This window comes from Rhizobium redzepovicii (assembly GCF_019793435.1).
GTDB classification, from domain to species: domain Bacteria; phylum Pseudomonadota; class Alphaproteobacteria; order Rhizobiales; family Rhizobiaceae; genus Rhizobium; species Rhizobium redzepovicii.
In genome coordinates this window covers 228,045-284,921 of sequence record NZ_JAILYH010000002.1, presented here as the reverse complement: position 1 = coordinate 284,921, position 56,877 = coordinate 228,045, and the positions used below count along the sequence as shown (strand labels likewise).

The window sequence follows — 56,877 nt, the reverse complement described above, 5'->3', positions numbered from 1 at the left end:
GCACGCCCTGCGCGCTGAAATGGCGCGAGGCGGGCGAGCGTGAGCGGCTGTGGACGATCAATCCACGCCATCCGATCGCCGCCGGCATCGGCGAGCATTTCGAGCTCGAGAACGAGGAGATGTATGGCGAACAGTTCTCGGTACCGGAGCCGCTCGAAACGGTGTTCATCTCCTGGTTCCAGGGCGGCGAAGTGTTCCGCTCCGGCCTGACCTGGCGGCGCGGCGCCGGCAACATCTTCTACTTCCGCCCCGGCCACGAGACCTATCCGACCTATCACGACGCCACCATCCAGAAGGTGCTGATCAACGGCGTCAAATGGGCGTACAACCCGCAAGGGTCGTTGACTGGCATTACCGACGCCCCAAATGTGCCGGTAGAAAAGGCCCTGGAGCCGATCGTCGAACGCGGCCCGAAACTGCATCAGGCCGGCGAAGCCGGTTACCGCTGAGGAGCTGAGACACCTTATTCGCGTGGACGCCAAGGCAGGGGATTGGCCCGGAAGAAACGGGTCGATCTCTTTCTTGGCAAGAGCGTCGGGCGCTTGCGAAAAGACGACCGATTCTGCTGCCAATAATTCGACAAACAAATGAGGACAAAGATGCGCTTGATCATTCTCGGAACCGGAGGATGGGCAAATACCCATGCCATGAATTTCTCGGAAATCGCCGGCGTCAAAATTGTTGCCGCCGTCGATACGGACGAGGTCCGGCTGCGGGCTTTCGCGCTCAGGCATGCTATCCCGCTGACGTTCACATCGCTCGATGATGCCCTTGCCTGGGGGGAGTTTGACGCCGTGACCAATGTGACGCCGGATCGCGCCCACTATTCCACGACGATGAAATTACTTCGCGCCGGCAAGCATGTGCTCTGCGAGAAGCCGTTGGCGGTGAACTACCGCGAGGCCAAGGAGATGGCCGACGCCGCAGCTGCCTCCGGCAAGGTCACGATGGTAAACCTGACATATCGCAACGTGGCGCCGCTGCAAGCAGCGCGCAAGATGGTGCTGGACGGGCGTCTCGGCGCGATCCGGCACTTCGAAGCCTCCTATCTCCAAAGCTGGCTGGTCTCGAAGGCCTGGGGCGACTGGACCAAAGAGTCGCAATGGCTCTGGCGGCTGTCGACGAAACACGGCTCCAATGGTGTGCTTGGTGATGTCGGTATCCATATTCTCGACTTCGCGGTTTTTGCCGCCGGAAGCGACGTCAAGGCGGCGGCATCGCATCTTAAAGTGTTCGACAAAAGCCCTGGTAACCGGATCGGGGAATACGACCTCGATGCAAATGACAGTTTCTTGATGATGGCTGAACTCGAAAACGGCGCGGCTGGCGTCATCCATGCAACGCGATGGGCGACCGGCCATCTGAACGAATTGCGCCTGCGCCTGCACGGAGACAAGGGTGCGCTGGAGGTGGTGCATACGCCCGAGGGCTCGACGCTGAGGACCTGTGAAGGTGCCGACGCCGATAAGGCAATCTGGCGCAAGATCGAGGTCGAACCGGTCATCACCAATTTCCAGCGATTTGCAAACGCCGTGCGAAAAGGACAGCCGGACGAGCCAGGTTTCGGCCACGCTGCCAAGCTGCAATTTGTTCTCGATCACGCGGTGAAGACGGCGGGTGCTTTGACTGAGCTTTAAAGCCCTTTCAGATTGAACCATTCTGTTGGCTCTAACGGAGCGCGATGGTCGATCGGCGTCGCGTCTCGTGGAGGCTCCTCGCCAACGGAACAGCAGGGGGCGGCCGACCGCGTCAAATTCTGCGGTTCAGCTGGTCTTCGTTCACGCCGAAATGGTCGAGAATGATGCCGACGTTGCGGCGATGAGACTTGAAATAGACGTCGAAGAGATCGCCGATCAGCGGAACCGTGCCGCAGGCGGCGTCGACACCGAGATTGGCGGCCATGCGGGCGAGTTTATGGCCAGGAAGGCCAAGCCGTCTTGCCTCGTCGATGATGAAAAGACCGATCAGGGATCCGGCAACATCCCCGATGGCCGGGATGAGTCCGAGGACCGAGTCGGCGCCGATCCGGACGCCGATGATCGGCAATCGAACCGCCGTATCCATCAGACGGGCTATGCCGACAGCGCGCCGAATTCGCCCGAGTTCGGCAGAAGTGAGGTATGTCGTCTTGCCTGTGTCCATGGCCGTGAAACGCCGCAAAGCCGATAAGGTTCGGCGGCGCGCGTGATCGGATCGCGCTTATCTCTTGTCCGGAACCACGACCAGTTTGCCGACAAAATTTTTCGCCATGAAATCGCTCTGGGCGCGGTGGAATTCCGACAGCGGATAGACGCCGCCAACGAGAGGCCGGATCTTCCGGCTTTCGATATATCCGACGAGCCGGCGGAAGTCGGCGCGGCTTCCCTGGCTGGAACCATGCAACTCCAATTGTTTGAGATACATGGTCCTGAGGTCGAGCTGGACGACCGGGCCGGCGATGGCGCCGGCCGTCGTATAGCGGCCTTCCGGGCGCAGGATCTTCAAGAGGTCGTTGAACAGCGGCCCGCCGACGAGATCGGCGACGACGTCGATCGGCTGGCCACGGCTGGCGGAATGGACGGCTTCGACCAGATCGCCCTTGCCGCGAGTCACCACAGCCTCGGCACCGATCTCAAGCATCGCCGCCTCCTTGCCGGGACCGGCGACCGCGATTGGGATGGCGCCGCGGGCGCGCGCCAGCTGGATGATCGCCGAGCCGACGCCGCCCGAGGCGCCGGTGACGAGGACACGTTCGCCGGCGGCAAGCCTTGCCCGCTCCAGCATGCGCTCGCCGGTCAGATAGGCACAGCAGAAGGTGGCCAGTTCGACGTCGGTGAGATCGGTTGCAACGACATGGGCGTTCTCGGCCGGCAGGACCATATATTCGGCATAACCGCCGTCGCGGCCATGGCCCATGTAGTCGATGTCGGCAAGGCTGTCGTCGTCGCGGTTGTAGATCGAAAAATCGACCATGACACGTTCGCCGATGCGTGCCGGATCGACGCCGGCACCGACGCCGACGATATCGCCGACCGTATCGGTGCCCTGAATGCGCGGGAAGCTCAGCGTATTGCCCTGCCGGCGCCAGGTGGAAACGGCGGATGGATCGTCCTCTGTACCGTAGGCGCCCTGGCGTACCCAGACGTCGGTGTTGTTCATGCCGCAAGCGGTGACGCGGATCAGAACCTCTCCGTCGGCAGGCGTCGGAACGCGCACGTGCCTGTCATAAACGAGCTTGTCCAACCCGCCATGACCGGTGAGCAGAACGGCCGCCATCTTTTCGGGGATCATCATGCCGCGCTCTCCTCAGATCGTCTTGAAGACGGTTTCGATGGCGTCGGCCGCCGCCTTGACAACGATATCGGCCTCCTCGCGTGTCAGGCAGAGCGGCGGGGCGAAGCCGAGGATATCGCCCTGCGGCATGGCGCGGCCGATGACGCCGCGTTCGAGAAGGGCGGTGGCGACCTGCGGGCCGATCTTGCGGCCGGCGTCGAAGAACTTGCGATCATCCTTGTCTTCTACGAATTCGACTGCCGCCATCAGCCCGTCGCCGCGGACTTCGCCGACGTTGCGATGGCCGCCGACCGCTTTAGCCAGTTCCGAGCGGAAATAGGCGCCGGTCGCGCCGGCATTTTCGACGAGGCCGAGTTCATCGATCAGGTCGAGATTGGCAATGCCGGCGGCAGCACAGATCGGATGGGCGGAATAGGTCCAGCCGTGGCCGATCGCTCCCAACTGGTCGGAACCTTGCACCAGCACCTGCCACATCTTGCTCGAAACGATCGTGCCGGAAAGCGGGGCATAGGCCGAGGTCAGGCCCTTGGCGATGGTGATCAGATCCGGCTTCATGCCGTAATGATCCGAGCCGAACATCGTGCCGAGACGGCCGAAACCGGTCACGACTTCGTCGGCGACAAGCAGGATGTCGTATTTGTCGAGTACGGCCTGAATCTTTTGCCAGTAGCCTTTCGGCGGCGGCACGATGCCGCCGGTGCCGAGGATGGGTTCGCCGATGAAGGCGGCGATCGTGTCCGGTCCTTCGGTGACGATCATCTCCTCCAGCCTGTCGGCGCAATATTGCGAGAACTGCTCCTCGCCCATCGCGCGGTCGGGCCGGCGGAAATAATAGGGCGCTTCGGTATGAAGGATCGGCGCGCGCGGCAGGTCGAAGGCATTGTGGAAGAGTGCCAGGCCGGTGAGGCTGCCGGTCATGACGCCTGAGCCGTGATAACCGCGCCAGCGCGAAATGATCTTCTTCTTGTCGGGTCGGCCGAGGATATTGTTGTAATACCAGATGAGCTTAATGTTGGTCTCGTTGGCGTCCGAGCCCGACAGGCCGAAATAGACGCGGCTCATGCCCTCAGGCGCACGATCGATGATCATCTTCGAAAGCGTGATCGAGGCCTCGGTGCCGTGGCCGACATAGGCGTGGTAATAGGCGAGGTTCTTTGCCTGTTCGGCGATCGCGTCGGCGATCTCCCGGCGGCCATAGCCGACATTGACGCAATAGAGGCCGGCAAAGGCGTCGAGGCTTTTCCGCCCTGTCGTGTCGGTGATGTAGACGCCTTCGCCACCGGCGACGACGCGGGTCGGCGTCTCGCCGCGCGCATGCATGCCCATATGGGTGGAGGGATGGAAGAAGTGATCGCGGTCCCAGGCGGTGAGTTCGTTGCTTTTGTCGAGCATGTCCTGTCCTCTTTTTGAAATGGGCGGTTAGTGCATGTCGCCCGGAAGTGTGCCGCGGTTCCGGGATAACGACATGCATAAAAACAAAGAGCTTTAAGCGGCGGTGTCGATGCAGAGATATTTGAGCTCGGTGAAGGCCTCGAGCCCATGGCGAGAGCCCTCGCGGCCGAGGCCGGACTGCTTCCATCCGCCGAAGGGAATAGGGCCGCCAGTGATCTTCACGCGGTTGACCGCCACCATGCCATATTCGAGCGCGCGGCCGAGACGCATCTGGCGGGCGCCGTTTTCGGTGACGACGTAGGCGACAAGGCCGTATTCGGTATCATTGGCGCGGGCGACGACCTCTTCTTCGGTGTCGAAGGTGGCAAGTGCTGCCACAGGCCCGAAGGTCTCCTCGCGCATGATCAGCGCATTTGCCGGCACATCCGTCAAAAGCGTCGGCTCGTAGAAGAGCCGGGCGGCCTTATGGCGTTTGCCGCCGGTGACGAGGCGTGCGCCCTGCGCCAGCGCGTCGGCGACCTGCTCCTCGACCTTGATGACAGCGCGCTCATGCATCAGCGGCCCGATCTCGGCGCCGTCCTCGAGCCCGGCGCCGACCTTCAGCTCCCCGATGCGGGCGGCAAAAGCCTTGGTGAAGCCGTCGGCGATCCGCCGATGGACGAAGATGCGGTTGGCGGCAAGGCAATCCTGGCCGGATGTGGCAAACTTGGCGTCGACGGCGATCTCGACCGCCTTTTCGATATCGGCGTCGTCGAAGATGATCAGCGGTGCGTGGCCGCCGAGTTCCATCACCAGCCGCTTCATGGTCGGGGCGCATTGGGCGGCAATCAGGCGGCCGACTTCGGTGGAGCCGGTGAAGCTTATGGCCCGCAGGCGAGGATCGGCACACATGCCTCCGACGATCGTTGCGGCATGGCCGGTGACGACATTGAAGACGCCGGCGGGAATGCCGGCCCGTTCTCCGAGTTCGGCGAGGGCAAGCGCCGAAAGCGGGGTTTCCGAAGAGGGGTGGGCGACGACAGTGCAGCCGGCCGCAAGCGCGGCGGCGGCCTTTCGGGTCAGCATCGCAGAGGGGAAATTCCAGGGCGTGACGATGCCGACGACGCCGAGCGCCTCGCGCCGGACGATCATTTCCGCCCCGGGCAGGTGGCTGGTGATGCTTTCGGCATTCAGCCGTTTGCCTTCCTCGGCATACCATTCGATGAAGGAGGCGGCGTAATCGATCTCGCCGCGCGCTTCCGCAAGCGGTTTGCCCTGTTCGAGCGTCATGATCAGCGCCAGATCCTCTTTGGCCGCGAGCATCAGCTCGTGCCACTTCCGTAGGATGGTCGCGCGGTTCTGCGGCAGCATGGCGCGCCAGGCGGCAAAGGACTGCGCCGCCGCATCGATTGCGGTTGCCGTCTCGTCCATACCGAGGCTCGCAACCCAGGCAAGCGTCCCTGAGGAGGCCGGATCGGTAACTTCGAAACTTTTGCCTGTCGTGCCGACGATCCAGCGGCCGCCGACATAGGCGAGATCGCGCAGGAGATGACGGTCGGCAAGCCGCGACAGCGCATCATGATAGGCGGGGCGGGCAAAAACGGCGGTCATGTCCAATCTCCTCGTGGCGGTGACGCAAGTCTTCCACACGAGCGGGCGAGAGATTGTCCTTTGGCGAAGGCCAAAAGAGAGAAACGGTCTAAAGGATGGCCGCCTGCTAGAGAGATTGTCTAGGAGGGGCTCTGTTCCTCGTCGGATGCCGCGAAGGAAGAGACCGGAAGCACCGTTTCTTCCTTCACCGTTTTGGTGACGATATAGGTGAAGTAGCGGTCGATGCCGAGTTCGCGGTCGAGAAGCCCGTCGACCAGCCGCTGATAGGCGTCGATGTCGGCGGTGATGATTTTCAGGATGTAATCGACGCCGCCCCCGACCGACCAGCAGGCAACGATCTCCGAGATTGCGGCAACGGCGCGCTCGAAGCGCTCGAAATCAGTCTGGCGATGGTTGGCGAGGGTCACTTCCATCATCACGCTAGCGACCGGCGCGATGCGCCGCGGGGCGATGCGGGCGTGGTAGCCGGTAATGATGCCCGCCTTTTCGAGCTTGCGCAGCCGCATCCAGCACGGCGTCGGCGACAGGCCTGCCCTTTCGGCCAGTGCCAGCTTGGTGATGCGGCCGTCGCGCTGGACGGCGTCGAGAATGCGCAGGTCGATGGCGTCGAGCTTCATGGTGCTTTCTTTAGAAAGAAATCATTTCAAACGCAGCGAAAAGACAATGGAAGCGCATTTTGGCATTGTCAATTGAACTGATTTTCAGCAGTGTAAAATCATGACAAAGTGGCGCCCCGATCCCTCGCAACTCCGCCGGCCGGCTTACCTCTCGCTTGCCGAGCAGATCGCCAACGCGATCACCGACGGCAAGCTCTCCGACGGGGCGCAATTGCCGCCGCATCGCAAGCTGGCGGACGATCTGCATCTTTCCGTGCAGACGGTCAGCCGTGCCTATGACGAACTCAGCCGCCGGGGGCTGATCTCCGGCGAGATCGGCCGCGGCAGCTTCGTCCAGACCAGGCCGCGCGAGCCGGAGCCGCCTTATCTGCCGGAACGGCTGGGCGAGGTGATCGATCTGTCGATCCTGAAGCCGGTCTGCGAGCAGATCCACCTGGAAAGGCTGCGCCAGGCCTTCGGCTGGCTTGCGGAAAACCTGCCCTCCAGCTCCGCCTTGTCGTTCCGGCCGAACATGGTGTTTCCGCGCCACCGCACGGTCGCCACCGAATGGCTGGCGCGCTGCGGGCTCGACGTGTCGCCGCTGAATATTAGCGTGACGAATGGCGCGACCTCGGGCATGACGGTCGCGCTGATGAGCGTCGCGCCGCCCGGCTCGACCATTGCCACCGAAGCGGTCAGTCACCATACGCTGGTGCCGCTCTGCGGCTATCTCGGCCTGCATCTCGAGGGGCTGGCGATCGACGAGGAGGGCATGATCCCGGAGGCGCTTGATGAAGCCTGCCGCACGGGGCCGATCCGGGCAATCTTTCTGCAGCCCTCGGTGATCAACCCGATGGCGTCGCTGATGAGTGCCGAGCGTCGCCAGGCGCTTGCCGCCGTTGCCGCCAAGCATGACATCGCGATCATTGAAAACGATATTCTCGGTCCGATGGTTGAGAACCGGGCGCCGCCGATGGCCGCCTTTGCGCCGGAGCGGACGCTCTACGTCACGAGTTTCACGAAGATCACCGTTCCCGGCCTCAGGATCGGCTATCTCGTCGCACCCGACCGCTATGTCGCCGCCGTCGCCAACCGGCATCTCGTTTCCAGCTGGATGGCGACGCCTGCCATGGCCGAGATCGCCAGCCGCTGGGTCAGCGACGGCACGGCGATGGAGCTGGTCAACTGGCAACGCCGCGCCCTTGCGAGCCGCCACGCGATCGCAGCAGAGATGCTGGCCGGCCTCAGCTACCGGGCGCACCCGCAAAGCCTGCATGTCTGGCTGCCGCTCGCCGGCAACCATGCGGAAGATGGTTTCGTCTCGCAGGCGAGGCTGCGCGGCGTGGCGATCGCGCCCGGCAAATCGTTCCGCACCGCCGACCAGGGCTCGACGCCGGCCGTGCGCATTTCGCTCGGCTCGACGACCGAAAGCGAGTTGCGGACCGGGCTTGGGATCGTCGCTTCTTTGGCACAGGGAAATCCGGAAGAGCTGCTGCTGGCGATTTGATGGCGCTGCCCCTCCTTTGAGCATTCTCAGAATAATTGTCATGATATTATTTTACGAATTGACATGATTTTGATCGGCCGTCATCGTTAGGGTATTGCTTGTCTCAACAGGGAGAGACATGAATGCCTCAGCCCATCATCCGCATCGACAACATCGTCAAGAGATACGGCCCGCTGACCGTGCTCGACGGCCTGTCGATGAATGTCATGCCGGGTGAGAAGCTGGCGCTGATCGGGCCGTCTGGCTCCGGCAAGACGACGATCCTGCGCATTCTGATGACGCTGGAGACGATCAGCGGCGGCCATATCGAGGTTGACGGCGAACAACTCTACCATATGGCAGGCAGCAGCGGGCTGGTGCCGGCCGATGAACGGCACCTTCATCGCATGCGCGAAAAGATCGGCATGGTCTTCCAGCACTTCAATCTGTTTCCGCACAAATGCGTGCTCGACAATGTGACGCTGGCGCCGATGCTGACCAAGGGCATCAAACGTCCGCAGGCCGAAAAGCGGGCAATGGAGCTTCTCGATATGGTCGGCCTGGCCGACAAGGCGAAAAGCGTCCCGGCGCAGCTTTCCGGCGGACAGAAGCAGCGCGTCGCCATTGCCCGGGCGCTGGCGCTGTCGCCGAAGATCATGCTGTTCGACGAAGTGACCTCGGCGCTCGACCCGGAACTGGTCGAAGAGGTGCTGAACGTCATGCGCCGGCTGGCCTCCGAGACCGATATGACGATGCTTCTCGTCACGCATGAAATGGGCTTCGCCCATGACTTCGCCGACCGCGTGCTGTTCTTCGATCGAGGCAAGATCGTCGAGGAAGGCAAGCCGGGCGATATCTTCAGAAATCCGACGCAGGAGAGGACGCAGACCTTCCTGCGCAAGATCATAGCGGCTGGGCACCGCGTCTGACCTCAGACATTGCCCGCAAAGAACAAAACTCAAAGGAAAGCCAGAGGAGTTGGGAACCATGAAAGCAGGATATGTTTTGAGCGCCGTCAGCCTGTCGGTGCTTCTGGCCGCGGCCGCCGGCCCGGCTTCCGCCGCCGATGACAAGCTCGAGCAACTGAAGGAGCAGGGTTTTGCCCGCATCGCCATCGCCAACGAGCCGCCGTTCACAGCCGTCGGTGCCGACGGCAAGGTGTCCGGTGCCGCGCCCGATGTGGCGCGCGTAATCTTCGAAAAGCTCGGCGTCAAGGAAGTGGTCGCCTCGATTTCGGAATATGGCGCGATGATCCCCGGTCTGCAGGCCGGCCGCCACGACGCGATCACCGCCGGCCTGTTCATGAAGCCGGAGCGTTGCAATGCCGTCGCCTATTCCGAACCGATCCTCTGCGACGCCGAAGCCTTCGCTCTCAAGAAAGGCAATCCGCTGAAGCTGACGAGCTACAAGGATATCGCCGACAATCCCGATGCCAAGATCGGCGCACCGGGCGGCGGCACCGAGGAGAAGCTGGCGCTCGAGGCCGGCGTGCCGCGTGACCGCGTCATCGTCGTTCCTGATGGCCAGAGCGGCATCAAGATGCTGCAGGACGGCCGCATCGACGTCTATTCGCTGCCGGTCCTGTCGATCCACGACCTAATGGCCAAGGCGAAGGACCCCAATCTCGAAACCGTCGCCCCGGTGGTCAATGCACCGGTCTATTGCGATGGCGCCGCCTTCCGCAAGCAGGATGTCGCGCTACGCGATGCCTTCGACGTCGAGCTGAAGAAACTGAAGGAATCGGGCGAATTCGCCAGGATCATCGAGCCCTATGGCTTCTCGGCCAAGGCGGCGATGTCGACCAGCCGCGACAAGCTCTGCGCCGCAGCCAAGTAACCTGATGAGAACGGCCGGCCATGCGTCCTTCCATGGCCGGTTTGCCCTTCGCACGATCTCCAGAGAAGTGAGTTGCCGATGTCGGTATGGTCCGGCTATCTGACACTGATCCTTGAGGGCGCCCTGGTCACGCTTCAGTTGACGGTCATGGGGTCCGCACTGGCGCTGGTGATGGCCTTCCTGGCGGGGCTCGGTCGCCTGTCGCGCTTCTTTGCCGTCAGGGCTCTGGCGACCGCCTATATCGAGTTCTTCCGCGGCACCTCGATTTTCGTCCAGCTCTTCTGGGTCTATTTCGTGCTGCCTTTTGCCGGCTTGACCCTGACGCCGCTGCAGGCGGGTGTCCTGGCGCTCGGCCTGAATGTCGGCGCCTATGCGGCGGAAGTGGTGCGCGGCGCGGTCAAGGCCGTCGGGCGCGAACAGTCGGAAGCCTGTGTTGCGCTCAATCTGTCGCGCTACCAGCGCATGCGCCACGTCATCCTGCCGCAGGCGCTGCCGCTGATGCTGCCGACCTTCTGCAACAATGCGATCGAGCTTTTGAAGGGCACGGCCGTCGTGTCGCTGATCTCGCTGACGGATATGACCTTCCAGGCGCAGGTGGTGCGTGCGCAGACCGGCAATACGCTGGTGCCCTTCGCAACGATCCTCATCCTCTACTTTCTCATGGCCTTGGCGATTTCGGCGGCGATGCGCTGGCTGGAGCGGCGCATGGCCCGCAGCCTCGACGGCATAAGGAGCTGATCGGATGGAATGGGATTGGGACTTCGTGTGGCAGATCATGCCGACCCTTCTCGAAGGGTTCAAGATCACCATTCTCGCGACCATCCTCGGCGCTGCCGTCGCCATGGCCGCGGGCCTTGGCCTTGCCATTGCGCGGCGGTCGCCGGTCGCCGCCATTTCGAGAACGGTCGGCTTCGTCTCGGAATTCATCCGCGGCACGCCGCTGCTGGTGCAGCTCTACTTCATCTTCTACGTGTTGCCTGATATCGGCATCCGACTGTCGCCGCTCACCGCCGGCGTCATCGGCATGGGCATTCACTATGCGACCTATACTGCCGAGGTCTATCGCGCCGGCATCGAGAATGTGCCACGCGGACAGTGGGAAGCCGCCAGGGCCACCAATCTGACGACGCGCCAGGCCTGGATCCACGTCGTCCTGCCGCAGGCGATTCCGCCGATGATCCCGGCGCTCGCCAATTATTTCATCGCCATGTTCAAGGAGACGCCGCTGCTTTCGGCGATCACCGTGCTTGAACTGATGAACCAGGCAAAGAGCATCGCCAACAGCAATTACCGCTACATCGAGCCGATGACGCTGGTCGGGGTCTTCTTCCTCATCATCAGCCTGATCTCGGTCGTGGGCTTGCGCTGGCTCGAGGAACGTTACGCCAGGATGGATGATTGATATGACCGCAGCAATCGAGATCATTCCCGTCGGCCGGCTGCCGCGGCTGGACGACCGGCCGCTCGAAAAGCGCATCGGCCTGATCATCCTGGCGACCGACCACACGACGGAAGTCGATTTCCGGCGAATGGTCGCCAGCGACCGCATCGGCGTCTATGTCAGCCGCATCCGCTATGCCAATCCGGTCACACCGGAAAACCTCTTGAAGATGCAGCCGTCGCTGACGGAAGGTGCTGCGCTGATCCTGCCGGATGAGACGCTGGATGCGGTCATGTATTCCTGCACCTCCGCTTCGGTCGTCATTGGCGACCGCAATATCGAGGCGGCGATCCATGCGGCCAAGCCGGGTGCTTCAGTGGTGACGCCGACGGCGGCGGCCGTGAAGGGCCTCCAGGCGCTCGGCGCCCGCCGGATTTCGGTGCTGACGCCTTATACGATCGAAACCAGCCGGCCAATGGCGGATTATTTCGTCGATCTCGGCTTTACGATCGACCGTTTCACCTGCCTCGGCCTGAGTGATGATCGCGAGATGGCGCGGATTGCGCCGGATGACATCGCAGCCTTCGCACGCCAGGCGCTGGCGCCGCAATCCGATGCGCTGTTCATCTCCTGCACGGCTCTCCGCGCCGCCGAGGTCGCCGCCCGCATCGAAGCCGAGACCGGCAAGCCCGTGGTCACCAGCAATCTCGCAACCGCCTGGGCCTGCCTGAGGCTTTGCGGCGATGACCGGGCGCGGCCCGAATTCGGGCAATTGATGACCAAGCCCTACGGGAAAGGCTGAGATCATGGCGAGCATCTTGCCCGTTTCGCTAGAGGGTATTCGCGCGGCGGCGCGGCGGATCTCCGGCCGGGTTATCGAAACACCGATGATGCAGTCGCCATCGCTTGGCGACTTCGCCGGTGTACCTGTCCATCTCAAGCTCGAACATCATCAGACGACCGGCAGCTTCAAGCTGCGTGGCGCGACCAATGCGGTACTCTCCTTGTCGCCGACGGAACGTTCGCGCGGCGTCGTCGCCGCCTCGACCGGAAATCACGGCCGTGCGCTTGCCTATGCGGCGAAAGCTGAAGGTGCCGTCGCAACCATCTGCATGTCGCAGCTGGTGCCGGAGAACAAGATCTCGGAAATCCGCCGCCTCGGCGCCGATATCCGCATCGTCGGATTGTCGCAGGACGAGGCGCAGCTAGAGGTCGACCGGTTGGTTGGCGAGGAGGGGCTGGTGATGGTCCCGCCCTTCGACCATCCGGCTGTCGTGGCCGGGCAGGGGACGCTGGGGCTCGAGATTATCGACGCTTTGCCGGAAGCAGCCACGGTTCTGGTGCCTCTCTCCGGCGGCGGTCTTGCGGCGGGTGTTGCCGCCGCGATCAAGGGTGTCAGCCCGAAGACGAAGGTGATCGGCCTGACGATGGAACGGGGTGCGGCGATGAAGGCGAGCCTCGACGCCGGCAGGCCGGTGCAGGTCGAGGAAAGGCCGAGCCTTGCCGACTCGCTCGGCGGCGGCATCGGCCTCGACAATCGCGTATCCTTCGCCATGTGCCGCGCGCTTCTCGACGACGTCATCCTGCTGACGGAGGCGGAAATCGCCGCCGGCATGCGCCACGCCTATTCCTGCGAGCGGGAGATCGTCGAAGGCGCGGGTGCGGTCGGCATCGCCGCCCTGCTTGCGGGAAAGATCCGCTCCGGCGGTCCTGTGGTTGCGATCTTGTCCGGGCGGAATGTCGACATGGAACAGCACCGACGGGTAATCAACGGTGAGGCGGCGATGTTCGGGGAGGATGGGTCGTGAGCGGGATGATCATTCTGACGGAAGCGGAGCTCAGGAAAATCATCGGCCTTGACCTGGATGCGGTAACCTGCGTCGAGCAGGCCTTTGCAGCGCTTGCGACCAAGGCCGTCGCCATGCCGCCGATCCTGCGACTCGACATTCCGGAACATCGCGGCGAAGTCGATGTGAAGACGGCCTATATCCCGGGGATCGAAAGCTTCGCGATCAAGATCAGCCCCGGCTTCTTCGACAATCCCAAGATTGGGCTGCCGAGCACCAACGGCATGATGGTGCTGTTGTCGAGCCGGACCGGGCTGGTACAGGCACTGCTCTTGGACAATGGTTATCTCACCGACATACGCACCGCGGCGGCCGGCGCGGTCGCGGCCAAATATCTGTCGCGTGAAAATGCATCCATGGCCGCCGTCTTCGGGGCGGGCATGCAGGCGCGGCTGCAGCTTGAAGCCTTGACGCTGGCGCGGCCGATCCGCGAAGCCCGAATATGGGCGCGTGATGCCGCAAAAGCCGAGAGCGCCGCAGCGGAACTGACCGCAAGGCTCGGCTTGCCCGTCACCGCGATATCGGATCCAAGGCGCGCAATCTCCGGCGCCGATATCGTCGTGACCACCACACCCTCGGAAGCGCCGATCGTTCAGGCCGGTTGGCTGGAACCCGGACAGCATCTGACGGCCATGGGCTCGGATGCGGAGCACAAGAACGAGATCGATCCGGCCGTCATCGCCGACGCCGGCCTCTATGTCGCCGACAGCCTGAAGCAGACGCGGCGTCTCGGCGAGTTGCATCATGCAATCGGCGCCGGCCTAGTCGCGCCCGATGCCGTCTTCGCCGAACTCGGCCAGATCGTCGCTGGCAGGGTGCAGGGACGGACCAGCGACGGCCAGATCACCTTCGCCGACCTCACGGGAACCGGCATCCAGGACACCGCCATTGCCAACCTCGCCTTTGCCCGCGCCAATGCGACAAAGGCCGGGACCATATTCGAAAGCTGACGGAAAAGAAGGGAAGAAACATGACCCAGCCCAATCTGAAGTTTTCGCTCGGCGAATATGCCGCGCGGCTGGAAAAGACACGGCGCGCCATGGAGGCGAAGGGCGTCGACCTGCTTGTTGTCAGCGACCCGTCGAACATGGCCTGGCTGACCGGCTATGACGGCTGGTCCTTCTACGTGCACCAGGCGGTGATCGTGCCGCCGCAGGGCGAGCCGATCTGGTTTGGCCGCGGGCAGGATGCCAACGGCGCCAAGTTCACCACCTATCTGAAGCACGATAACATCGTCGGCTATCCCGATCATTACGTGCAGTCGACCGAGCGCCATCCGATGGATTACCTCTCCGGCATCCTGACGGAGCGCGGCTTCGGCAAGCTGACGATCGGCGTCGAGATGGACAATTACTGGTTCTCGGCGGCCGCCTTCGCCGCGTTGCAGAAACATCTGCCGAATGCGCGCTTCGTCGACGCGACTGCGCTGGTCAACTGGCAGCGCGCGGTCAAGAGCGAGACCGAAATCAAATATATGCGCAATGCCGCCCGCATTGTCGAAGCGATGCATTCCCGCATCTTCGACAAAATCGAAGTTGGCATGCGTAAGTGCGATCTGGTCGCGGAAATCTATGATGCCGGCACCCGTGGCGTCGATGGCATCGGCGGCGATTATCCGGCGATCGTGCCTTTGCTGCCATCCGGCGTCGAGGCATCCGCACCGCATCTGACCTGGGACGACCGGCCGTTGAAGACGGGGGAGGGCACCTTCTTCGAGATCGCCGGCTGCTACAACCGCTATCACCTGCCGCTGTCGCGCACCGTTTTCCTCGGCAAGCCGACGCAGGCTTTTCTCGATGCCGAAAAAGCAACGCTCGAAGGCATGGAGGCCGGTCTTGCCGTCGCCAAGCCCGGGAACACCTGCGAGGACATCGCCAACGCCTTCTTCGCGGTGCTGAAGAAATACGGCATCGTCAAGGATAACCGCACCGGTTACCCGATCGGTCTGTCCTATCCGCCGGACTGGGGCGAGCGCACCATGAGCCTGCGGCCGGGCGACCGGACGGAGCTGAAGCCCGGCATGACTTTCCATTTCATGACCGGCCTCTGGCTCGACGACATGGGCTTCGAGACGACCGAGAGCATCCTGATCACCGAAAGCGGCGTCGAATGCTTCGCCGATGTGCCGCGCAGGCTGATGGTCAAGGATTGAGGCTGTCATGACAGAGATTGGCTTGCGGCCGTCGCCGATCAGCGCGACGGTGGATTTCACCGCCGAAGGCGTCCAGCACGGGTTCCTGAGGCTGCCTTACAGCCGCGACGATTCCGCCTGGGGTTCCGTGATGATCCCGATAACGGTCGTCAGGAACGGCAAAGGGCCGACGGCGCTGCTGACCGGCGGCAATCACGGCGACGAGTATGAGGGACCGATCGCGCTTTTCGACCTTGCCCGCTCGCTGAAGGCCGAGGCGGTGCGCGGTGCCGTCATTATCGTGCCGGCGATGAATTATCCGGCGTTCCTTGCGGGAACCCGGACTTCGCCGATCGACAGGGGCAACATGAACCGCAGCTTTCCGGGCCGTCCGGACGGCACGGTGACGCAGAAGATCGCCGACTATTTCCAGCGTGTGCTCCTGCCGATGGCCGATCTGGTTCTCGATTTTCATTCCGGCGGCAAGACGCTCGATTTTCTCCCGTTCTGTGCGGCCCATATCCTGCCGAACAAACAGCAAGAGGTGCAGGCGTTCGAATATGTGACGGCCTTTGCCGCGCCCTATTCGATGAAGATGCTGGAGATCGATGCGGTCGGCATGTACGACACCGCCGCCGAGGAGATGGGCAAGGTCTTCATCACCACGGAACTCGGCGGCGGCGGGACGGCTACGGCCAAGAGTGCGGCGATTGCCAAGCGCGGCACCATGAACGTGCTGCGCCACGCCGGGATCGTTGCGGGCGCCGCCGATATCGGTCCGACGGCCTGGCTCGACATGCCGGACGGCCGGTGTTTTTCCTTCGCTGAGGAGGGCGGGTTGATCGAGCCCGTCATCGATCTCGGTGAAGCCGTCGGTAAGGATGCTGTCATCGCTCGCATCTATCCGACAGGGCGGACCGGAGTGGCCCCCCACGAGGTCCGCGCCGGCATGGATGGCATCCTCTGCGCCCGGCATTTTCCCGGACTGGTCAAATCAGGCGATTGCGTCGCCGTGGTCGCGATCGTCACCGGCTGAAGAGGCCGGCAATCAAGCCGCTTGACGCGGCCTTGACATGCTCGCTGCCGCGTCGATCTGAAAGCGCCTGACGACGCCTTCCAATGTCTGCGTTTGGGTGCCGAGCGCGCGGCAGGCCGAAGCGGTTTCGACGGCCATCGTCGCGTTGTGTTGCGTCACTTGGTCGAGAGCATTGACGGAGGCATTGATCTCGCGGATCGCCACCGCCTGCTCGGAGGATACGGACACGATCCGGGCGATGAGCGCGGCAACCTGCTCGACCTGTCCTTCGATTTCCTGAAGTGCCTTGCCGGTGCGGTTGACAAGCTCCACCCCGTTGGAAACCTGCGAGGACGATGTGGAAATCAGAGCCCTGATCTCCTTGGCGGCGTTGGCCGAGCGCATGGCAAGTTCCCGCACCTCCTGCGCCACGACGGCAAAACCCTTGCCGGCTTCGCCTGCGCGAGCCGCCTCAACCCCCGCATTCAGCGCCAGGAGATTGGTCTGGAAGGCGATTTCATCGATGACGTTGACGATGTCGCCGATCTGCGAGGACGAGCCCTCGATCCGTTCCATGGCGGCGATCGCTTCGCGGACGACGGCCGCCGAATGTTCGGCGCTGTTGCGGGTCTCGGCCATCATGCCGGTCGCCTTGCCGGCATGATCGGAGGCGTCTTTCGCCTTGGCGTTCATCTCACCGAGCGCGGCGGTGGCCTCTTCGAGCATCGCGGCTTGCTGTTCCGTGCGCGATGCGAGGCTCTCGGTTGCACCGGTAATGTCGGCCGAGGCGCTATCCACTTGTTTGGAGGTCTGGGCGATCTCGGCCATCGAGGCACAAAGCGCATCCATGCTGTCGTTGAACTTGGCGCGCAAAGTCTCGTAAGTGGCGGCAAAGGGTGTGGCGATCCGGCAATCGAGATTGCCGTGCGATAGCTGGTCCAAGCCGTGGGTCAGTTGAGCGATCACCGTTTCGCGGACCTGCTCTTCGGCGGACTTTTCGGCCATCTGGCTGCGTTCGCGTTCAAATTCCGCATCGCGAAGCGCCGTCTCGCGCTTTTGCGCGTCCTGCCGCTCGAGCGCGTTGCGGCGGAAAACCGCCACGGCCTTCGACATGCCGCCGATCTCGTCGGAACGGCTGGCATAGGGAACCTCGGTCGAAAAATCGCCGTCAGCGAGGTTGCCCATATAGGCTTTCATGCCGTCGAGCGGCACGATGGCCCGGCGGCGCAGGAGATAGAGCCCGACCAGCAGCAAAGCGAAGGATCCGAAGCCAGCGCCACCAGCATAGATCGTCCAGGTGACGATTTCCGAGGCGGCATTGCGCTCCTCGCCCTTCAGGAAGGCATCGGAATTGGCGACAAGTTTTTCGACAGCGTCCTGGTGCGAATGGAAGGCGACGCGTAATTGCTCGATCGCACCATGCGCCTTGTCCTCGTCTTTGGCGGTCAGCGCCGGAATGATCTCGCGGTTCATCACGTCCCAGAATTTGTCGCCTTTGGCGATGACATCGTTTTCAAGCTCGTCCTTCAACGCCTGCGGTAGTTGGGTGGTTTTCCAATAGGCGCGGCGGTCGTCGTAAGCGGCCTTGAGATTGGCGATCTTGGCAAGATTGGTGTCGGTGAGCTCGGGAAACTTGCTGGCCTCGAAGGACAACATGTAGGATTCGACCACAAACAGCGGCGGCGGCAGAATATCGGCGATCAAATCCTTGCCGTAGACGACCTGCTCGTAAACCGGGCCGTTGACCTTCAGCCGTTCGAGGGCCGATTGCTGTAACCCGATCGACATGAAAAGACCTGCTGAAACGGCGACACCAAATGCCACCAGGCTACGGGCAATAGTAAAAGCCAAAGGACCGTCTCCAAATAATTTTTGGCTTCTCGCTCGCGAGATGCCTGATCTACGTACCCCATTATTTCGCGCGAACGCTGAAATATGGTTAATTCTTCTGGAGATTAGAAGTTGACTGGCCTGTATGGGACAGTAACAGGCGTCCAAAATTGGGGGGATCAGAGACTACGGCTATTTTGGCAGCAACATCTTCGTCCCGCTGACGGGAATAATGAGCGTTATGTTCATCGAAGAGGAGATCAATATGACTGAACTTCGGCTGCCGTACGAAGTGTAAAGGCACGTGATCTTGCACGGCTTGCCCGCCGCGAAAATCGCTCGGTCGCCGAGATTGTCGAGTGGGCTCTTGAACATTGTGGGATATGTCAGGCCGAGCGTACCAGGCGGTGAAGGTAGTTAGGCCAATCGCATCAGCGTATTATTGAGGTCGCCGATCTCGCGCAGCAGCTCGACCAATCTATCCGTATCGTCCTGGCTGAGCCGGCCCGTTTCGCCGCTGTTCTTCCAAAGATTTTGGAATTCCTGGCTCATCTCACGCGCGCTCTGCATGATTTCGATGATTTGCGTGCGGTTTTCCCAGGTCGCGACGACGGTCGGCTCGTCCATCTCGATCGAAATATCCGGTTCGCGTTTCAGCAAAAGCAATTTCTGATTCCTCTTGTGCAATGACGATCTCGTTCGGACGGCGCCATCGAGCGGTGGGCCATCGCCGCACGCGTGCACGCGGTTTGTCTTAATAAGAATTTTGAAATCAAGCGATTGGCTAGCGGGCGTGGGGCGAACCCGTTAGCCAATCGGCAAACCCGTCCTGGAATCACCCAATGCGGATTCGCAAGGGCAATAAAATGGGAAAATTTCCCATATGTCAATATGGGTGACTGCGTTTTCAGTGCGGACCCGGATCCGGGGGCGGCGACCCCGGAGGTGGGCCGCCAGGGCCGGGTGGCGGGCCTCGCCTGTCCGGAGCGGGAAAATCTCCGCCGGGCCCGCCTCTGCCGAAAGGCGCGTGATCGGGCCGCGGCCCATCCCCAGGGCCGTGTGGCGGGCGGGAACCAAAGCCATCGGGACCCATTCCGGGAAAGCCGGTCATTCTGCTTGAATCGCGGACGCCGATATCGACGAAGCCATGACCATTGGGAGAGAGCCGCATCGAGCCGGACTGTGACCCCCCGGGTCCGGAACCCGCCTCGCCTCTGTCCGTTGGCCGGAAGGTCTCGATATTGACGATGCCGCGTTTGAGGCCCGGCACCACGGGTTCGGTCTGAACGCGCGTAATCACCAATCGGTCGGCGACCGCCTTGAGACGCACGAGCGTTTGTTTGCCGGCGAGGTAGCCATGCGTGCTTCCAAGCGACAGGCCGCCGATCAGGACGCGGTTGCCGCTCTTGACGGGAACGCCGCGGACATGGGCGCCGTCGGACACGGAGCGGGGCTCGATACGCCGGGCAATGATCGTGCCGTCTGGTTTGCGGATGCCGAACACGGCGACCCGTTTGCCTTTCCGCAAGCCCTTCGTCGCTAAACCCGATGTGTCGACGGTTTGCGAAAGTATCCTTATCCCGGTCCTATCGATCCGGTCGATACGGCCCTGAACCTCGCTAACGATCGTAATGCGGGCCGCGCGCTTTCCGGTCAGCAGCACCCGGGCGACATGGCCGACTTTCATCGCGCTCGCGGGTACGCGTCGCCCGTCGATCTCGACCGGCGTCGTCGCGCTGAACGGTATGTGAATATTGTTGACGATGATGCTGCCGAAACCCTGGATGGTCCCGACAATACCGGTTCCGCCGATCCCGTGATCTTCGTTCTCGCCGCCTCCCTGGATGGCAAGACCGGAACCGCCGATTCCGTGATCGCTGGTGCCTGTCGGCTGCGCGGCGGCAAGTTCCGGCCGCAGGACCTGAAGCGCGATGCCGCCCAGCAGAAACTGTCTTCTCGAGATCGCCGACGGGCTCATTCGTCGATCTCCTGATTGGAGGCGGTTTCTGCCGCAGGATCCGTTTCGCGTTCCTCGGTCATGATATAGAGCCCCGCGATCCAGCGGCTGCTGCCGCCGGGATCGTCCTTGATCGCCTGATGGGCGATCTTGTTGAGCTTCAGGAGCAGCGTCATGCTTTCCTGGCGCGCAAGCTCGTCGAGCCGGGCCGCCAGCGCGGGCGACATGCCGTCATAGTGAACGGCGCGTTCGAAATAGGGAGGAGGCTCGTTCAGCAAGTTCATGACCGACGCCTGCACATGATCACGAAGGTTGCGGGTGAAATAATGCCGGCGAGCGTCGTCCCCGGCATTCGGGACGATCGATGAGAGGTCGAGCTGAACCCGGCCGTCCTCATCAAGAACGACGATACCTCGGTCCAGCCATTCGTCCAGGATGGAGCGCGGGTGGACGTCTTTGGTGATGTCGCTCACCAGGCTCTCGAATGACGGACTGCCGTCGCTTGATGTTCGGGGCAGGGCGCTCGGCCTGTCCTCGGCGTCGCAATAGAGCGGGTCGGCAAGCCAGCGCGCAAGGATGCGGCTCGTCTGTGAAACGCCGACGGTGAGGAATGAGGGGTCGAGCGCCAGTCCGCGTAGCCGGTTGACGTCCTTGCGGTGGATGCCTGTCAGGAGCGAGATGCGGCTATCCGTCTGCTGCTTGTTCGGCAGCGCGAATTCCTTCTCCGCCACTTCGATGTAAAGGCGGCGAAGCACGGTGGTAAAGGCGGTGAAGTTAAAACCGGAAGCGAGAGCGAGTTTGACCAGCGGGCGCAGGACGCGGATCAGCATGGCCTGCGAGGTCTCTTCGGAGAATGGCAGCTTCGCGCGCGGCTTTGACATCGACAACACACTTGGTCCCTGAAAGACCGTTGCCGAAAGACCTTCGGAAGCAGCCTCGGTCTCCTTTAAGGCAAGGTCCACCCTGCCGCAACGCACAGGCGACATGCAAGCCCAGCCTATGCCATGCCCCCTGGCGACGCGGGCCGGATTACAACACCTTCCGGAGGGTATTTTACATAGTCTATCAATGCCTTGTGTTTTCCGACTCGGGGGAAAGCAAGGCGCCCTGACGCCAGTCGATCAATCGGTCGATCCGAGCAATCTTGTGGAAAACCTCGAAGACGTCGAATGACGAGCCTTTCTCGATATACGACGCCAGGAGCTCGCAAAGCTCGAATATTTCAGGCGGCGTGCCCGTCATCTCGACGCCGTCATCGGTGAAAATCCCCGATCGCGGCCAGGCCTGGGCCTGTTGTTCGTCGAGTTTGTTTCCGACGAAAGGGATCGTGTTGATGATGCCGGAGGCAAGCGCGAAGGCCGCCTCCGCCACGATTTCGGAGCATCTCGCGTTAGGCTCTCTGGTTAAGGCCGGCATTTGCAACCGTTTGAATTCCCGCATGTTCAATCCGTCAGAGATAGTTGACCAGGCTCAGGCCCTGGAGTTTCGAGACGAGCGTGTAGGCCGTTTCCAGCTGCGTCTGCAGCTGGTTGACGAGCGTCGACGCCTCGTAGGCATCCACGCCCTGGAGATCGACGAGCTTTCCCTGGAGCAGGCTCGACTGGGCATCGAGGGCGTCATTTGCCTTTTCGAGCCGCTCCTGCGAGAGGCCGAGCTGGCTTTGCTGCGTGACGATGCCTGATGTCGCCTGCGCCGCATAACCGATCGCCTTCGTCGCGACGGTGCTCTGCGCGTCGGAGCTCAGATCTTGGCCGAAGAGGGCGGAGACGACGACGGAGGCAAGTGCCAGATAACGCATGCCTTCGGAATTGGCGTTGGTGGACGAGGTGATGGTTTCCGAACTGCTGATCCGGCTCGTCATGTCGGTGCTGGAGGCAGTCGACCAGCCTGTGGAAGCGTCCGTCCAGCCGCTTTCGGAAAACATCGGCTCGACCGTGTCGGTGATGAATGTGCCGATTTCCTCTCCGGTCAGCTCGTTGACGTCTTTTCCAAGACCGGTTGCATAGTCGCCGAGAGCCGTGACGATCGCATCCGAAACCGTGGGGGACTGATCGGTCAGCGGCTGGCTGTCGAGGTTGGTTCCGCCAAACAGGAACTCGCCGTTGACTGAGGTATTCGCCGTCGAGATCAGCTGCGAAATCGTGGAACCTGCGGTCTGCAGGGCAACGGCGATGCTGGTCGTATCCTGGCTCGCCTGGAGCGCGGTCAGGTTCGAGACCAGGCTGTCGCCGGCATCCTTGAGGCTGGAAAGGGCGGTCTGCGATGCGTCCATGCGCAGTTCGACGACGGCGTTGCTCGTCTGGAATGAGGCGGCCTGGTCGATCGCACTGGTGAGGTTGATCGTTTTTGCGGTGCCGGCGCCAAGCGATACGCCGATATCGGCGTAGGTTCCGGTCGTCGCTTCCGTCGAGGCCTGCTGCAGCTTGCTCTGGGACTGGCTGATGGTCAGCCGCAGGACGTTCTGCATCGCAGATGATGAGACAAAAGAGGCTTTCATAACTAGCTCGCTATGTCGAGGAGCGACTTGAACATCTCGTCGATGACGTTCAGGATCTTCGTCGCCGCCTTGTAGGATTGTTCGATATCGAGAAGGAGCGTCAGCTCCTCGTCGAGGTTGACGCCGGCTTCGTTGGAATAGGCCTCGTCGGAGCGCGACAGCGCGGCAGTCGTGTTTTCGGAGGCCGACGTCGCATCGCTGCGATATTGTTCCAACCAGCCGATGGAGGAGCTGGCGTAATCCATCAGGCTTTGCGTGGTGGAAAGACCGGCGTCCGAGGAGAACGAGCGCTGTTCCGTCAACGCCGTATAGAGGGCGTCGAGATTGTCCGAGAAACCGCTGTCTCCCGAGCTGTTGAGATCGGTGATGCCGCTGATCGTTCCGTCTCGCAGCTTCGTGGCATCACCGCCCTCGCTGGTAACGACGGCAAGATTGACCGAGATCGACGACGCGATGCCGGTGATATCGTCGGAATCCGACGGTGTTCCCCCTGATGTCCCCGACGCGGTGGTCCAGACGAAAAGTCCGGGCGCGCTGGTGCTGCCGTCGGTTTCCGAGAAGGCCTGGACGAGCGACTTGGCGATCTCGTCGAGTTGGGCCTGGAATGTCGGTGCGATGTCGTCGCGAAGCTGCAGCAGCGCCTGCAGGCTGCCCGAGGCGCTGGTCGTCGATCCCTCGCCGGCGTCGAGCGCAACGCCGTCGATATAGACCGAATTGCCCTCCGTTCCGGCCACATAGGTTGTCGTCGGCACGTATGTGACGGTGCGCGGTACGGTCTCGAACAGCACGGTGCCGTCGGAGGTGTAGAGCGCCATGTCGTTGTTGTCGCGCAAGGCCGTGGTGACGCCGACGATCGAGGAGATTTGCTTCAACAGCTTTTCTCGTTCGTCGAGCGCCGAGGAGGTATCGGCGCCGGTCGCCATCGCCAGCTTGACGGCATTGTTGGCCGTCTCGAACTGCGACAGCAGCGTATTCAGCGAGGAGACCTGCGTGGCGATCTCCGCATCGGCATCGGCTCGGATCGACTGGACGCCGTCGCTTGCGGTATTCAGCGAATTGGCAAGATCCTGCGCGGCGGTGACGGCCGATTGCGCCGCGGTCGTGCTGCTCGGCGATGTGGCGAAGGTCTGCAGCGCCTGCTGAAATGCCGAGAGGTATGTGCTCGGCGAGGTCTCGTAGTCGTTGCCGCCCATCAGCGACTTCAAGCTTTCGAGGCCGGTCACCAGCGTCTGCTGGGCGCTGTCCTTGGAGTTCGATTGCAGATATTGCGCCAGCAGCGCAGTTTCCTGCGCTCGGCTGATGCTGACGACCTGGGCGCCGGAGAGAGACGTCGTGATCGACGCCTCCCGTCTCACATAGTCGGAATTTCCGACATTGGCGATGTTGGTCGAGACGACGCTGCTCTGCTGGCCCGTATTGTTGAAAATACTTTGGACGCTGTTCAAGGCGGAGGTGAGCGACATTCAGCTGCTCCCTCTATCGCTTCAGGTTGACGAGGACATCCATGATATCGGAGCCGGTTTGAAACACCTTCGAATTGGCGGTATAGCTGCGCTGTGCCTCGATCATCTCCGTCAGTTCGCCGGCGAGATCGACGTTCGAGCTCTCGAGGGCGCCGGACTGGATGGAGCCGAGCCCGTTTGTCTGCGGAAAGCCGGTGACGGTAACGCCCGACTGGCCGTTGGCGCTGTAGACGTTGCCGCTGAGCAGCGTCAGATTGTCGGGGCTGGCGACCGTCGCAAGCGGGATCTGATAGAGAGCCTTGGTCGCCCCGTTCGCATAGGAAACCGACACCACCCCGTCCGTGCCGATGGATACCGAACTCACCGCACTTGCGGCCTGACCGTCGGCCGAGCCCGTCGCCGAGAAGTCGGAGGCGAGCTGGGTAAAGTCCGAATAATCCATGGTGATCGTCTGTGCGGTGACCGGATCGACGATATCGGTATCGGTCGCAGAGGTCAGCTGACCGTCGGCGTCGAAGGAGAGTGTCGCAACGCTGACGGCGTCGGAGGAGTAAGGGAAGGACGTCGTGCCGCCGGTGGTGGCATCGGCATTGCGGTAAACTGCTACCTCCCAGGTGCTTCCGGTGACCGCGCCGGCGGAATCCGTCGTGACACCCGTCTTGGTGAAATAGTAGTCGTACTGGACGGTGCCGCCGAGGCTGTCATAGGCAACCAGCGACATCTTCTGCGTATCGTCGGTGACATCGGACGTGTTGGCGCTCGGCAGCGTTGTCGTGTCGGTGACGACGGTTGCCTCGGAATTCAGGTTGCCGCTGAAATAGGCGCTGGTCGAAGCAACCGCGCTCAATCCCGATTGGGATACGTTGACCGGCACCAGCCCATCGAAGCCGTTGACAACAACCGCAGGCACACCTGAATCATAGGAATATCCCATGAGGGTAAAACCGGCGCCGTTGACCAGGTTGCCGTCGCTGTCGACGGAGAAGTCGCCGGCCCGGGTGAGGACCGGCGTGCCGTCGGCGCTTTGCACGATGAAGAAGCCATCTCCTGATATCGCCAGGTCATAATCCGAGGTCGTATAGGAAATGTCGCCCTGTTGAGAAATCGCCTGGCGCACGGATGTCTGGACGCCGCCGGAATTGTAATTGCCTGAGGACGACGGCAGCACCAGCGACGAGAAGGATGTGGAGACGGCTTTGTAGCCGACCGTGTTTGCGTTGGCGATATTGTCGGAAACCGTGCTCAGCCGGTTTGCCTGGGCGCTCATGCCGGAGACGGCGGTTTTCATGCTTCCAAAAATGCTCATGGCTCAATCCTTTAAGGTTTGGGAACATGCCATGTGACGAGAGGCCTCCAGGCCCGAATAACGGGCGCACGACATCGCTGGCGCCGGGCAAAGCCCACACCGGTGGATGATCTGATTGTCTGGATTGACCCCGTAATGGCGATAGGCGCTGCGGCTCATCCGCGCGCTGGTGCGGTACGCCTGTCACGGTGCACCATGTGAATACTTCGATAGTTCAGCGGCCCGGCTGAAAGCTCTGCCGGCTCGATTGCCGGGCCGCTGTCAGACCGCCGCATTGCAGCTTCTCCAGCGACTGCGACGCGACGCTCCTTGTTGGCTGTCAGCTCGTGGTGCTTGCGGACAATGAACCGCTGCCCGATGTGTCGAGAAGATCGAATAGCTGGCTCGCCTGGCTTTCGGTGACGTCGTCCGGCCTGCCGGCCATGAACTCGTCCAATGATACGAGCCCGTCTCCATCGGTATCGAGATCGGACAGCAGGGATGCGGTCTGCTCATCCTCGGCGGGCGGCGGCGGTGGCGGTCCCTCGGGGCGTTGCGACGACTGAGCGGACATCGCCTCGGTCAATGCATCGACCGACAGCGAGCCGGCGCTTTCGCTGTCGAAGCTGTCGAACAGCGTGCCTGCCTGATCCTCGCTCACGTCGGACGGCCGGCCTGCGACGAATTCCGCCTTGCTCACCAGCCCGTCTCCATCGGTATCGAGATCGGAGAGCAGCGATGAAAGCTCGTCATCGCCTTCGGGCGGCGGCGGTGGCCCGCCGGCTCGCCCCGATCTCTGGGCGGACATGGCCTCGGTGAGCGCATCGACCGACAGCGAGCCGGAATAATCTTCGCTGTCGAAGCTGTCGAACAGCGTGCCCGCCTGATCCTCGGTCACGTCGGATGGCCTGGCTGCGACGAACTCGGCCTTGCTCACATAGCCGTCGCCATCGGTGTCGAGCTGCGCAACATCCATGCCTTCGTCGCCGTCCTGCTCCCCGCTGGAGCCGGACTGTCCGCTAAGGCCGTTCATCGTCAGCGACATCAGCTGGGACATGAGTTTTTCGACGCTGTTGGTCGAGTCTTCGCCGAGCTGCTGGCTTGTGGTTGATTTTTTTGCCGAAACCGTATTACAGGATAGGAGGTCCTGGGATGCGGATGTCGAGTTCTTGCTATAGGAATAGGAAGAAATCGATGTTGCGGCAGAAATGGTCGTCATAAGCGCTCCATCGCTAAAGAGGGTGGGGATGCAACGCATTACAGAACTGATTAGTTCTCTAAATCGAAATTACTAATGCCACAACCGAAAAACTCATCCCTCAGAAATCGCAGTCCGCTTTTCCGGGCCGTCGGCGTGCGCTTCGGTAAAGCGGTTTAGATCGTCATGGATGGTGTTGACGAGCCCGCAGATGAGCCGCGCAAGCGAGGCCGGCCGAAAGTCTCCAGCGATGAGGACAAGCGGACGCATATCGTCGAAATCGCCCGCCGTGTTTTTGTAAAATACGGCTATGCCGGAAGCACCACCGCGGTGGTGGCCACCGAGGCAGGTGTCTCGAAACAGACGCTCTACAAGCTGTTTCAGAGCAAGGAAGAGCTGTTTGCCGCCGTGGTGGGCGCCCATCGGCGCCTGATGCTCGACCTGCCGAGGCCCGCGGAAGACCTTCCGATCGCCGAAAGCCTCGAACATATCTTCATGATCGACATGGATGAGGAGAAGGATGCGGACCGCGCCGGTTTTTTGCAGCTCGTCTTTCGCGAAGCGGCGCAGTTTCCAGAGCTTATCGACATTCTGCAGCACGAAGGCATGCTTGCTAGCCGTCAACACCTCGCCGACTGGTTGAGCGATCGTCGGGCGGAAGGCAGATTGACCCTTGATGATCCGGCGAGCGGAGCCCGGATGCTGATGGACATGATCTTCGGCGGTATGGGCCCGCCGGAAGGGCGCGCCCAAGCCTGGCCCGACCGGGCCGGACTGCTCGCCCATCTTCGCCGCTGCATCGCAATCTTCGCCGCCGGCGTCGGGGCTTCGTAGACCCGAAAGGCGATGCTTCGACTTTTGTCTTTCAATTCCCTATTGAATTAATTATAGAACTATATAGTTCTCTTAAATTGATTCGGCCACATGGATGTGGCTGCGCATCGCCATGACCGGCGACGACATCCCAGCAGGATCGAAATTTCACCGCGGCTGCCGGCAGGCTTTCGCGCGCGCTGCCGCGCCCATGAAAAGGGACAAGCATTGGTTTCCACCTACGTAAGCTATCTCGCAGTCGCGCGTAATCTCAACGCCAGCCTCTCGAGCGTGGCGTCCCAGGGCACGGTTGCCCGCGACAGCGCCTATTACAAGGAAAACATCGGCAAGGTCACGACGGTCGACGAGTTCATGGGCGATTACAAGCTCTACTCCTATGCCATGAAGGCCTACGGGCTCGACGACATGACCTATGCCAAGGCCTTCATGAAGAAGGTGCTGGAAAGCGATCTCAGCGATTCATCGAGCTTCGCCAACAGTTTGAGCGACGGCCGCTATGCCGAGTTCGCCGCCGCCTTCAAATTCGGCGGAGAGACGAAGACGGCGCAATCTGATGTGCAACGGGACACTCTGCTCGATGCTTATGAGGAGTCCTTCGACACCGAGGCGGAAGACATTGCCGACGAGACGGATTATTTCGAAGAGAATATCTCGTCGATCACGTCGGTCGATGATTTCCTCTCGAGTTCGAGACTGAAGAATTATGCGCTGACCGCTTTCGGTCTCAGCACCGATTACACCTCCAGCAGTTTCCTGAAGCAGGTTTTGACGAGCGACCTCGACGATTCCGACAGCTTCGTCAATCAGCTCGGCGACGACGTCTATGTCAGCCTGGCGAAGGCCTTCAACTTCAACGAGGACGGCTCGACCGACGGCGACGTGATGTCGGAAGATCAGATCTCGCTGGTGACGAGCGGTTATGCGGTGGCTTCCTCGACCATTGCCTCTTCGGACACCGGAGAGGCTTATGACACTTATTTCGCGGCGGAAATTGGAAACATCACCTCCGTCGATCAGTTGATGAGCGACGACAAGCTGGTCGGCTATCTCAGGATCGCCTACGGGCTGACCGACGACGAATCCGACACTTTCATTTCCGCGGCGCTTAAAAGCGCCGATATTGCCGACGCGATCGGCCTGTCGGATCTGCACGACGCCTTCAATTTCGATGAGGACGGCGCGCTTGCCGATGGCGACACCGCCCAGACGTCGGAACAGACCGCCACGACCACGGCAGCCTTCGATGAAAATTATCAGGTGCTGATCGCCAATACCGACACGGAAGATGCCGTCGACAACTACACGACGCGCATCGCCAGCGTCACCTCGATCGATGATTTCCTCGTGTCAAATGCCGATGATGACGATGACGACAATGACGATCTCCCGGAAATGTGGGAAATGGCGTTGCGCGCCTTCGACATCGATCCGGACAGCGTTTCGAGAAGCCAGGTGCGGAAAATTCTCGAAAGCGATCCCACGGATTCCAAAAGCTATGTCAACAGCCTAGACGACGACCGGTTCGTCGCCTTTCGCAAAGCATTCAACTTCGACAGCGATGGCGACGTCACCGTTCCCTTGCAGGCCATGTCGGAATCCGTCGTCGACGACTATGCCGCCTATTATAAACAGAACAAGATCCGCTACCTCGACGGGGACGAACTGACCGAGGCGACCGACGCGGCGGATGACGAGATCAGCTATTTCCGTGAGCAGATGGCGACGATCACGACGGCGAGCGAATTTCTGGCCGATGATCGCCTGGTTAGTTTTGCGCTCGAGGCAAAGGGGCTCGACCCGGACGATGTCACGTCGGACCAATTGGAGAAGATGTTTTCTTCCGATCTCGACGACGAAGATAGTTACGTCAACAAGCTGGACGACAGTCGCTTTGCCGAGCTCGTCGGCTCGTTCAATTTCGATCAGGACGGCAATATTTCCGCCGATCCCACAGGGACGGTGCAACAGCGCGGCGACGTGCTGGAAACGATCGACTCCTATGTCAGGCTGACGCTCGAAGACGACCAGGGTGACAGCAACACCGGCGTGCGCCTGGCGCTCTATTTCCAGCGCAAGGCGCCGGAGATATCGAGCGCCTATGGCATTCTGGGCGACAGCGCGCTCTTCGAGTTTTTTACCACGACCTTCAACCTGTCCAGTTATGTCTCGAATATGGACGTCGACAAGCAAGCCGAGATGGTCGACAACTTCATCGACATCAAGGATCTGGCAGATCCTGACAAAGTCGACGATTTGATCAAACGCTTCACCGCCATGTATGATGTCGCCAACGGCACGGGTACCACGTCGACAGCACTTTCGATCCTGAACGGCTCAGCAACGATCAGCGCAGACACGCTGCTTGCGATGGCGCAATTGAAAACCGGCTGAGTGATTTTGGCCTCGCTCATGATGAGCGCAACATCCATTTCAGAACGAAAGCAGACCGCTAAACCTTATATTAATCATTAAATCCCCATTAATAGGCATAGGCAAATATTCGTGACGTGTCCGAATTGACTGCGATGAAATCTGTGGGGGATTTGTGAGTGAGCATTCTTGATCGTGGTGCAAATGCTATCGCTGCTCTCGCTGCTCTATCCAACTCGCAAGCCATGATCGAGTTCGACATGTCGGGCATGATCCTCACCGCGAACGAAAATTTCTGCAGGGCGCTCGGCTACGAATTGCGGGAGATCGCTGGACAACATCACCGCATGTTCGTCGAACCCGCCTATGCATCCTCGGCGGAATACAAGGCCTTCTGGACGAAGCTGTCAGCCGGGAAATTCGAGCAGCAGCAATATAAGCGGCTCGGAAAAGGTGGCCGCGAGGTCTGGATCGAAGCATCCTACAATCCCGTGTTCCGGCGCGGGAGACCGGTCAAGGTCATCAAGATCGCAACCGATATCACCGCGCAGAAGCTGAAATCCGCCGAGGATGCGGGTAAGATCGACGCCTTGTCGCGGGCTCAGGCGATCATCGAATTCACGCCGGGCGGCGAAGTGCTTGGTGCCAACGACAATTTCCTTGCCGCCCTCGGCTATTCGCTTGCCGAAATCCAGGGCAAACATCATTCGATGTTCTGCGAAGCTGACTATTCGAAGTCGGAAGCTTACAAGGACTTCTGGCGAAAGCTTGCGAGCGGCCAGTTGATTGCCGACGAATTCATGCGGGTGGGGAAGGGTGGACGCAAAGTCTACATCCAGGCGTCCTACAATCCGATCTTCGACCTGAACGGCAAAGTGTTCAAAGTCGTCAAGTTCGCAACCGACGTTACGGCTCGCGTCGAGAATGTCGAACAACTTGCTTACTGCCTGACAAACTTTGCCGACGGCGACCTGTCGCAGACGATCGCGAAGCCTTTCATTCCTTCGCTGGAGCGGCTGCGCACCGATTTCAACAGCGCCTCGGAGAAGCTGAAGGACGCCATGGTAACGGTGGCCGAAAATGCCAAGGCGATTTCGGCCGGTTCCAACGAAATTCGCACCGCGGCCGACGACCTGGCCAAGCGCACCGAGCAGCAAGCCGCATCCGTCGAAGAAACAGCGGCCGCTCTTGAGGAAATCACCACCACGGTCAAGGATTCGAGCCGTCGCGCCGAGGAGGCCGGTCATCTGGTGGCGCGTACCAGGGATCATGCGGAGCATTCCGGCCAGGTGGTGCGGGATGCCATCGGAGCGATGGATCAGATCGAAACCTCGTCGCACGAAATTTCCAACATCATCGGCGTTATCGATGAGATTGCCTTCCAGACGAACCTTTTGGCGCTCAATGCCGGCGTAGAGGCGGCGCGGGCAGGGGAGGCCGGCAAGGGGTTTGCGGTCGTCGCCCAGGAAGTGCGCGAACTGGCGCAGCGCTCGGCGAAGGCCGCGAAAGAGATCAAGAGCCTGATTACGGCGTCCGGTTCCCACGTCGCAAACGGCGTCGCCCTGGTGACGAACGCCGGATCGGCGCTGCGGGAAATCGCCACTCAGGTTCACGAAATCAATACCAACGTCACGGCGATCGTCGAGGCGGCGCGCGAGCAATCGACGGCGCTCGGTGGCATCAGCCAGGCCATCAACACTGTCGACCAGGGAACGCAGCAGAATGCCGCAATGGTCGAGGAGCAGACTGCTGCAAGCCATGGCCTTGCACGGGAGGCTGCCGCACTCTTCAAGCTCCTTGCGCAGTTCCGTTTCGAAGACGGGCCGAAAACACGGTCTTCGTCGTCGCAGGCGGGGCGTCATCCTTCGATGCCGTCGGCTTTAAAAGTTGTCCGCACGGCCTCGGTTCATGGAACGGCGGCTGCCGCGCTGAAGTCCGATTGGGAAGAATTCTGATTTAGTTCAAATCAAAGCGACAGCGTTGCTTGCACGCCTAAAGGCGCGGCACCGTAGGTCTGAGGGCAGCTCCGCAGGGTCTCGGTGCCGCGCGGCGCCTCGGGTTCGAGTAGAGCGTGGCACCCCACTGGATAACCTGAAGCACGCGCTCTTGCCCTTGTCATAAGGTTGGACTTCTGCCTCGCTTCGGCAATGAAGTCATTGCCGGCCGCTGCGTTGCGGCCTCCATATGCATTCCCCGATACGTCGGAACGCAGCCAGGCGATCAGCCTCGCAAGCGGCAGGAAAATGCTGCACTGCCGAAAAAATCACCACGTGCGCCGCTGCGCGTTTTTTCAGCATGACCCATTGACAATTCGTCCTTGATGGCACTTGATAGGCTATTCCAGTAAAACAGACAAGCGTCCATTATACTGGAATATACGAGAACCATCCATAAGGGGAACGCCATGACTATTTCCTTTCGCACCGGCGTGATGTCGCTGGCCGCCGCTGTGCTGCTCTCCACGCCTGCACTGGCCGACGGCAGCAAGCTCGATGAAGTGCTGGCCCGCGGCCATCTCGTGCTCGGGACGGGCAGCACCAACGCGCCCTGGCACTTCAAGAGCGCCGACGACAAGCTTCAGGGTTTCGACGTCGACATGGGCCATATCATCGCCAAGGCGCTGTTCGGCGATCCTGAGAAGATCGAATATGTAAACCAGTCCTCCGACGCTCGCATCCCGAACATCACCACCGATAAGGTCGATATCACCTGCCAGTTCATGACCGTTACCGGCGAACGTGCCCAGCAGGTCGCCTTCACCATTCCTTATTATCGCGAGGGTGTCGGTCTGATGCTCAAGGCGGACGGAAAATATGGCGACTACGCCGCTCTCAAGGCCGCCGGTTCCTCCGTCACCATCTCGGTTCTGCAGAACGTCTATGCCGAGACGATGGTGCACGCGGCATTGCCGGAGGCCACCGTCGATCAGTATGATTCCGTCGACCTGATCTATCAGGCCCTGGAGTCGGGACGCGCCGATGCCGTTGCCACCGACCAGTCGTCGCTCGCCTGGTACATGACGCAGAATCCGGGCCGCTATAAAGATGCCGGCTACGGCTGGAACCCGCAGACCTACGCCTGCGCCGTCAAGCGCGGCGATCAGGACTGGTTGAACTTTGTCAACACCGCCCTGCACGAAGCCATGACCGGCGTGGAGTTCGACTTTTACGCCAAGTCCTTCAAGACCTGGTTCGGCAAGGATCTGACGCCGCCGCAGATCGGTTTCCCCGTTGAGTTCAAGTAACGGCCATGCGGAGCGGGACCTGTCTCCCGCTCCGCTGCAGCCCCGCGCGTCTTTCGAGGCGCACAAAGGACGCTGCAACACTTTGAATCTGCGCATCGTGCACGATGCGTTAGTCTGAAAGGGCGGCCCGCATGGGTTATACGTTGAACTTCGGTGCCGTCTGGCGCAATTTCGATTTTCTGTTGAGCGGGCTTGCGCTAAGCCTCGGTTTGGCGGTGATCTCGATCCTGATCGGGGCCGTGTTAGGCCTGGTCGTGGCCTTCGCGCTGACGTCCAAAAACCGCCTGGCGGTGGTGCCGGCGCGGGTCTATGTCACTGTCATTCGCAACCTGCCGATTCTCGTTCTGGTGCTATTCGCCTTTTTTGCGCTGCCGCAGATGGGCTTGCGCCTCGACAAGATAAAAAGCTTTGTGCTGGTTCTCTCCCTCTATTCCGGCGCCTATCTAGCCGAGGTGTTCCGCGCCGGCCTGCTGTCGATCCCGAAAGGGCTGACGGAAGCCGGCCTCGCCATCGGCCTGACGGGGATGCAGATCCGCAGCTCCATTATCGCTCCGCTGATGCTGCGCAACGTGCTGCCGTCGCTGTCCTCGACGATTATCTCGCTGTTCAAGGACACTTCGCTTGCAGCCGCCATCGCCGTGCCGGAACTGACCTTTGCTGCCCGCAAGATTAATGTCGAAAGCTTTCGCGTCATCGAAACCTGGATGGTCACCTCCGCCCTCTATGTCGCGACCTGTTTCCTGATCGCCGCCGTGATGCGCTTCGTCGAGCGCCGTCTGGCCCTGCCGAGATAGACCCGATGCCCCACACCTTTCTCGAACAACTCTGGATCGCCCGCTACGTCATTATCAACGGCATCGGCGTGACCGTGTCGATCTCTCTGCTGGCCATTCTCGCAGGGTCTGTCCTCGGCGTCTTCGTCGGCCTGGCGCTCGTTTATGGCGGCGTTATTTTGCGGCTGATCGTGCGCGCCTATACCGATATTATCCGCGGCACGCCGGTACTCGTGCTGGTACTGGCAAGCTATTATGTCTCCGCCGCCGTTGGGCTCGATCTCGGGCCGTTCTCCGCCGGGGTGCTCGCCCTTGCGATCTTCTGCTCCTCGCATGTCGGCGAGATCGTCCGCGGAGCATTGCAGGCGATCCCGAAGGGGCAGACCGAAGCGGCCAAGGCGATCGGCCTGACTTTTACCCAGACCTTCACCTCGGTGCTGTGGCCGCAGGCCATGCGACAGTGCCTGCCGGCCTGGGTGAATACGGCGGCCGAGATGGTCAAGGCCTCGACGCTGCTCTCCGTCATCGGCGTTGCCGAGCTGCTGCTGCGCACGCAGGAGATCATCTCCCGCAATTTCATGAGCCTCCAGTTTTATTTCCTGGCCGGCGGTCTCTATTTCATAGTCAACTACGGCATCGAGCACTTCGGCAAATATGTCGAGCGCAAGACCGCCCTGCCGTCCTGAGGAGTTCCCCCGATGGCCAAGACCATTCTCGACATCAAGGGTCTGCGCAAGACTTACGGCGTCCACGAAGTCCTCAAAGGCGTCGATTGCGCCGTGGAGGAAGGCGAGGTTATTTCCATCATCGGCTCGTCCGGCTCCGGAAAGACCACCTTGCTGCGCTGCGTCAACATGCTGGAAGAATTCCAGGGCGGCACGATCAGTCTCGATGGCGAGGAGATCGGCTACCGCGTCGACGGCGCAACCCGCCGCCGCAAGGGCGAGAAAGAGATTGCCCGCCAGCGCGCGCTGACCGGCATGGCCTTTCAGCAGTTCAATCTCTTCCCGCATATGAGTGCCGCCGAAAACGTCATGCTCGGTCTCGTCAAGGTGAAGAAAATGACGAAGCCGGAGGCCCGCGCCGTCGCGGAGAAATGGCTCGATCGTGTCGGCCTCTCCGCTCGCACCAACCATTATCCCGGTCAGCTTTCCGGCGGCCAGCAGCAGCGTGTCGCCATCGCCCGCGCCATCGCCATGTCGCCGCGGCTGATGCTGTTCGATGAGGTGACATCGGCGCTCGACCCGGAACTGGTGGGCGAAGTGCTGCAGGTCATCAAGGGGCTCGCCGCCGACGGCATGACCATGCTGCTTGTCACCCATGAGATGCGTTTCGCCTACGAGGTTTCATCGCGCGTCATTTTCATGAACCAGGGCGTCATCTGCGAGGAGGGCGACCCGAAGGAAATGTTTGTGCGGCCGAAGACCGAACGGCTCGCGGAATTCCTCAAGACCTCGAGTTTCAACTAAAAGCACGAAGACGATCGGCGCGGCAGTTCGACCGCAGATGAGAAAGATCGCGGTCGCACTGAGCAGCGTCTTCGGGCGCCGGCGCCCGCACAAATTGCGTTCAATCTGCATTCCGGGCAGGCAAATTTTCCGCACAGCATTCGCGACATCTTGAAAATCCTGAACACAGGATTTTGGCATGGGCTTTGCTTTCTGTCTTGTATGCAAGATAGCCACACATCCGAGACCACGCAGAAATCCATCGAGGCGACGATCGTCTCCGGCATCCTTTCTGCCAAGATCCGGCCCGGTACGCGACTTGGCGAAAACCAGCTGGCAGCGCTCTTCGGCGTGTCCAGAACCCGCGTCCGGGAGGCGATGATGCGCCTGGAGTCACGCGGCATCGTGCATGTCAGCCCTCGGCGTGGTTGGTTTGTCGTCGAGCCGTCCGCGGAAGATGCGATCGCGGTCTATGAGGCGCGGCGGATCGTCGAGGCCGGGCTGCTGCGCAGCATGCGGACGCTGACGGAGGAGGGCAGCAAGGCGCTCGACGCGCATCTCACCGAGGAGCGAAATGCCATGGCGGCGGGCGACCGCCAACGCCTGACCTATCTGATGGGCGATTTCCATATCCGCATCGCCGAATTGAGCGGCAACGCCATCATCGTCGATATCCTGCGCGACCTGACCGCGCGGACGATCCTCATTTCGATGCTCTATCAATCTGAATTTCACGCCGCACAATCCCACGAGGGGCACTGCCGCATCTTCGAGGCGATGCAGGCGGGCGATTTCGTCAGAGCTGCAGAACTCTCCGTCGAGCATCTCGACGACGTGGAAATGGGCCTCGACCTCACCGCCCGCCCGGACCCGCTTTCGGATCTGTGCAATTCCCTGTCGCTCCCGCCCAGGACCGCGTCCCCGCCTCTCAGCCCCTAAAAACAGCACTTCAAAGGAGTAATGAACGCATGCTGACAATACGAGTTTTCTTCGCAATCGCGACCCTGGCGGCAGGCCTCGGCTTCAGCTCCGCTTCTCGTGCCGATGCTCTCGCCGACATCACGGCGCGCGGTACGCTGCGTGTCGCGGTTCCGCAGGATTTTCCGCCATTCGGCAGCGTCGGCACCGATATGGCGCCGATGGGCTACGATATCGACGTCGCCAATCTCATTGCCGAAAAACTGGGGGTCAAGACCGAGCTGGTGCCGGTCACCAGCGCCAACCGCGTGCCCTATCTGCAGACCAACAAGGTCGACCTGGTCATATCAAGCCTCGGCAAGAATGCGGAGCGCGAAAAGGTGATCGATTTCTCCACGGCCTACGCTCCCTTCTTCAACGGCGTGTTCGCGCCGGCCGATGTTTCGGTTGCCAAGGCGGAAGACCTCGCCGGCAAGAGCATTGGTGTCACGCGCGGCTCGGTCGAGGATTTGGAACTGACGAAGATCGCGCCGGCCGATGCGACGATCAAGCGTTACGAGGACAATAACGGCACGATCTCAGCCTTCCTGTCCGGTCAGGTCGACACCATCGCCACCGGCAACGTCGTGGCGGCGGCGATCCTCGCCAAAAATCCCCCCAAGCGCCCTGAGCTCAAATTCCTGATCAAGAACTCGCCCTGCTACATCGGCCTCAACAAGGAGCAGGCAGCTCTTCTGGAGAAGGTCAACGGCATCATCGGTGCCGCCAAAACCAATGGCGCGCTGAACGCCATATCGCAGAAGTGGCTAGGCACCGATCTCCCGTCAGATCTCTGAACGACCCGGACTTACGGATGTCATCCCGCGCCCGCAGGCGGGATGACATCCGCTCGTCACCGCAAGAGGGGACAATTCTTTGAGCTATCATTTCGAATTCGGTTGGCTGCTTCAATATTACCCTGAGATCATCAAGGGCATACTGGTCACCTTGGAACTGATCGCGATCGGCGGACTGCTCGGCATTTCACTCGGCATCGTCTGTGCCTGGGTGCGCGCACTCGGGCCGGCCTGGCTGAAACCTGTCGTTGCCGCCTATGTCGAACTGATCCGCAACACGCCGTTCCTGATCCAGCTGTTTTTCATCTTCTTCGGCCTGCCGTCGCTCGGCCTCCAGCTTCCCGAATTGACCGCCGCCAACCTCGCAATGGTCATCAACCTTGGCGCCTATAGCTGCGAGATCATTCGCGCCGGCATCCAGGCAACCCCGAAGGGTCAATTCGAGGCAGGCGAGAGCCTTGCCATGACGCGCTTCGAAACCTTCCGCCATGTCGTGCTCGTCCCTTCACTGCAGCGCATCTGGCCGGCGCTGTCGTCGCAAGTCGTCATCGTCATGCTCGGCTCGTCGATCGTGTCGCAGATCGCCGCCGAAGATCTGACCTTTGCCGCGAATTTCATACAATCGCGAACCTTCCGCGCCTTCGAGGCCTACATCGTCTCGACAGCCATCTATCTGGTGATGGCGATCCTGCTTCGGCAGGTGTTGGGCGTGGTCGGCGGCTTGATTTTCCCGAGGAGAAAAGCACGATGATCGAGTTCACCCTCTGGGACATCCTGCGAAACCTGCTGCTCGCCACCCGCTGGACGATCCTGCTTTCGCTCGTCTCCTTCGTCGGCGGCGGCGCGGTCGGGCTGGGGCTGCTGTTCCTGCGCATCAGCAAGCGCAAGCCATTCAGGCTGCTTGCGAAATATTATATCGAGCTGTTCCAGGGTACGCCGCTGCTGATGCAGCTCTTCATCGCCTTTTTCGGTCTCGGCCTCTTCGGCATCGACGTGCCGGCCTGGCTTGCTGCGGGATTGGCACTCACCCTGTGGAGCGCCGCCTTTCTCGCCGAGATCTGGCGAGGCTGCGTCGAATCGGTCGCCAAAGGCCAGTGGGAAGCCTCCGCCAGCCTCGGCATGGGCCGGCTGCAGCAGATGCGCCATGTCATCCTGCCGCAGGCGCTCAGGGTCGCCATACCGCCGACGGTCGGCTTCTCCGTCCAAATCGTCAAGGGAACAGCGCTGACCTCGATCATCGGCTTCGTCGAATTGTCGAAAGCCGGCACCGTGGTCACCAATGCCACCTTCCAGCCCTTCACCGTCTACGGGCTCGTCGCCCTCATCTACTTCGCCCTCTGCTGGCCCTTGTCGAAAAGCAGCCAGATCCTGGAAAGGAAGCTCAATGTCGCTCATCGAAATCACTGAAGTCCGCAAGAGCTTCGGAGCCACCGAGGTGCTGAAAGGCATCAATCTCGATGTGCAGGCCGGCGAGGTCATCGCCATTATCGGCAAAAGCGGTTCGGGCAAATCGACCCTGCTTCGCTGCATCAACGGCCTGGAGACCATCACCGACGGTTCCATTTCCGTGGCCGGCGCGCAACTCCTCGATGACGAAGTGCATCTGAAGGCCCTGCGCCTCAAGGTCGGCATGATCTTTCAGCAGTTCAATCTCTTCCCGCACCTGACGGCGGGCGGCAACGTCATCCTGTCGCAGACGGTGGTCAAGAAGACCCCGAAGGCCGAAGCCGAGGCCATCGCCCGCAAGATGCTGGAGCGGGTGGGGCTTGGGCACAGGTTCGACGCCTATCCGGACGAACTCTCCGGTGGCCAGCAACAGCGCGTCGCCATCGCCCGGGCGCTCGCCATGCAGCCGGCAGCCCTTCTCTGTGACGAAATCACCTCGGCGCTCGACCCGGAACTGGTCGCCGAGGTTCTGGCCGTCGTGCGCGAGCTTGCCGCGGAAGGGATGACGCTGCTGATGGTCACCCATGAGATGAAGTTCGCCCGCGACGTCTGTAGCCGCGTCGTCTTTATGCATCAGGGCCGGGTCCACGAGGTGGGCCGGCCGGAGGAGGTCTTCGCCAACCCGCAGACGGCCGAGCTGAAGCAGTTTCTCGGCGTCAATTAGAAACGACGACATGCTCTCGCTTATGCCGGCCGGCTTCGTCGCAGAAGATGGCGCACGCGCGCCGCTTTCAACCAACAAGCGCGCGGGCGCTCGAATCCGCAGACGTGCTGGGAACGGCAGGCAAGGCTGCCGTCCCCAGGGATTGTCAGTCTTTCTGGCCGGCGGGGGCGGGCAGCAAGACCGGCTCGGCCGAATGTTTGGGGAGCATTAGTTGTGCCAGAATGTCATCGGCCGAATGGCTGGAACCGCCAATGCCGGCTTCGCGCAGCTGACGATCGAGATCGCCGCCGTTTTCCAGCGCGGCGAGCTCTGCACCGGCTTCGATGCGCCCGGCAGTGATTTCCTGGCGTTTCTTGATGCGTTCGAGACTTTCGACGGCGCTGCCGAGACGGGTATTGATGCCCGACTGGTTATGGGCGATCGCCGACTGAGCGCGCAGCAGCGACTCGTTGGCTTTGACGTTCTCCACCTCGCGCTTCATCTGAGCAATGCGTGCTTCGGTGTCCTGGATCGTGCGCAGCATCTGCTGCTGGCGGGGCAGCAGCCGATCGAGCTCTTCCTGGTCGCGCTGCACTTCGGAACGGCTGGTGGCGATGCGCTGCGCCAGGCCCTGAGCGAGATCCGTGCGGCCTGCCGATATCGCGGCGCGAGCGCTGTCGGTATCCTTGGTTTCCTTTGCGCGGTTTTCTTCCAGGCGGCGCATGACGCTCTTGTTGGAGGCCATGATGCCGGCCAGATCGGATCGCGCCCGGCGCAGCGACTGTTCGGCGTCGCGGATTTCCTGGTCGAGAATGCGCATGGATTGGTTGTCGGCGGCGGCTTCAGCCGCCTCGTTGATGCCGCCGCGAATGGCGGTGAAAATCTTTCCCCAGGTGCTCATGCGGCAATCTCCCCGCTTTTCCATTCATCAATCATGTGTGCCGCATCGACGGCATTGGCCGCCAGAATTGCCACCTCTTCGACCACCGTGTCGGCTGGCGAGTGCGCCGACAGCGAACCGAACAATTCATACCATTCCTCACCGTCGATGGTGGTGATGCCGAAGCTGGAGAGCGGCACGAACTTGTGCGTCTTGAGCACCATGCGTTCGAAGGCTTCGCGATTGGGCACCTCCTTGCACGGCAAAAGAACGGCGCTGACAAGAATGTCGCGTTCTCCGCTGACCGCGACGAAGACGTCGAGATCGCCTTTTTCCTTGAGGGTGACGCATATGACGTCGCCCTGTTCGGGTACGGCTACGTCCACATCACCGAGCGCCGCCGGATCGGCGGCGAACAGGCGCGTTAAAGTGGTGAGGTTCCAGGTCTCCAAAAAGTCCTCCATCGGTTAGAATTCGAAAAATATCTGGGTATCCGATATGCCACTTAAAGGGGTGGCGCGGTAAATAAATTTCGCTAGGTTACGCACGGGGAACGGGGGCGAATCGCGTGCCATTTATCGCTTCATTGCTGCGGCGTGTATATCTCTCGCTCAGCGAATTGGCCTGGTCCGCCCTTTTTATTCTTCTCGTGATCCATCTGGCCGCCTCCTACCTGCTCTTTATGCTGTGCGGCGAAGGCGATCTCGTCGGCAATCCGATCGATTTTCTTTACTACTATATGGTGACAGCCACGACGGTCGGCTATGGAGATCTTTCCCCAAAATCGGGATTTGGCCGGATCATTGCCGTCCTCTTCGTCCTGCCCGGCGGCATTGCCATCTTCACCGCCGTTCTTGGCAAATTGTTGACAACGATCGGCACGATCTGGAGGAACCGCATGCGCGGATTGGGTGACTACAGCGAACGCAGCGGTCATATCATCGTCTTAGGCTGGCAGGAGGGGCAGACATACCAGATGCTGCGGCTGCTGCATGCCGAACGGCAGGCCAACGAACCAATGAGCGTTCTGGTTGCCAAGGAGCTGGCGGAGAATCCCGTCAGCGATTACACCGACTATATCAGAACCGAGCGGCTCGCCGATGCGGACGCTCTGGTGCGGGCCGGAGTGGCGCAGGCGCGGGCAATCATCGCGCGCGGAGCAAATGACGACGAGACGCTGGCCGCGGTGCTGATTGCCGAAGACCATGCGCCCAATGCCCATATCGTCGCTTATTTCGCCGACGACCGCACAGCCCAGATGGTCAAACAACTCCGGCCGCGCGTCGAGGCGGTGGGCTCGCTCGCCGAGGAGCTGCTGTCGCGTGCAGCCCGCGATCCGGGCTCTTCGGAGATCGCCGCACGGCTGCTATCGGCCGCCTCCACCGATACGGCCTTTTCCCTGCCGGTTCCGCCTTTGCAACGGCCACTGCTCTATGGAGACGTATTTTTAAGCCTCAAGCGTGAGCATAACGTCACGCTGGTGGGCTTGCTGAGCCAGGGCATCACCGACCTCAATTGCCGGGACGAGGTGCTGATGCGGGGCGGCGAGACTCTTTACTACATCAGCGGAATGCGGCTAGATCCCGCTGCCGTCGCTTGGGCTCGAATGGGAGACGTATCATGATCGGCTGGTTCGGCAGAGACAAGAACGAAAAGCCCTTGCCCAGAGAACTTGGCCCCTTGGGCGCCGCCATCGGCGGGGCTCTGGAGATCGATTTCCTCTCCCTCGAGGCCGAGGCTTTGGGCGGCGAGCCGGCCATGCCGCTGCCACGGAGCGGCCCCTTCATCATTGCCGGCTACGGCGAGAGTTCGCTCGATGCCGCAACGGTTCTGTCGCGCTACTACGATGAGGACCACCGGATGATCCAGGTGATGTCGGCGTCGGGCCAGCCGGGCGATGCCGTCGACGACATCAGCTTTTATCAATCCTGGGACAGCGTCGTGCCGGCCGGGCAGAGCGAATGGAACCGCTGGACCGGGCCGGGCGGCCTGATCGGCCAGCCATCCTACGATGCCGACGGTATCCTCTATAGCCGCTTCTGGGGCGAAGGCCCGGAGCGCGCGCAACTGGTGGAATTTGTCGAAAAGGTCGAGGATGGTGAAGCGCAGCGCTCCATTCACCAGACCTGTATGTTGTATTACCGCCCGCTTGGCTCGACGCGCGAAATGCTTCTGATCAATGTCGAGCGTGATCTCGACCTCGGACAGAGCCAAGCGGGAAGCTCGGTGGAATTTCTGATCGGTTATGGGCTTGCTCCAGCCGATGTCCGCCGCGTCTGACACACTATCAATTTTTGACGGAGGAGTTTTTCAATGCTCGATTACGTGGCGGGTCTGCCTTCCTTCCTTGGTTATTTCGCCGTTGGTCTTGGCGCCTACGTTGTTTTTGCGGTGATCTACACATTCCTGACGCCGCAAAAGGAAGTTCAGCTCATTCGTGCCGGCAACCTCGCCGCGGTGACGGCATTTCTCGGCGCGCTTGTCGGTTTCAGCCTGCCGCTGGCTTCGGCCGCCGCCAATTCGGTCAGCATCATCGACTACATCATATGGGCGGTGATCGGCATTCTGGCGCAGGTCCTTGCTTTCTATATTGCGAATTTCACCATGCCGGACCTGCATGAGAAGATCACCGCCGACGATATCGCCGCGGGCATATGGGGCGGCGGCATCGCATTGGTCATCGGTATTCTCAACGCCGCCTGCATGACCTATTGAGGGGAGGGGAACGATGCGCAGACGTAAGAGCGGGCACAGACGACCCTTCCTGGCCCTAGGCACTATCGCTGCCTCCACCCTGGCGCTATCCGGTTGCGGCGACCAGACGCCTTCGGAGGTCATGTTCACCTCCGTCGACCAATGCGTGCAATCCGGCATGGACCGGCAGGTCTGCCAGGCCGGCTATCAGGATGCCATGCGGGCTCATCTCGCCACCGCGCCGCGTTTCAACGGCATGGCCGCCTGCGAGGCCGAATACGGCGCGGGCCATTGCTCGGAGCAGCCGGCCAATTCAGTCCCCAACAATACCGGCGGCAGCGGCAGCTTCTTCATGCCGTTCCTGGCAGGCTACATGCTGTCCTCGGCACTGAACAACATCGGCGATTATTCCGACTATCGCCGGCGCCAGGAGGAGATGGGTTATTACTACGGTTCGACGCCGATTTACCGCAATCGCTCCGGGCAGACGGTGACAACGGTTCGATCAGGCGGCGCGGGCAACGACAGTCTGACTGCGCCCTCGCGCCAGAGCGTCAAGCCGGTCAACGTCAATACCCGCACCGTCGCCCGTCAAGGCTTTGGTGGCCGTTCGTCGTTTAGTTTCGGCGGCTGACATGAAGCGCATCACCCTTCCGGCCCGTCCTGATTGGCGTGACGAGGCGCGCGCCGTCGGCTTCGGCTTTCACGTCATGTACGGCGAGCCTTACTGGCTCGACGATGCCGCCTATACTTTCACGCTCGACGAAATCGAGACGCAGATCGAACAGCCGAGCCAGGAACTGCACGACATGTGCATGGATCTGGTCGGTGATATCGTCAGAAGCGAAGAGACGCTCGACAGGCTGGCCATTCCGGAGGATCTGCGCGATGTGGTGCAGCGCTCCTGGCAGCGCCGCGACCGGCACCTTTACGGCCGATTTGATCTTGCCTATGACGGTACCAGCTCCGTCAAATTGCTCGAATACAACGCCGATACCCCGACCTCGGTGTTCGAGACAGCTTATTTCCAATACAACTGGCTGACCGACCAGATGGCTTTGGGTACCCTGCCCAATGATGCGGACCAGTATAATTCCCTGCAGGAAAGCCTCGTCGAGGCGTTCGAGCAATTTCCCAAAGGGCCGATCTTCCACTTCGCTGTGATGACCGACAATGAGGAGGATCGAGGCACGACGGTTTATCTGATGGACTGCGCAGTGCAGGCCGGCCATCGCGTCGAGCTTCTCGACATACGCGAGATCGGCATCGATGCCGAGGGCCGCTATACCGACCTGCAGGATCGGGTGATCGACCGCTGCTTCAAGCTATACCCATGGGAGTTCATGCTGCGCGAGCCGTTCGCCCGCGAACTCGCGCACTCCGGCGATGTTTTCATCGAGCCCGCCTGGAAGGCCGTGCTCTCGAACAAGGGGCTTCTGCCTCTGCTCTGGCAGCGCCACCGCAATCACCCCAACCTGCTGGCGAGCTATTTTGCCGACGACCCGGCAGCCGCGACCCTGACGGATTATGTGCGCAAACCGCTGCTGTCGCGAGAGGGCGAGAACGTCACGATATTCCGGGATGGCCGGGAATTCGTTTCCGCTCCCGGCGATTATGGCGACGAAGGCTTCGTCGTCCAGGCCTATGCCCCGCTTTTCGAAAGCGACGGCGGCTTTGCCGTGCTCGGCAGCTGGGTCGTCGGTGATCGCGCCTGTGGCCTTGCCGTTCGCGAAGACCGCTCGCGCATAACCGCCAACCTGTCGCGTTTCGTGCCGCACGTCATCATCGATTAAGAGAGATACGTCCTCTTATGCAAACATCAGAAACCGTTCTCACGACTGAACCTGTCAGCGTCTATTCATTGCCCGGCACGTGCTTTTTCGATCTCGCTCCGGCTGCAGGCGGCGAGCCCTATCGCATATTCCTGTCCATTCCGGCGGAGAAGCCGCCAGCGGGGGGATGGCCGCTTCTAGTGATGACCGACGGCAACGCCACTTTCCCCTTCGCGGCTGCCAGCCTGGTCACGCAGGCGCCTTACCCCACGGGAACGAATGTCGGCTGGGGGGTGATCGCGGCGATCGGCTATCCCACCGACGAGCCCTATGATGCGCTCCGCCGGTCTTGGGACCTCGGTCCTCCACCGGTCAAATCCTATCCGCCCTTTGTTGAGGGCGGTCCCCCGGTGGTCATCGGAGGGACCGGCAAACTGGCGGATTTCATCGAGAGCGAGTTGATACCGCGGATCGCGGAGATAGTGACCCTGGATCCGCGGCGCCGATCGCTTTTTGGGCATTCCTTCGGCGGCCTCTTTACCCTCTATGCCCTGTTTGAGCGGCCGGGTCTGTTTGCCAATTGGATTGCGGCCAGCCCGACCATCTATTGGGAGAACAGTGAAATCCTCAACAATGAGGCGCAGCGTCAACCCATCCCGGGAAATGCCGCCTTCCTGCATTTGTCCGCCGGGGAATATGAAGGCGACGAGTTGGCCCCCTTTCAGTACCGCAACGAGGATGCAGCCGTACGCCTGGAAAAGAGGAAGGCGGAGCGGACGATCCTCCTGGCGCAGGAGATGGCGGAGCGATTGAGCAGCACAGAAGACGGATTGCGTACCGAATTCGAGCTCTATGCAGGCCAGACCCACATGTCGGTTCTTGCAGCGGCTGTGAACCGTGCGGTCAGCATTGCGTTCGCCGTCGGAGGGGTGCCCGACAAGTAAGTCTTCCCGGCCACTGCTGCCGGGGCCTATGGCGAGGTACTTAAATCATCGACAACCTGCCGCGCCTCGGCCCGCGGCGCGGCGACGGAGTGGCGCTTGACGAGCGAGCATTCGAGCTTGGCAATAGGATATCGCTTGCCCGGCACGGTTTCCGGGTTGAGATGTTCGATCGCCCATTGCCCCATGGCAAGATGTGGAAGGACCGAAGTCGTCAGCGGCGGGACGAGGTGGCGTGAAATCTCTTCGTCGTCATACCCCACCACCGACATATCCTGGGGAATGCGAAGCCCCGCATCCTTGAGCGCTTCGTAGCAGCCGATGGCCGTGCGGTCGTTCTGGCAGAAGATCGCGGTCGGCGGCTCTTTCAGAGCAAGCAGTTTCATCGTGGCGGCATAGCCGGCACCGGCAGACCAGTCGCCTTCGATAACCAATTCCGGATCGAAGGGGATATCGGCGGTCGCCAGCGCGCGGCGATATCCGGTCAGCCTGTCCTGCGCAGCCTGCATCCAGATTTCGCCGGTGATGGTTGCGATGCGATGGTGTCCGTGCGTGATCAGATGTCGGGTGGAGCTCTGCCCTCCCGCAATCTCGCTCGGCACGACGGCCGGAAATGCATGGTCCGCCGTATAACAATTCAAGAGGACCGTCGGGATGTTGAGATTGCTGACATAGGACGGAAGCTCCACCTGGCGGGTATAGATCGTCATATAGATGAGCGCTGATATGCCTCCGCTCGTCAGCGCCTTGATGGCCTTCGGCTCCATGACCGGATCGCTGAGCGTCTGGGCGACCAGAAGGACATTGCCGGCGTTCCAGGAAGCTTGCCGCGCGCCTTCGATCGCAACGATCGCTTCCGGGCTGGTGGCAAGTTGATCCACGGCGAAACCGATCACATTGTCCAACCCTGAATAAGAGGCCTTCGCCGTATACGTCGTCCCGGTATATCCCAGAGCCCGCGCCGCCTCCCACACGCGGTCGCGGGTCTGCTGCGAGATCCGGGTGCCGGGGGTGTCGTTGAGAACGAAAGAGACGGCGGCCTGCGAGCAGCCGGCGGCCGCGGCAATATCCATCATCGTCACGCGGGCAGGCTTGTCCACCGCGGGCTTATTGCTTTTTTGGGGCTTGGCTTGTCGCATTCGAGGAGAACAGTCTCTTTGTCGTTTGGTAATTACTATTAGCATCTATCTGAAAGCGCTGGCAATTGCATCAACTGTTGCAATGCCTGCGGTTATTGGTCACTGCTAGTACAAAGTTGCATCCCGGTCGGTGCATGATGAAATGTTTTGATCCGCATTGATAATACTATTTACTAATTAAAATTCTTCTATACCGTCACGGAGCGATCGGACCAATGCCACTCGTCGCTTTGCGGCGGCCCTGGGAGGGGGCGCATCCGGCCGGCCGTAAGTCGAAAACGGGCCCATGCGACTGCGGCCCCTCGGGAGGTGTATTATGAAACAGCTGAAACGCAATGCAGCCCTGTTCTTGGCCGGTTTGATGCTGAGCGCGGCACCGGCTGCCGTATCGCATGCCGCCGACAAGCCGACACTTGCATTCGTCGTCAACGGAGCGTCCGACTTCTGGAAAGCGGCAGAGGCCGGCGTGAAGAAGGCGCAGGGCGAAATGCCGGATTACCAGATGGAGCTGAAATACCCTGAGCAGGCGGCTGTCGCCATTCAGCAGCGACTCATGGAAGATCTGGTCAGCGCCGGCGTGAAAGGGATCATGGTCTCCGCTGTCGACCCCAAAACCCAGACGGATGGCCTGAATAAGATCGGCTCGCAGACGGCTCTGTTCACCACCGACAGCGACGCGCCGAAGACCAACCGCGTCGCCTATATCGGTTCTTCAAACGTCGATGCCGGCAAGCAGGCCGCCGAAATCGCTAAGAAGGCTATGCCGGACGGTGGCAAGTGTATGGGTTTCGTCGGTCTGCTCGGCGCCGATAACGCCCGCGAACGCATCGAAGGGATGAAGGAAGGGCTCAAGGGCACGAAGATCGAGCTTGTCGATGTTCGCGGTGACGACATCGACCAGACGCGCGCCAAGAAGAACGTCGAGGATGCGCTGGTGGCCAGCCCCGACCTGACCTGCATGGTCGGCTTCTACTCCTACAACACGCCGCGCATCTATGAGGCTCTACGCGACGCCGGCAAACTCGGCCAGATCACCGTCGTCGGCTTTGACGACGATCCGATCACGCTCGGCGGCGTCAAGGAAGGCACGATCGCGGCAACCGTCGTACAGCAGCCGTTCGAATGGGCTTATCAGGGCATGAAATTGATGGCCGCCTACCTCAAGGGCGACAAATCAGGCGTTCCCGCCGATGGCTTGATCATCATCCCGACGGTGATCATCGGCAAGGATGACGTTGACAAATATGCCGCCAACCTGAAGGCCATGGCTGGAAAGTAACCTCTTTCGCGGCGGCGGCACTCGCCGCCGCGAAAGGCATTTCATGCCGACATCATCAGCAGCCATGGACAGCCGATGAACCATAGTTCCGACATCCCGTCACCGGGCGCGCCCGGAACGCCATTCCTTTCGCTTTCCGGCGTTGGCAAGACTTATCCAGGCGTCGTTGCGCTCGAAGGCCTGTCAATGGACATCGTGCCGGGCGAGGTCATCGGCCTTGTCGGCGAAAACGGGGCTGGAAAATCGACCCTGATGAAGATTCTCGGCGGTGTGATCGCACCCGATCGGGGCACGATCCTGCTCGACGGGGCAGAGCTTCATTTCCTCACGGTGGAATCGAGCATCTCGTCCGGCATCGCTTTCGTGCATCAGGAACTCAATCTCTTTGAGAATCTCGACGTCGCTGCCAACATCTTCCTAGGGCGCGAACCGCTGAAGGCGGGACCGCTTAAGCTCGTCGATCGCGATCGACTAAGGGACATGGTGAAGCCGCTTTTGAGGCGCGTGGGCGCGCATTTTTCCGCCGACACACCCGTGGCGTCGCTTTCCCTTGCCGAGCAGCAGATGGTGGAAATCGCCAAAGCGCTGTCGATCAACGCCAGGCTCGTTATCTTCGACGAGCCCACGTCCAGCCTGCCGCTGGACGAAACCGAGCGGCTGCTCAGCATTATCAAATTGCTGAAAGCGGATGGCATCAGCGTCATTTTCATCTCGCATCGCCTCCACGAGGTCGAGCGCGTCGCAGACCGGGTCGTCGTGCTGCGCGACGGCACGCTTGTCGGCACGCTCGCCAGGAAAGACATCGGCCACGACCAGATGGTCAAGCTGATGATCGGCCGGGTGCTTGCGGCCCGGACCGCAAAACCGCAGCGCTCGCCGGGCTCGGTTGCACTGAAGGCAAGTGGCGTGCGCACCGAGGCCTATCCCGGCCGTCCCGTCGATCTGGAAATCCGCTATGGAGAAATCATGGGGCTTGCGGGCTTGGTCGGGTCCGGCCGTACCGAGCTTGCCAGGGTCTTCTTCGGCATCGACCGGAGTTATGGCGGAAGCATCCTGCAGGACGGGCAGGAAATTTCCGTCCGTTCCGCTCGCGACGCCGTCGCTCGCGGCATTTTCCTGGTGCCGGAGGATCGCAAGCGCAACGGCATTCTTCTCGATTTCCCGATCGCCCAGAATATCACCCTTGCCGACCTTCCCAGGCTTTCCAGACGCTTCATGCTTTCTGCTGAAAAAGAGACGGCGGCGGCCGAAAAGCAGCGGGTTCGCCTGGCGATCAAGGCGCCTTCCGTTTCGACGCGAACCGGCACTCTGTCCGGCGGCAACCAGCAGAAGGTGGTGCTTGCCAAATGGCTGTCGATGAGCCCGAGGGTGGTGATCTTCGACGAGCCGACGCGCGGCATCGATATCGGCGCCAAGAACGAGATTTACGGACTGATGCGAGCGCTTGCCGATGCCGGGGTCGCGGTCCTGATGATCTCCAGCGACATGGAAGAGGTGATCGGCGTTTCCGACCGCATCGCCGTCATGCACGAGGGCCAGATCGCCGGCATATTGGAAGAGGATGAATTCAGCCAGGAAAGCGTGCTTTTGCTTGCCGTCGGCAAAAGGGTAAAATAGCGGCTGCGGCCAACATATAAGTATCGGGGAATGGATCTCGAATGGTCAAAAAGGATCTCGGACTGCTGCTTTTGATCGTCGTCGTCGGCATCGTCGTCGCGATCATCAATCCGCGCTTTCTGCTGCCGATCAATCTTGCCAACACCGCCAACCTGATCGGCCTGTTCGGCATCCTGTCGATCGGCCAGGCCTTTGTCATCATAACCGGCGGTATCGAGCTTTCCGTAGGCTCGCTCGTCGCCCTTCTCGGCGTGCTGTTCGTCGATTTCGTTGCCGTCCAGGACATGCCCTGGATGCTGGCACTGCCGCTCATTCTCGCGCTTGGCGCGGTCATAGGCGCCGTCCACGGCTGGCTGATCACCCGGCTCAAGCTGCAGCCCTTCGTCGTCACCCTCTGCGGCCTGCTGATCTATCGCGGGGCAGCGCGCTTCTACACCGCCGACGGAACGGCGGGCTTCGCGTTCGGCCAGAACTTCCCGGATCTCGAATTCCTGACCGCCGGACGGTTCTACGGCGTTCCCAACACCTTCATCGCGCTCGTCATCATAACCGTCGTGATGTGGATCATGCTGCACCGCTCCGTCTTCGGGCGTTATCTCTATGCAATCGGGAAGAACGAGGAGGCGGCCCGCTATTCCGGTATCCGCACCGGCCGGATGATCATGTCGGCCTATGTCATCTGCGGCCTGCTGACGGCGCTTTCGGCGACTTATTTCGCCATGTACACACGCTCGATTTCGCCGGCGAGCCATGGCCAGTTCTACGAACTCTACGCGATCGCCGCCGCTGTCCTCGGCGGCTTTTCTCTCCGCGGCGGCGAAGGTTCAATCGTCGGCGTGGTGCTCGGCACGGTCCTGCTCCAGGAGCTGCAGAATCTCGTCAATCTGCTTGGCATCCCGTCGTCGCTGAATTTCGCCGTCATGGGCGGCGTGATCCTCATCGGCGTCCTGATCGACCAGCAATGGCACGCCATCCGCGCAAAGCGCCGCCTCGTCTCCGCCGCACGGCATACTGAAACACGTCATTCGAACGAGGGCAGTTTGCCGGTGGCGGCCAATCAGGACTAAATTGGATGATAGGCGCGCGCCGCCCGGCCGAGTTCGCGCGCTCCTCAGTCTCGATGCTGAGTGAGTAGAAGGCAACAGGATGAAGTTGTGTCTGGATTGACTGGCTGCACCGCTCGGCTGCGTTATCGGATGGCGCAAGTTCCATAATGCATATTATCTAATTTGACATACAGCAGCTGGTGTAAGGGGCATTCTATTTCCCGGTGCGACATGCCAGAAAAAACAACGGCTTTGACCTTGCCCCGTTGAAATAATCCATTTTGAAGTAAGCTCTGGCCCATTGAGAGGACCAGAGAATGAAGCGCAACCGTTTCACGGACGAACAGATCATCGGCATTCTGAAGGAGCACGAGGCGGGCACGCCGGTCGCGGAGCTTTGCCGCAAGCACGGTGTCAGCGATGCCAGCATCTATAAATGGAAAGCCAAGTTTGGCGGCATGGAGGTGTCCGAGGCCAAGCGGCTGAAGACGCTGGAGGACGAGAACACGAAGCTGAAGCGGCTTCTGGCGGATGCCATGCTCGACAATGCCGCTTTGAAAGACCTTTTGGGAAAGAAGTGGTGACGCCCGCAGCCCAGCGGAAAGCTGTCGCACATCTCATGAACCAACGTGGGATGAGCGAACGGCGGGCGTGTAAAGCCATCGGTTTTTGCCGGATGACGATCCGTTATGACACTAAACGCAGCGACGATCAGGGCCTTCGCGAGCGCATGAAGGCGTTGGCGCACGAACGCCGCCGCTTCGGCTATCGACGCCTTCATGTGCTGCTCAGGCGCGAGGGACACCTTGTGAACCACAAGAAGCTCTTCCGGCTCTATCGCGAGGAAAAGCTGACGGTGCGCAAGTGTGGCGGCCGAAAGCGAGCGATAGGCACACGAGCACCGATGCTGATCCCGCTTGCCGCCAATGATCGCTGGTCACTGGACTTCGTGTCGGATCAACTCACCGATGGACGCAGGTTCCGGGTGCTTACGGTCGTCGACGATTGCACCAGAGAATGCCTGGCTCTCGTTGCGGATACGTCCCTTTCCGGCCTTCGGGTTGCCCGTGAGTTGGACCGGATCATCGAGAGACGTGGCAAACCCAGGATGATCGTCAGTGACAATGGCAGCGAGTTCACCAGCAACGCGATCCTGCAATGGGCCGACCGGACCAAAGTCGATTGGCACTACATCGCACCAGGCAAACCGATCCAGAACGCCTTCATCGAAAGCTTCAATGGTCGGCTGCGCGACGAGCTCTTGAATGAAACGCTCTTCTCGTCATTGACCCACGCTCGATCAGCGCTTTCAAACTGGCGCATCTATTACAACGATCATCGACCGCACTCCGGCCTTGGCTGGCTGACGCCCGCCGAGTTCGCTCAGACCATCAATCCGCGACGTGATGCGGTGCTGCGCAGCCGAAATGGCTCCGCACCGCAACCCGCCGCTACCGCCCCAAATACAGCAACCAAAAACCGCTGGAGCGAACTCAAAACTGGATAAAACTTGGGGGCAAGGTCAGCTTCCCTTTGGAGATTTTGGAATGTCTCGATGCTATTTGCAATTGACCCGGGCCCACCGACGCCGTCTGGCATCAGATTTTCCAACGAAGGAGACGGGATTACTCGATATCTTTCAGGGCATCGAGGGGGCCGGTCAGCGCTGTGCGTGGCGGGACGAGTGATGGTTGCACAAGATGCGTCAGTACTGGAGGTCGGTTGGTGTCGAGGATGGCAAACCCTTTGGTGATCATGGCCTCGCCGTCCTGCCGGATCATGAAGACGGGGAACGGCAGGAAGGAGCCGAAGGGATCGTAGTCGTAGCAGCCGACGATGATATCGGCGAAGGTCTCGTGCGGATGCAGCGCGAGGAAGCGCATCAGCCCCTCGAGGTTGATCGAGGAATTGACGAAAAATGCGCGCGGCAGCTTTCCATGGCCTTCGTAGAAGACTTCAAAGGCGCGGGCGGTCATGGCGGGGGAGTAACCAGTCGGCTGGATGCAGATGTCCGGATCTGCGCCCAGCAGTGCGCGCTTTACGTCGCGAAAGCCACGAATGCGTTCATGGCTGGCATGGTCGTTGCGGCCACCGAACAGATACACATCGTCGGGTGAAAGCGGCCCATCCTCCTGCGCGCGCTCGATGATCGCTTGTGTCAGCATACGCGCGCCTTCGTAATTGTCGCTGATGATCGACGGCGCCAGCGTGCCCGGCAGATCGATGTTGACGTGCTTCAGCCCAGCCTTTTCGCACACCGCGTGGACACCGTCCGGATCGGTTGCACCGGCGATGAAGAGTTCGTCGATAGAATAGGAAATCAGCGTCTCGACAACCTGACGCTCCTCCTCCGGATCACGGCAGGCGCTGACGACGAGCGGGCACTGGCCGCGGTTCCTGGCCTGGGCCTCGAAGGACTGCGCCATGGAGGAAAAATAGCGATTGTCGTGCACAGGCAGCAGAAGGCCGACGAGGCCGGAGCGGGACGAACGCAGGCCACGAGCCTGCAGGTTCGCCGTATAGCCGTGCTCGTTCGCCAGCTTCTGAATAAGCTCGGCCGTTGTCTCCTTGATACGCCGCTTCCGCCAGCTTCCATTCAGCACGGCGCTCACGGTGGAAGCCGATGCGCCCGATAGCACCGAGAGATCGTAGATGGTCGCCTTTTTCTTGCTGATGCCTGTCATGCCCTGCCCTTCCTCTGCCGTTCCCTTAGAAACAAACCCCTCTTGACGAAAGCCCTGCCTTGTTCGATAGTCATTGCACCATCGATTGTGCAAAAAAGAAAGCTCGATTGTGCATGGATGGCTCGCCGGAGGAGGCGAGACGGGAGGCAAGGGTATCCCTCGCCAAGAAGCAACCAGGAGCAACCTTGCCGCAAAAGCGGCAGGGGGTCGTCGTTCGCATGGGCGACCTTTGAGGAGGAGTGAGGATGAGGAAACTTATCATAGCGGCATTGGCTGCATCGCTGTCGCTCGCCGGCGCGGTCGCCGCGTTTGCGCAGGACGCGCCGAAGGTCGGCATTGTCGTCAAGATCGGCGGCATTCCATGGTTCAACGCAATGGAGGCCGGCATCAAGGAGCAGGGTCAGAAACTGGGTGTCGATGCCTTCATGATCGGGCCGACCAGCGCCGACCCGGCCCTGCAGGTGCGTGCCATCGAGGACCTGATTGCTCAGGGCGTCAAGGTGATCGGTGTGGTTCCGAACGACGCCAAGGTGCTCGAGCCGGTGCTTACCAAGGCGCAGGCGGCCGGCATCAAGGTCATTACCCATGAATCTCCTTCGCAGAAGGGTGCCGACTGGAATTTCGAGCTCGCATCATCCACCGGATTCGGCGAAGCGCATGGCAAGCTGCTCGCCGAAAAGATGGGCGGCAAGGGCGAATATGCCGTCTTTGTCGGTTCGTTGACCGTCCCATTGCACAATGCCTGGGCCGATGCCGCAATTGCCTATATCAAGGCGAATTATCCGGACATGAAGCTCGTCGGCGATCGTTATGGCGTTGCGGAAGACGTCGACAAAAGCCGCTCGACAGCGCTCGACCTGATTGCCGCTCATCCAGATCTGAAAGGCTTCCTCGCCTTCGGCAGCCAGGGTCCGATCGGCGCTGGGCGCGCGGTCGAAGAACGCCGCAAGACAGGCAAAATCTTCGTCCTCGGCCCGTTCTCACCCGGCCAGGGCCAGAAGCTGATCAAATCAGACGCGATATCGGGCGGCTTCATGTGGAATCCGAAACAGGCCGGCGAAGTGTTCGTCACGCTCGCCGATCGGCTGATCAAGGGCGAGAGCATCAAGGAAGGCGACGACATTCCAGGTCTCGGGGTTATCAAGCCGGCCGGCAACGACATCATCGTCGACCAGTTGCTGCCGATCAACAAGGACACGGTCGACGACCTGGCCGCAATGGGTCTCTGAAAGAGATCCCCTCCCCCGGTGTCGGGCCGGTCCATGCCGACCGGCCCGACATTCGGCAAAGAAGGCGGTATCCGGCCAAGGCCGGGGCCATCGACCCTTCATGGCATTCGATCGGACAGGCAACCGGCATGAGCACGGCAACGGATGAGGGCGTGAGAGCCCCGCCTCTTCTTTCGCTCCGCGGCATCAACATGACATTCGGCGGCGTGAAGGCGCTGAAGAACGTCTCCTTCGAGGTTTTGCCGGGCGAGGTGCATTGTCTGGCCGGGGAGAATGGTTCCGGTAAGAGCACGCTCATCAAGGTTATCTCCGGCGTGTATCGGCCTGCCGAGGGCGCCGAGATCGTCTTCGACGGCGAGACGATACCCCACATCACGCCAGGCATGGCCCAGTCCCGCGGCATCCAGATCATCTGGCAGGACCTTGCGCTCTTTCCGGAAATGAGTGTGGCGGAAAACATCGCCTTTCAGACGCTTTCCGGTTCGCGCCCACGCTTCGTCAACTATGGCGCGATCCGGACGATCGCGGAGGGTGCGCTTGCTCGACTCGGCGTCAGCCTCGAGGTCGACAGACCGCTGAAGGACTTCGCCATCGCGCAGCGCCAGATCGTGGCGATTGCCCGCGCGCTTGTCGGGCAGGCCCGGATCGTCTTCATGGACGAGCCGACCGCCTCGCTCACCCAAACGGAGACCGATCATCTGCTGGCAATCGTCCGCACCCTATCGGCTTCGGGCGTTGCCGTGGTCTTCGTCAGCCATCGTCTTGCGGAAGTGCTGGAAATCTCCTCACGTATCACGGTGCTGCGCGATGGCGCGCTCGTCGGGGTCTTTCCGGTGGGGGGCATGACACAGTCGAAGATCACCGAGCTGATGATCGGGCGGACATTCGATCAGAACGTTCGCGCCAGCGACCGATCGCAGAACCCGATCATGCTCTCCGTCAGCAAGCTTTCCCGGCCTGGCGAGTTCGAGGAGATTTCCTTCGATCTGCGCCGTGGCGAGACGCTCGGGATCACAGGATTGCTCGGCTCGGGCCGCACCGAACTTGCGCTTACGCTGTTCGGCATGCGTCGGCCGGCCGCCGGCACGATTAAACTGGAGGGAAGAGCGGTGCATTTTGCGTCCAACCGCGAGGCGATTGCGGCCGGCGTCGCCTATCTGTCGGAGGACCGTCTTTCACTCGGTCTCAATCAGCCGCAATCCATCGCCGACAATCTGGTCATGGCCTCGCTCAACCGCATCCTGAGCGGCCGGCTGATTTCGCCCGATAAGAAGCACGCGCTCGTTGCCGGCTGGATTGCTGATCTCGGCGTCAGGATCGGCAAGCAGGACGATGCGATCTCGACGCTTTCGGGCGGCAACCAGCAGCGCGTCGCGATCGCCAAATGGCTCGCCACCGATCCCAAGGTGCTGATCCTTGACGCTCCCACCGTTGGCGTTGATGTCGGCGCGCGCGCCGGCATCTTCGAAATCGTTGCCCGTCTCGCCGACGCTGGGCTGGCAATCATCCTCATCTCGGACGAGGTGCCGGAGGTCTATTTCAACGCCGACCGGATCATTCACATGGAAAAGGGCCGCATCGCCGGCTGGCACGATCCGGGCACGACCACACTGAAGGGCCTGGAGGCGGCCATCTATGCGTAAGCTGTTCCTGTCCTATACGACCGAATGCGTGCTCATCGCCGTCATCATCGCGATGAGCATCTTCCTGGCGTTTGCGACCGATCGTTTCTTCACACTCGGCAATGCCTTCGACCTGCTCAATATCAGCGCCGTCAACATCATCTTCGCCGTCGGCCTGCTCGTGGTGCTGATATCAGGCGGGATCGACATCTCCTTCGCCGTCGCCGCCTCGATCGTGCAATATCTCACCGTACTTGCGCTCGAGCGGATCGGCGGGGGTGGCTGGACCTCCGGCTTCCTGATCGCGGCAGGCATCGGCATCGTGCTCGGCCTGATCAACGCTTTCCTGATCCACCGTTTCCGCATCATCTCGATCGTCGCGACAATCGCGACCTTCAACGTCTATTTCGGCCTGCTGATGTTCTTCACCAAGGGTGTATCGCTCTACAATCTGCCCGATTGGCTGACCGCGCGCGTGGTCATTTACGAGCGGGAAATGGCCGACGGCAGCTGGGCGGAAATAACGCTGCCCGTTCTCGTCATGGCCGTCTGCACGCTCGCCACCTGGCTCTTCATTACCCGCACGACGACCGGCCGGCAGCTCTACGCCTTCGGCGACAATCCTGACGGCGCGCGCCGCTTCGGCATCAATATCGGCGCCATGCAGTTCATCGCCTTCGGCTGG

55 protein-coding genes and 1 pseudogene (2 of these 56 running past the window's edge) are annotated in these 56,877 nt (G+C 61.0%); 38 read left to right on the top strand and 18 right to left on the bottom strand.

Annotation, left to right across the window (positions count from 1 at the left end; genetic code table 11):
- Together K6N12_RS03710 and K6N12_RS03705 are read left to right on the top strand one after the other, a co-directional pair.
- Positions 1-449: the 3' portion of a ThuA domain-containing protein gene (locus K6N12_RS03710; RefSeq protein ID WP_131710543.1), read on the top strand. The gene continues 337 nt to the left of window position 1, outside the view; 449 of the gene's 786 nt are visible here — the last part of the coding sequence; its start codon lies off the left edge, out of view; its stop codon occupies positions 447-449.
- A gap of 150 nt (positions 450-599) precedes the next feature.
- Entirely contained in the window at positions 600-1,637 is a 1,038-nt protein-coding gene (locus tag K6N12_RS03705) for a Gfo/Idh/MocA family protein (protein WP_097629388.1), read from the top strand.
- A 112-nt stretch (positions 1,638-1,749) separates the two neighbouring features.
- Here the strand turns inward: K6N12_RS03705 and K6N12_RS03700 are convergent, their stop codons facing one another.
- From K6N12_RS03700 to K6N12_RS03680, 5 genes are all read right to left on the bottom strand, one after another.
- Positions 1,750-2,142 carry a DUF4112 domain-containing protein gene (locus tag K6N12_RS03700; protein ID WP_097629389.1) on the bottom strand — a complete coding sequence of 131 codons (393 nt, stop codon included), beginning with the start codon at positions 2,140-2,142 and terminating at the stop codon, positions 1,750-1,752.
- A 57-nt stretch (positions 2,143-2,199) separates the two neighbouring features.
- Entirely contained in the window at positions 2,200-3,273 is a 1,074-nt protein-coding gene (locus K6N12_RS03695; RefSeq protein WP_097629390.1) for an alcohol dehydrogenase family protein, read from the bottom strand.
- A 12-nt stretch (positions 3,274-3,285) separates the two neighbouring features.
- Positions 3,286-4,665, bottom strand: coding sequence for an aspartate aminotransferase family protein (locus K6N12_RS03690; protein ID WP_097629391.1), 1,380 nt, complete (start codon positions 4,663-4,665; stop codon positions 3,286-3,288).
- A 93-nt stretch (positions 4,666-4,758) separates the two neighbouring features.
- Entirely contained in the window at positions 4,759-6,255 is a 1,497-nt protein-coding gene (locus tag K6N12_RS03685; protein WP_097629392.1) for an NAD-dependent succinate-semialdehyde dehydrogenase, read from the bottom strand.
- A 119-nt stretch (positions 6,256-6,374) separates the two neighbouring features.
- On the bottom strand, positions 6,375-6,872 hold the full coding sequence (locus tag K6N12_RS03680) for an Lrp/AsnC family transcriptional regulator (protein ID WP_097629393.1): 498 nt from the start codon (positions 6,870-6,872) through the stop codon (positions 6,375-6,377).
- 100 nt (positions 6,873-6,972) lie between these two features.
- On the opposite strand from K6N12_RS03680, the gene ehuR reads away from it, so the two are divergent.
- The 10 genes from ehuR (at position 6,973) to doeB (ending at position 16,568) form a co-directional block, all read left to right on the top strand.
- Entirely contained in the window at positions 6,973-8,358 is a 1,386-nt protein-coding gene (gene ehuR / locus K6N12_RS03675; protein WP_097629394.1) for a MocR-like ectoine utilization transcription factor EhuR, read from the top strand.
- A 122-nt stretch (positions 8,359-8,480) separates the two neighbouring features.
- Positions 8,481-9,266 carry an ectoine/hydroxyectoine ABC transporter ATP-binding protein EhuA gene (ehuA, locus tag K6N12_RS03670; protein ID WP_012556276.1) on the top strand — a complete coding sequence of 262 codons (786 nt, stop codon included), beginning with the start codon at positions 8,481-8,483 and terminating at the stop codon, positions 9,264-9,266.
- Positions 9,267-9,324: 58 nt separating this feature from the next.
- Entirely contained in the window at positions 9,325-10,173 is an 849-nt protein-coding gene (ehuB, locus tag K6N12_RS03665) for an ectoine/hydroxyectoine ABC transporter substrate-binding protein EhuB (RefSeq protein WP_097629395.1), read from the top strand.
- Between the two features lie 78 nt (positions 10,174-10,251).
- Positions 10,252-10,911, top strand: a complete 660-nt coding sequence (ehuC, locus tag K6N12_RS03660) for an ectoine/hydroxyectoine ABC transporter permease subunit EhuC (RefSeq protein WP_222148754.1) — start codon at positions 10,252-10,254, stop codon at positions 10,909-10,911.
- A 4-nt stretch (positions 10,912-10,915) separates the two neighbouring features.
- The gene (ehuD, locus tag K6N12_RS03655; RefSeq protein ID WP_222148753.1) at positions 10,916-11,575 is read left to right on the top strand and encodes an ectoine/hydroxyectoine ABC transporter permease subunit EhuD; all 660 of its coding nucleotides are present in this window, start codon (positions 10,916-10,918) and stop codon (positions 11,573-11,575) included.
- 1 nt (position 11,576) lies between these two features.
- Positions 11,577-12,356: an ectoine utilization protein EutA gene (eutA, locus tag K6N12_RS03650; RefSeq protein WP_183854126.1), complete on the top strand. Its 780-nt coding sequence runs from the start codon at positions 11,577-11,579 to the stop codon at positions 12,354-12,356.
- Between the two features lie 4 nt (positions 12,357-12,360).
- Positions 12,361-13,362 (top strand): hydroxyectoine utilization dehydratase EutB, encoded by a 1,002-nt coding sequence (gene eutB / locus K6N12_RS03645; protein ID WP_222148752.1) that lies wholly within the window; start codon positions 12,361-12,363, stop codon positions 13,360-13,362.
- The gene (eutC, locus tag K6N12_RS03640) at positions 13,359-14,351 is read left to right on the top strand and encodes an ectoine utilization protein EutC (protein ID WP_183854130.1); all 993 of its coding nucleotides are present in this window, start codon (positions 13,359-13,361) and stop codon (positions 14,349-14,351) included. The genes eutB and eutC overlap by 4 nt, the downstream gene beginning before the upstream one ends.
- A gap of 20 nt (positions 14,352-14,371) precedes the next feature.
- A complete protein-coding gene (doeA, locus tag K6N12_RS03635; RefSeq protein WP_183779728.1) occupies positions 14,372-15,553 on the top strand; it encodes an ectoine hydrolase DoeA in 1,182 nt (393 codons plus the stop codon).
- Between the two features lie 7 nt (positions 15,554-15,560).
- Positions 15,561-16,568, top strand: coding sequence for a N(2)-acetyl-L-2,4-diaminobutanoate deacetylase DoeB (doeB, locus tag K6N12_RS03630; RefSeq protein WP_097629402.1), 1,008 nt, complete (start codon positions 15,561-15,563; stop codon positions 16,566-16,568).
- A 12-nt stretch (positions 16,569-16,580) separates the two neighbouring features.
- Here the strand turns inward: doeB and K6N12_RS03625 are convergent, their stop codons facing one another.
- Entirely contained in the window at positions 16,581-18,398 is a 1,818-nt protein-coding gene (locus tag K6N12_RS03625; RefSeq protein ID WP_222148751.1) for a methyl-accepting chemotaxis protein, read from the bottom strand.
- Between the two features lie 261 nt (positions 18,399-18,659).
- Between K6N12_RS03625 and K6N12_RS03620 the strand changes: the two are divergent.
- Positions 18,660-18,749, top strand: a pseudogene (locus tag K6N12_RS03620) (plasmid stabilization protein); the annotation flags it as partial.
- A gap of 45 nt (positions 18,750-18,794) precedes the next feature.
- Here the strand turns inward: K6N12_RS03620 and K6N12_RS03615 are convergent.
- The 8 genes from K6N12_RS03615 to K6N12_RS03580 form a co-directional block, all read right to left on the bottom strand.
- Positions 18,795-19,043 (bottom strand): hypothetical protein, encoded by a 249-nt coding sequence (locus tag K6N12_RS03615; RefSeq protein ID WP_183854137.1) that lies wholly within the window; start codon positions 19,041-19,043, stop codon positions 18,795-18,797.
- Positions 19,044-19,284: 241 nt separating this feature from the next.
- Positions 19,285-20,355 (bottom strand): DUF5666 domain-containing protein, encoded by a 1,071-nt coding sequence (locus tag K6N12_RS03610; protein WP_222148750.1) that lies wholly within the window; start codon positions 20,353-20,355, stop codon positions 19,285-19,287.
- Positions 20,352-21,215, bottom strand: a complete 864-nt coding sequence (locus K6N12_RS03605; protein WP_183854141.1) for a DUF6502 family protein — start codon at positions 21,213-21,215, stop codon at positions 20,352-20,354. Before K6N12_RS03605 ends, K6N12_RS03610 begins: the two co-directional genes overlap by 4 nt.
- A 184-nt stretch (positions 21,216-21,399) precedes the next feature.
- A complete protein-coding gene (locus tag K6N12_RS03600; protein ID WP_183779743.1) occupies positions 21,400-21,774 on the bottom strand; it encodes a hypothetical protein in 375 nt (124 codons plus the stop codon).
- A gap of 10 nt (positions 21,775-21,784) precedes the next feature.
- Positions 21,785-22,831, bottom strand: coding sequence for a flagellar hook-associated family protein (locus K6N12_RS03595; protein ID WP_222148749.1), 1,047 nt, complete (start codon positions 22,829-22,831; stop codon positions 21,785-21,787).
- Between the two features lie 2 nt (positions 22,832-22,833).
- Positions 22,834-24,294 carry a flagellar hook-associated protein FlgK gene (gene flgK, locus K6N12_RS03590; protein WP_222148748.1) on the bottom strand — a complete coding sequence of 487 codons (1,461 nt, stop codon included), beginning with the start codon at positions 24,292-24,294 and terminating at the stop codon, positions 22,834-22,836.
- Positions 24,295-24,307: 13 nt separating this feature from the next.
- A complete protein-coding gene (locus tag K6N12_RS03585) occupies positions 24,308-25,600 on the bottom strand; it encodes a flagellar hook protein FlgE (RefSeq protein WP_222148747.1) in 1,293 nt (430 codons plus the stop codon).
- A gap of 319 nt (positions 25,601-25,919) precedes the next feature.
- Complete coding sequence (locus tag K6N12_RS03580) at positions 25,920-26,798, bottom strand: EF-hand domain-containing protein (protein ID WP_222148746.1); 879 nt, start codon at positions 26,796-26,798, stop codon at positions 25,920-25,922.
- A gap of 165 nt (positions 26,799-26,963) precedes the next feature.
- Here K6N12_RS03580 and K6N12_RS03575 point away from each other — a divergent pair, with 165 nt between their 5' ends.
- The 12 genes from K6N12_RS03575 to K6N12_RS03520 all read left to right on the top strand — a co-directional run bounded on the left by K6N12_RS03575 (position 26,964) and on the right by K6N12_RS03520 (position 39,310).
- Positions 26,964-27,611 carry a TetR/AcrR family transcriptional regulator gene (locus K6N12_RS03575; protein WP_097629410.1) on the top strand — a complete coding sequence of 216 codons (648 nt, stop codon included), beginning with the start codon at positions 26,964-26,966 and terminating at the stop codon, positions 27,609-27,611.
- 207 nt (positions 27,612-27,818) lie between these two features.
- The gene (locus tag K6N12_RS03570; RefSeq protein ID WP_097629411.1) at positions 27,819-30,002 is read left to right on the top strand and encodes a DUF1217 domain-containing protein; all 2,184 of its coding nucleotides are present in this window, start codon (positions 27,819-27,821) and stop codon (positions 30,000-30,002) included.
- A gap of 158 nt (positions 30,003-30,160) precedes the next feature.
- Positions 30,161-31,936 (top strand): methyl-accepting chemotaxis protein, encoded by a 1,776-nt coding sequence (locus K6N12_RS03565; RefSeq protein ID WP_097629412.1) that lies wholly within the window; start codon positions 30,161-30,163, stop codon positions 31,934-31,936.
- 449 nt (positions 31,937-32,385) lie between these two features.
- On the top strand, positions 32,386-33,225 hold the full coding sequence (locus tag K6N12_RS03560; protein ID WP_097629413.1) for a transporter substrate-binding protein: 840 nt from the start codon (positions 32,386-32,388) through the stop codon (positions 33,223-33,225).
- Positions 33,226-33,356: 131 nt separating this feature from the next.
- Positions 33,357-34,019: an amino acid ABC transporter permease gene (locus K6N12_RS03555; RefSeq protein ID WP_097629414.1), complete on the top strand. Its 663-nt coding sequence runs from the start codon at positions 33,357-33,359 to the stop codon at positions 34,017-34,019.
- Between the two features lie 5 nt (positions 34,020-34,024).
- Positions 34,025-34,684 (top strand): amino acid ABC transporter permease, encoded by a 660-nt coding sequence (locus tag K6N12_RS03550; RefSeq protein WP_097629415.1) that lies wholly within the window; start codon positions 34,025-34,027, stop codon positions 34,682-34,684.
- A 12-nt stretch (positions 34,685-34,696) separates the two neighbouring features.
- Positions 34,697-35,467, top strand: coding sequence for an amino acid ABC transporter ATP-binding protein (locus K6N12_RS03545; protein WP_097629416.1), 771 nt, complete (start codon positions 34,697-34,699; stop codon positions 35,465-35,467).
- A gap of 201 nt (positions 35,468-35,668) precedes the next feature.
- A complete protein-coding gene (locus K6N12_RS03540) occupies positions 35,669-36,385 on the top strand; it encodes a GntR family transcriptional regulator (protein ID WP_222148745.1) in 717 nt (238 codons plus the stop codon).
- A 29-nt stretch (positions 36,386-36,414) separates the two neighbouring features.
- The gene (locus K6N12_RS03535) at positions 36,415-37,200 is read left to right on the top strand and encodes a transporter substrate-binding domain-containing protein (protein ID WP_222148744.1); all 786 of its coding nucleotides are present in this window, start codon (positions 36,415-36,417) and stop codon (positions 37,198-37,200) included.
- Between the two features lie 79 nt (positions 37,201-37,279).
- On the top strand, positions 37,280-37,951 hold the full coding sequence (locus K6N12_RS03530) for an amino acid ABC transporter permease (RefSeq protein ID WP_183854158.1): 672 nt from the start codon (positions 37,280-37,282) through the stop codon (positions 37,949-37,951).
- Positions 37,948-38,607 carry an amino acid ABC transporter permease gene (locus K6N12_RS03525; protein ID WP_183854160.1) on the top strand — a complete coding sequence of 220 codons (660 nt, stop codon included), beginning with the start codon at positions 37,948-37,950 and terminating at the stop codon, positions 38,605-38,607. Before K6N12_RS03530 ends, K6N12_RS03525 begins: the two co-directional genes overlap by 4 nt.
- Positions 38,585-39,310 carry an amino acid ABC transporter ATP-binding protein gene (locus tag K6N12_RS03520; protein ID WP_097629421.1) on the top strand — a complete coding sequence of 242 codons (726 nt, stop codon included), beginning with the start codon at positions 38,585-38,587 and terminating at the stop codon, positions 39,308-39,310. The genes K6N12_RS03525 and K6N12_RS03520 overlap by 23 nt, the downstream gene beginning before the upstream one ends.
- 145 nt (positions 39,311-39,455) lie before the next feature.
- On the opposite strand, the gene K6N12_RS03515 is transcribed toward K6N12_RS03520, so the two are convergent.
- Positions 39,456-40,190: a PspA/IM30 family protein gene (locus K6N12_RS03515; RefSeq protein WP_183854162.1), complete on the bottom strand. Its 735-nt coding sequence runs from the start codon at positions 40,188-40,190 to the stop codon at positions 39,456-39,458.
- Positions 40,187-40,633: a YjfI family protein gene (locus K6N12_RS03510; RefSeq protein ID WP_097629423.1), complete on the bottom strand. Its 447-nt coding sequence runs from the start codon at positions 40,631-40,633 to the stop codon at positions 40,187-40,189. Before K6N12_RS03510 ends, K6N12_RS03515 begins: the two co-directional genes overlap by 4 nt.
- A 104-nt stretch (positions 40,634-40,737) precedes the next feature.
- Between K6N12_RS03510 and K6N12_RS03505 the strand changes: the two genes are divergently transcribed.
- Genes K6N12_RS03505 through K6N12_RS03480 form a run of 6 tightly spaced genes read left to right on the top strand, consistent with a single transcriptional unit; the run spans position 40,738 to position 45,579 of the window.
- The gene (locus K6N12_RS03505; protein WP_222148743.1) at positions 40,738-41,793 is read left to right on the top strand and encodes an ion channel; all 1,056 of its coding nucleotides are present in this window, start codon (positions 40,738-40,740) and stop codon (positions 41,791-41,793) included.
- The gene (locus K6N12_RS03500; protein ID WP_097629425.1) at positions 41,790-42,449 is read left to right on the top strand and encodes a YjfK family protein; all 660 of its coding nucleotides are present in this window, start codon (positions 41,790-41,792) and stop codon (positions 42,447-42,449) included. Before K6N12_RS03505 ends, K6N12_RS03500 begins: the two co-directional genes overlap by 4 nt.
- Before the next feature lie 33 nt (positions 42,450-42,482).
- Positions 42,483-42,884 (top strand): DUF350 domain-containing protein, encoded by a 402-nt coding sequence (locus K6N12_RS03495; protein WP_222148742.1) that lies wholly within the window; start codon positions 42,483-42,485, stop codon positions 42,882-42,884.
- Positions 42,885-42,897: 13 nt separating this feature from the next.
- Positions 42,898-43,497, top strand: coding sequence for a DUF1190 domain-containing protein (locus K6N12_RS03490; RefSeq protein ID WP_222148741.1), 600 nt, complete (start codon positions 42,898-42,900; stop codon positions 43,495-43,497).
- A gap of 1 nt (position 43,498) precedes the next feature.
- Positions 43,499-44,656, top strand: a complete 1,158-nt coding sequence (locus K6N12_RS03485) for a glutathionylspermidine synthase family protein (RefSeq protein ID WP_222148740.1) — start codon at positions 43,499-43,501, stop codon at positions 44,654-44,656.
- 17 nt (positions 44,657-44,673) lie between these two features.
- Complete coding sequence (locus tag K6N12_RS03480) at positions 44,674-45,579, top strand: alpha/beta hydrolase (protein WP_097629428.1); 906 nt, start codon at positions 44,674-44,676, stop codon at positions 45,577-45,579.
- A 26-nt stretch (positions 45,580-45,605) separates the two neighbouring features.
- Here the strand turns inward: K6N12_RS03480 and K6N12_RS03475 are convergent, their stop codons facing one another.
- Positions 45,606-46,715 carry a LacI family DNA-binding transcriptional regulator gene (locus K6N12_RS03475; protein WP_097629429.1) on the bottom strand — a complete coding sequence of 370 codons (1,110 nt, stop codon included), beginning with the start codon at positions 46,713-46,715 and terminating at the stop codon, positions 45,606-45,608.
- A gap of 316 nt (positions 46,716-47,031) precedes the next feature.
- Here K6N12_RS03475 and K6N12_RS03470 point away from each other — a divergent pair, with 316 nt between their 5' ends.
- The 4 genes from K6N12_RS03470 to K6N12_RS03455 all read left to right on the top strand — a co-directional run bounded on the left by K6N12_RS03470 (position 47,032) and on the right by K6N12_RS03455 (position 52,164).
- On the top strand, positions 47,032-47,994 hold the full coding sequence (locus K6N12_RS03470; protein WP_085740336.1) for a sugar-binding protein: 963 nt from the start codon (positions 47,032-47,034) through the stop codon (positions 47,992-47,994).
- Positions 47,995-48,069: 75 nt separating this feature from the next.
- Complete coding sequence (locus K6N12_RS03465) at positions 48,070-49,611, top strand: sugar ABC transporter ATP-binding protein (protein ID WP_222148739.1); 1,542 nt, start codon at positions 48,070-48,072, stop codon at positions 49,609-49,611.
- Positions 49,612-49,652: 41 nt separating this feature from the next.
- Positions 49,653-50,678, top strand: coding sequence for an ABC transporter permease (locus K6N12_RS03460; protein ID WP_097629431.1), 1,026 nt, complete (start codon positions 49,653-49,655; stop codon positions 50,676-50,678).
- A gap of 296 nt (positions 50,679-50,974) precedes the next feature.
- A protein-coding gene (locus K6N12_RS03455; RefSeq protein WP_131710545.1) for an IS3 family transposase occupies positions 50,975-52,164 on the top strand; the annotation gives its coding sequence in 2 pieces (ribosomal slippage) (positions 50,975-51,224 and positions 51,224-52,164; 1,191 coding nt in all).
- A gap of 118 nt (positions 52,165-52,282) precedes the next feature.
- On the opposite strand, the gene K6N12_RS03450 is transcribed toward K6N12_RS03455, so the two are convergent.
- Positions 52,283-53,341 (bottom strand): LacI family DNA-binding transcriptional regulator, encoded by a 1,059-nt coding sequence (locus K6N12_RS03450; protein ID WP_131710546.1) that lies wholly within the window; start codon positions 53,339-53,341, stop codon positions 52,283-52,285.
- A gap of 245 nt (positions 53,342-53,586) precedes the next feature.
- Between K6N12_RS03450 and K6N12_RS03445 the strand changes: the two genes are divergently transcribed.
- The 3 genes from K6N12_RS03445 to K6N12_RS03435 form a co-directional block, all read left to right on the top strand.
- Entirely contained in the window at positions 53,587-54,570 is a 984-nt protein-coding gene (locus tag K6N12_RS03445) for an autoinducer 2 ABC transporter substrate-binding protein (protein ID WP_097629433.1), read from the top strand.
- A 128-nt stretch (positions 54,571-54,698) separates the two neighbouring features.
- Entirely contained in the window at positions 54,699-56,213 is a 1,515-nt protein-coding gene (locus K6N12_RS03440) for a sugar ABC transporter ATP-binding protein (protein WP_131710547.1), read from the top strand.
- Positions 56,206-56,877, top strand: partial view of an ABC transporter permease gene (locus tag K6N12_RS03435; RefSeq protein WP_131710548.1) — the 5' portion only. 360 nt of this gene lie beyond the right edge of the window; the window shows 672 of its 1,032 coding nt (coding positions 1-672); its start codon is at positions 56,206-56,208; the stop codon falls past the right edge of the window. The genes K6N12_RS03440 and K6N12_RS03435 overlap by 8 nt, the downstream gene beginning before the upstream one ends.

Bases quoted from the DNA above. Each gene is read 5' to 3' on its own strand.
- K6N12_RS03460 (WP_097629431.1), top strand. From the start codon at position 49,653: ATGGTCAAAAAGGATCTCGGACTGCTGCTTTTGATCGTCGTCGTCGGC.
- K6N12_RS03520 (WP_097629421.1), top strand. From the start codon at position 38,585: ATGTCGCTCATCGAAATCACTGAAGTCCGCAAGAGCTTCGGAGCCACC.
- doeA (WP_183779728.1), top strand. From the start codon at position 14,372: ATGACCCAGCCCAATCTGAAGTTTTCGCTCGGCGAATATGCCGCGCGG.
- eutB (WP_222148752.1), top strand. From the start codon at position 12,361: ATGGCGAGCATCTTGCCCGTTTCGCTAGAGGGTATTCGCGCGGCGGCG.
- K6N12_RS03440 (WP_131710547.1), top strand. From the start codon at position 54,699: ATGAGCACGGCAACGGATGAGGGCGTGAGAGCCCCGCCTCTTCTTTCG.
- ehuA (WP_012556276.1), top strand. From the start codon at position 8,481: ATGCCTCAGCCCATCATCCGCATCGACAACATCGTCAAGAGATACGGC.
- K6N12_RS03545 (WP_097629416.1), top strand. From the start codon at position 34,697: ATGGCCAAGACCATTCTCGACATCAAGGGTCTGCGCAAGACTTACGGC.
- K6N12_RS03480 (WP_097629428.1), top strand. From the start codon at position 44,674: ATGCAAACATCAGAAACCGTTCTCACGACTGAACCTGTCAGCGTCTAT.
- K6N12_RS03600 (WP_183779743.1), bottom strand. From the start codon at position 21,774: ATGCGGGAATTCAAACGGTTGCAAATGCCGGCCTTAACCAGAGAGCCT.
- ehuB (WP_097629395.1), top strand. From the start codon at position 9,325: ATGAAAGCAGGATATGTTTTGAGCGCCGTCAGCCTGTCGGTGCTTCTG.
- K6N12_RS03495 (WP_222148742.1), top strand. From the start codon at position 42,483: ATGCTCGATTACGTGGCGGGTCTGCCTTCCTTCCTTGGTTATTTCGCC.
- K6N12_RS03595 (WP_222148749.1), bottom strand. From the start codon at position 22,831: ATGAAAGCCTCTTTTGTCTCATCATCTGCGATGCAGAACGTCCTGCGG.
- ehuR (WP_097629394.1), top strand. From the start codon at position 6,973: ATGACAAAGTGGCGCCCCGATCCCTCGCAACTCCGCCGGCCGGCTTAC.
- K6N12_RS03445 (WP_097629433.1), top strand. From the start codon at position 53,587: ATGAGGAAACTTATCATAGCGGCATTGGCTGCATCGCTGTCGCTCGCC.
- K6N12_RS03485 (WP_222148740.1), top strand. From the start codon at position 43,499: ATGAAGCGCATCACCCTTCCGGCCCGTCCTGATTGGCGTGACGAGGCG.
- K6N12_RS03470 (WP_085740336.1), top strand. From the start codon at position 47,032: ATGAAACAGCTGAAACGCAATGCAGCCCTGTTCTTGGCCGGTTTGATG.
- K6N12_RS03560 (WP_097629413.1), top strand. From the start codon at position 32,386: ATGACTATTTCCTTTCGCACCGGCGTGATGTCGCTGGCCGCCGCTGTG.
- K6N12_RS03535 (WP_222148744.1), top strand. From the start codon at position 36,415: ATGCTGACAATACGAGTTTTCTTCGCAATCGCGACCCTGGCGGCAGGC.
- K6N12_RS03700 (WP_097629389.1), bottom strand. From the start codon at position 2,142: ATGGACACAGGCAAGACGACATACCTCACTTCTGCCGAACTCGGGCGA.
- K6N12_RS03510 (WP_097629423.1), bottom strand. From the start codon at position 40,633: ATGGAGGACTTTTTGGAGACCTGGAACCTCACCACTTTAACGCGCCTG.
- K6N12_RS03490 (WP_222148741.1), top strand. From the start codon at position 42,898: ATGCGCAGACGTAAGAGCGGGCACAGACGACCCTTCCTGGCCCTAGGC.
- ehuD (WP_222148753.1), top strand. From the start codon at position 10,916: ATGGAATGGGATTGGGACTTCGTGTGGCAGATCATGCCGACCCTTCTC.
- K6N12_RS03555 (WP_097629414.1), top strand. From the start codon at position 33,357: ATGGGTTATACGTTGAACTTCGGTGCCGTCTGGCGCAATTTCGATTTT.
- K6N12_RS03450 (WP_131710546.1), bottom strand. From the start codon at position 53,341: ATGACAGGCATCAGCAAGAAAAAGGCGACCATCTACGATCTCTCGGTG.
- K6N12_RS03705 (WP_097629388.1), top strand. From the start codon at position 600: ATGCGCTTGATCATTCTCGGAACCGGAGGATGGGCAAATACCCATGCC.
- flgK (WP_222148748.1), bottom strand. From the start codon at position 24,294: ATGTCGCTCACCTCCGCCTTGAACAGCGTCCAAAGTATTTTCAACAAT.
- K6N12_RS03515 (WP_183854162.1), bottom strand. From the start codon at position 40,190: ATGAGCACCTGGGGAAAGATTTTCACCGCCATTCGCGGCGGCATCAAC.
- K6N12_RS03550 (WP_097629415.1), top strand. From the start codon at position 34,025: ATGCCCCACACCTTTCTCGAACAACTCTGGATCGCCCGCTACGTCATT.
- K6N12_RS03695 (WP_097629390.1), bottom strand. From the start codon at position 3,273: ATGATGATCCCCGAAAAGATGGCGGCCGTTCTGCTCACCGGTCATGGC.
- ehuC (WP_222148754.1), top strand. From the start codon at position 10,252: ATGTCGGTATGGTCCGGCTATCTGACACTGATCCTTGAGGGCGCCCTG.
- K6N12_RS03580 (WP_222148746.1), bottom strand. From the start codon at position 26,798: ATGACGACCATTTCTGCCGCAACATCGATTTCTTCCTATTCCTATAGC.
- K6N12_RS03680 (WP_097629393.1), bottom strand. From the start codon at position 6,872: ATGAAGCTCGACGCCATCGACCTGCGCATTCTCGACGCCGTCCAGCGC.
- K6N12_RS03575 (WP_097629410.1), top strand. From the start codon at position 26,964: ATGGATGGTGTTGACGAGCCCGCAGATGAGCCGCGCAAGCGAGGCCGG.
- K6N12_RS03475 (WP_097629429.1), bottom strand. From the start codon at position 46,715: ATGCGACAAGCCAAGCCCCAAAAAAGCAATAAGCCCGCGGTGGACAAG.
- K6N12_RS03500 (WP_097629425.1), top strand. From the start codon at position 41,790: ATGATCGGCTGGTTCGGCAGAGACAAGAACGAAAAGCCCTTGCCCAGA.
- K6N12_RS03690 (WP_097629391.1), bottom strand. From the start codon at position 4,665: ATGCTCGACAAAAGCAACGAACTCACCGCCTGGGACCGCGATCACTTC.
- K6N12_RS03585 (WP_222148747.1), bottom strand. From the start codon at position 25,600: ATGAGCATTTTTGGAAGCATGAAAACCGCCGTCTCCGGCATGAGCGCC.
- K6N12_RS03610 (WP_222148750.1), bottom strand. From the start codon at position 20,355: ATGAGCCCGTCGGCGATCTCGAGAAGACAGTTTCTGCTGGGCGGCATC.
- K6N12_RS03465 (WP_222148739.1), top strand. From the start codon at position 48,070: ATGAACCATAGTTCCGACATCCCGTCACCGGGCGCGCCCGGAACGCCA.
- K6N12_RS03540 (WP_222148745.1), top strand. From the start codon at position 35,669: ATGCAAGATAGCCACACATCCGAGACCACGCAGAAATCCATCGAGGCG.
- eutA (WP_183854126.1), top strand. From the start codon at position 11,577: ATGACCGCAGCAATCGAGATCATTCCCGTCGGCCGGCTGCCGCGGCTG.
- K6N12_RS03685 (WP_097629392.1), bottom strand. From the start codon at position 6,255: ATGACCGCCGTTTTTGCCCGCCCCGCCTATCATGATGCGCTGTCGCGG.
- K6N12_RS03605 (WP_183854141.1), bottom strand. From the start codon at position 21,215: ATGTCAAAGCCGCGCGCGAAGCTGCCATTCTCCGAAGAGACCTCGCAG.
- K6N12_RS03525 (WP_183854160.1), top strand. From the start codon at position 37,948: ATGATCGAGTTCACCCTCTGGGACATCCTGCGAAACCTGCTGCTCGCC.
- doeB (WP_097629402.1), top strand. From the start codon at position 15,561: ATGACAGAGATTGGCTTGCGGCCGTCGCCGATCAGCGCGACGGTGGAT.